We start from the raw sequence: 56,658 nt of genomic DNA on the forward strand, positions 1-56,658 counted from the left end.
GCGCTCCCCAGTGCTATTCCCACGCTCAGGTCGAGTCGGTTCTTGCGTGCACCGGAAAACGCCGAGGCCATTTCGGCGGCTCCGCCAACCAGCGCGACGACGATGAAACCGACAAAGGCAGGGGTCATTCCGAACGCTTGGGCTGCCTTTTGCACGGACTCGACGAAAATCTCACTCACCAGCGCCACGAGCACGGTGACACCGGCAAGTGTGGCCAGGGCCAGGCCGATTGGCCATGGTGCTTCACCTGCTTGGGTATGCTCCGCTCCGGCGAAAATCTCACGATGGGTCCTGAGCGTGAACAAAAGGCCCAGTCCGTATCCGATCATGAGCAGAACGGCCAGGCCAAGGCTGAGTTTTTGGGCTGCTGCTGCAGCTGATGTCGATTCCACTCCGGCAACCGCCGAAGGCATCAGCAGGGCGATTGTGGCCAAAAAAAGCAGGCCTGATTGAAGACGCGCACTGGCGCGGTTGAACTCCTGGAAGTGGTATTTGAGCCCGCCAAGCAGAAACGAAGCTCCCAGCATGAACAGTGTGTTGGTGACGATCGCACCGGCGATGGATGCCTTCACCAACGTGTACTCCCCGGCGCGCAGGGCAGCCAGCGCGATGACCAGTTCGGTAAGATTTCCCAAGGTGGCATTGAGCAGCCCGCCGGCGGCGTCACCCGTCTTGGCGGCAACGGATTCGGTGGCGTGGCTTAGCAACCCGGCCAGCGGCACAATGGCAAGCACCGAAAGGACGAAGAGCGCCGTGTGAGCTTCGGGGACGAGTGTCGCAGCAGCGAACACCACCGGCACAGCGGCCAGTAACCATAGCATTGGGCTGTCGCGAATCTCTTTCAAAAGGGGGTTCAATTGTTCACTCCCGTTCGGTCACCTAGCCGGATGGGTCGTCACCCGCCAATGCAGTGATTGCGGGCAGCGACGACCTCTTCCAGCGCGCAACCAATGCCACTTGTCCGATCGAGCTGAAGCTCAGATTGCCTCGACCAGCTCTGCACTTCCAGGGTAGCTGACGACCGAAAACCCGTTGCTATGAAAATATCCGCACCGCCTTCGGCAAGTTTTCAGCCCAATTCATCGTTCGGTGTTCCTTGCGACATTCTTGAACGCTCACAGATACGCTATCGGCAGGGACCGCAGTTCCAACAACCGGGGCCGACTTCCTCGTCGCACCTACTCCCTTCAAAGATGATGCGTCCCTTCACTTTAACTGAAACAGTGAGGCGGCGGCATCGAAGTTACGCGATGCTACACAAATCATAGTCCAACGAAGATAATGTCCTAGAGGGTCACGAGGACCCGACGGCCCCGTCCCCGAACCCGTCGCTGCTTTATCAGGCGAATCAAATTCAGTTTTTGCTACCACTTATAGCTCTAAGATATTATAAGTTAGAAATGCCTTAAGTATGGGCATGATCCTGCTTGGGGGGGCGATCATGAACAGCGCAGAAGTCCACCCTTTCGGCGACCCTGGACCAACTGCAGAAGAAGTCTGCCAGCAACTTGAACGGATCCTTTCAAGCGGGGAATTTCATTCGTCCGAGCGGGGCCGAAGGTTCTTGCAATTCATCATAAGCGAGACCTTGGCAGGGCGATCGGAGTTCTTGAAGGCCTTTACGATTGCAAATGATGTCTTCGGTCGAGAGGTTTCATTTGACGCACAGAATGATCCGGTCGTCAGGATCGAAGCTGGCCGAATTCGAAGGCGTCTCGAACGCTATTATCTTGTCGCTGGACAGACCGACCCCGTAACGATCACCGTGCCCAAGGGCGGATATGTGCCGCGTTTCGAATACAGTCATCGCCCGGAAGTGCCGGCATCGCTAGCGCCAAGCCCCGATGCTGTGCAAGACGTCGAGGCCGTTGACCATGAACGTCCATTTCCCGGGCCTGGCCGTTCGAAATTACTGATCGCCCTCGTTGCCGGGACTTTTCTGGTGATTGCCGCAGCTCTCTATAGCTTCCTCGCGCCTGAACGTTCCGTCTCGGGCGGAGCCATCCCCGGGACATCGCCAACGGAAGCATCCGCGCCAAAGGTTGTCGTTGAAGTTTTCGGGAACGGTCGTCCCGTGGATACAACTTTCGATATCGCGCATGGCCTGAGGGACGAAGTTATCGGTCAACTCGCAAAGTTCGATGACGTCGTCGTGATCGTAGATCCATCCAGGGCCGAAGGTGCCGCTGGCTACGCGCTGCAAGGCAATATTCAACTGGACGGGGAAAGGCTGCGTTCCGTCGCCCGGCTCGTGCGTCAATTCGATGGAGCTGTGATCTGGGCCAACAACTATGATGCGGATCTTCGGGCCCAGAGCAAACTGGAGATCCAATCCGACGTCGCGGAACAGATCGCCATCGCCGTTGCGCAGCCGTATGGTGCAATTTTCCAAGCCGACACCGATACGATCGCTCGCCAGCCGCAGAGCGGAAATTGGGACGCCTATGCCTGCACACTGGCCTATTACAGCTATCGCCGGTCGATGAGCGCTCAGAGCCACAACACTGCACGCGATTGCCTGCAACGAGCGACACAGCGATTTCCAAAGAGCGCCACCTCGTGGGCGCTTCTGTCTCTGACCTATTTGGATGAGATGAGATTTCACTATAAGCTCGGCACATCGTCGTCGGTCCAGCCGCTCGAACTCGCAACCAGTGCCGCAGAACGGGCGGCAGCGCTTGCCCCCAACAATGCACGCGTTCTCCAGGCCCTTATGCTGGTGAGCTTTTTCAAAGAAGACATCGACAAAGCCTTGCAGGCCGGCGCGGCGGCCTATGCCATCAACCCCAACGACACGGAAGTTGCAGGCGAGTACGGCTTGCGGTTAGCAATGTCCGGAAAGTGGCAATCAGGCTGCGAACTGGTTTCCGGCGCAGTCAACAAGAACGCCGGCCCCAAGGGATATTATGAAGTCGGCATGGCATTATGCGCCCTCATGAGGAACGACATTCGGGCCGCGGAACTATGGTCCCGCATGTCCGATTTAGATTATAATCCTATGCATCGCCTCGTGCTCCTGTCGATCCTTGGTGCGGCCGGGAAGCCAGCCGACGCCAAGCAGGAACAGGATTGGCTGGTTGCCCACGCACCCGAGTTGATGAACAACATCCGCCGGGAAGTCTCTCTTCGCCTGCAACGGCCGGAAGATCAGGACAGCTTCTTCAGCGGACTGCGAGCCTTGGGCATCGCCATTGAGCCCCCGCAACCAGAATAAAGACCAGAACGTAGACGAGGGCCGATTACCTTCCGCGTAAAATCAGGCGCTCGCAATGCGAGCCATAAGGCAGGACGATGCGATAATGTCACGACCCTTTGAAAATTCTTTGGCGATTTGAGCAGCAATCTCGCGACGTCGAGAGTGGTCTGACGCGAAAGTCCCGATCATACTCCTCGCCGAAACGACCGTGCCATCGGAGCTTTTTATCAGGCGCACTTGCAGATGAAGGATCGTGGAGCATGACCGCCTCACTTCGGGATTGCGATCCGCAGGGTATTTTTGCATCCGAAGGATGAAAGACACTGGCATCGCGATTGTCGGGGACAGTAGCATTGTGTTTGTCGCTCTAGACAGAACAAAGCGCGTTGAAAAGTGTCGCGGCCTTCGTTCGGGAGCTGGCCGGACGTTATCCAGGAGAACCGGAATTGACACGATGATGTCTCGAATTGGACCGCTCCGACTATCTTGGACTGACAATCGAAACCGTCGCCCGCTCCTTGACCAAGCTCCGCGAAAGACGCATCATTCGCTACAACGGCAAACTGCAACGATTGGTTCGACTGCTTGACCGGGAACCCTCATGGCCCTGTCTAACGAGCGGTTCGCAGCACGGCGAGATCCTGAACCAGGACGACCCCCGCCGAGGAAGAATGGCAACAGACGCCTTTTGGAAATTCATCTGAATAGCACAGGGGTTTGGACCGATGACATACGCATCTCGCCGATGGTCAAATGGATTGCTCAAATTGGTCGTCGCAACGGTAGCCGCCGGCGCACCTCTTCCACTTTCTCAGGCCACTGATGTTCGCGCCGAAGACGATCCTTTTGGTCAGTTTCCGCTGGTCATCCATTGCAAGTACAAAGATACGTATCACGCCTTCTATGTCTCGAGGATTTCGCAAGACGGTTTGGCGACATACGTGGCGTCAGATCGAATTGCCGGTACGATAACGTTGGGCGGACAGGCAAAAGCGACTGGTGGTGAGGATGGAGGCAGTTGCGTAGGCAAGACACTTAAGGAACTTCGCGAATCTGGCCAAGCGCGAGACCTGAAGCCGTGACCGAAACTCGGCCTGAATGTCCGGCGGCTGGCGGGGCAGCGATGTCACCGCCATCTATGTCAGTGACGCTTAAAAGTGCACCACATTAAAGGCATAGGAAACCGCTTTCAAAAAGCGATCACGGCATTGCTAATAGAGTGCAGAAGCAACCGCCAGTAGGCACGCAGCCAAAGCAGCAAGACTGGGTATGATGACGGCGACCCCGGAAATCAACGCCAGCGCTGCTACCCAATCGAACGGTCTGTCAGCAGACCTGGTCATGACAGCTTTCCTCCTTTTTGTACTTTAGACAAACGATGTCTGCTCGACGCGTGTTCCATGTCCTCCCACTTCTTGTCGCGAAGGGGAGCGTCCGCAGCGTTTGTCAGCAGCACCCTTTCGGCAGCCCCGTCAAGATCGTCGTACTGGCCGCTACGCATCGACCACAGGAACGCCATGAGGCCGACGGCCCCCATGCCCAAGGCGATTGGCACGAGCCACATGAGATAGCTCATTGGACAACTCCTTTGAGTTCGAGCCCGCGAATAGAACGCCGGGACGAGCCCGTATCGCCTGACAGGCGTAAGGCATTGCCGACCACGAGGATCGATGACGTCGACATCGCAATTGCCGCCATGAGAGGCGTGACATGGCCTGTGACGGCGACTGGGACGATCAGGACGTTGTAGGCGGCGGCAAGCGCGAAGTTCTGTTGCACCAAACCCGCGGCGGCTCGCGCAACGCTGATCGCTTGCGGGATGGCCTCCAGGTTCGTGCCCAGGAACACGAGATCCGCAGCGTTCCGTCCGACATCGGCGGCCGACGAGGGCGCCATCGAGACATGCGCGGCCGAAAGCGCCGGGGCATCGTTCAGCCCGTCGCCTACCATCAGGACGTGGCGGCCTGCCGCTGCCAGTTCCCTCAGGCGCTCGACCTTGTCATCGGGGGCGGCGCCGTGGCGGTGTTCCGTGATGTTCAGCGCGACGGCGACCTTTTCGACCTCCGTGGGACGGTCGCCCGAAAGGACCTCGGTTGCCAGTCCGTGGCCTGCCAGCATTTGGATTGCGGCTTTGGCGCCGGGCCGCACTTCGTCCGCGATTGCGAACCAGCCCGCGCGCTGGCCGCTGCGCGAAAGCCACACGTCTGCCTGTTTCGAGTTATCGAACGTGCCGCTGGCGACCCACTCCTCCCGCCCCAGCCTATAGACGGTTCCGTCGATACAGCCTTCGATTCCATAACCTGGAATCTCGCGAAAATCCTCGACTTCAACTTCGGCAGGCCGCAGCGCGGTGACAGCGCGCGCCGCGGGATGTTTTGAAAGCGCGGCGAGCGCCGTTGCGGCGACCAGGTCCTGCGGCGCAACGGTGTGCTCGACGACGCGCGCGACACCGGTTGTGAGTGTCCCTGTCTTGTCGAAAACCACAGTGTCGGCCTCGGCGAGCCGCTCCAACGCACTGCCGTCCTTGATGGCGATGCCGAAGTCGAACAGCCGGCGCACGGCAACGACCTGGACCATAGGCACGGCCAGGCCAAGCGCACAGGGGCAGGTGATGATGAGGACCGAAATCGCCACCGTGATCGATTGATGCCAATCGCTCGTCAGCAGCATCCAGGCGGCAAAGGTCGCCGTCGCGAGCAGGTGGACGACAGGTGAGTAAAGCGCCGCCGCGCGATCGGCGATGCGGCGGTAGCGGGCACGGCCGTCCTCTGCCGCCTCCATCAGCCTTACCATGTCGGCAAGGAATGAATCGCGCGCCCGCCTGTCAGCGCGGACGGTAAGGGCGCCATCAAGACTGAGCGCGCCCGAAAGCACGGCTGTACCAGGGCGAACGCGTTGGGCCGTCGACTCCCCTGTCACCACCGAAACATCCAGGCTGCTCGCGCCAGAAACGACCGTGCCGTTCACAGGTACGCGGTCGCCTGGCCCCACGAAAATCATGTCTCCTGGTTCGATCTTCGTCAATTCGCGAAGCTCGCGGCTCCCGTCCGCTGCGATCACCGTGGTGCCCCTCGGCAGTAAGCGGGCAAGACCGGCAACGGCCATCCGCGCCTTCTGCCTCATCGCATGATCCAGCGTGCGTCCCGCAAGGAGAAAGAAGATCAGCGACGTTACCGCGTCGAAATAGGCGTGCGGTCCTCTGGCAAAGGTATCGTAGAGGCTCAGTCCCAAAGCCAGCAGGATACCCACGGAGATCGGAACGTCCATGCTGGCCGATCGCTTTCTCATCGAATTCCACGCTGAAACGAAGAACACCCGACCGGAATAAGCGACGGCGGGTACGGCAAGCAGCGCGGAGATCAGGTGGAAGGCATTCCGTGTCCCGGTACCGGCACCCGACCACACCGACACGGACAAAAGCATGATGTTCATGGCGGCGAAACCCGCAACCGCCGTTGCCCGCAACAATCGGGACATCTCGGGATCGCGTCCTCGGTCCTCCGGCTCCGCAAGGCAGGCGTCGTACCCGACCTCCTGCAATGCCTCGATCATCGGAGGGGCGCGGCCCCTCCATTTCACGGCGACGCGCCGGGACGTCAGGTTCAGTCGTGCTGCAATGACTCCGTCGAGGCGGTGCAACGCGCTTTCGATAGCAGCAATGCAGGCGCCGCAGCGCGCCTGCGGCACCGAGAGATCGGTCTGGAACACGCCATCACCGAGGTCGCGGCTCGCGAGTACGATCTCGCGCGCGGAACTCTCTTGCTGCGGCGCCGGCAGCGGCCTGGTTTCACTTCCCGGCGCACAGCAGCTCATCATCCAGTTCCCTCAGAACGTGCCACCGCCCTGTAGGCATGCCAGGTGGCGTGGCCTAGCAGCGGGAAGATTACGATCATCCCGACGAGGCCCGTGGCCACGCAGGCTGCAAATAGCGCAAGCAGCATCGCCCCCCAGGCTACCATCGGCGAGAGGTTATTCCATACCAGCTTCATGCTCGAGCCCATAGCGGTTAGCGCATCCACACGCTGGTCAAGGAGCATCGGCACGGAAAAGACGCTGACGGCAAAGGCAAAGGCCGCAAAAAGGCCTCCGATCGCCGTCCCCACCACAAGCATTGTCCAGCCATAAGCCGTGCCGAAGAGCATGCTGACAATGTGGTCGAGGCCCGGAAATGCCATCACACCGAAAAAGAGCGCGTAGAGAAGAACGGCGGCACGCATCCACAAAAGCACGAGCATGCAGAGCAGCAGGCCGGCGAAAAACACCTGCGCGCCGGCGCGGGGGCGCGCAAAGAGCATGGATGCGAAACCGATCCGCCTGCCTTCTTCGATCGATCGGCTCTTCTCATAGAGGCCGATCGCCAGAAACGGGGCAACGATCATGAATGCCGCCAGGGCGGGAAACAGGATGTAGTCGAGTCCGAACGCGACGAGCATCCAAACGAACGCGACAGAGAGAAGGAAGACGCCGATCCCGTATGCCAGGCTCGCAGCTGGCCGGATCCAGAAATCCCGCCAACCCGCCGAGAGCCAACGAAATCCCTCAAAAACCGGCAGCCCTCGCTTAAGGCGCGGATCTCGCGTTTCTCCGATGCCCGACGTCTCGCTAAGCAGCCAGTATGACTTGTCGGTCTCGCCCATCTCTTGTCTCCCTCAGCATGCCGGCTTGGCGGCACGATAACCGTGACCGTCGCCTGCTGACTTTGAGTGCTCGACGCAGTCAGGCTGCGACTGAACAGCGACGTAAACCAGGTGCGCATTCGCCCCGGCCACCAAAAGCAGCCCCACAGGAATCAGTGCCCATAGGAGCCACTTCGTTCGGGATCTCTTCATGTGCGCGGTCATGGCTGTTGCGTCCCCAGGTCATGGACGTAGAGCGCCAACGTCCGGATCTCGGCCGTCGTCAGCCTTTCGTCCCAGGTCGGCATGTGGCCCTGCCGGCCGCCGTGCACGGAGACAACGATCGTGTCCAGATCGCCGCCGTAGATCCAGGAGGAGTCGGTGAGGTTAGGAGCGCCGACGTCCCTTTTCCCCTCGGCGTCTTCCCCATGGCAGGCGGCACAGGTCGTGATGAACACTTCGCGCCCGGCCTTAATGCGCTCGACGTTCTCCGGCGTCGAATAGTCCGGGTGGGCCAGCGAATAGACGTAGGCGGCCACGTTCCGGACCTGCGAGCGGTCGAGCATCTGATCGCGTCCGAAGGCCGGCATCTGCCCGATCCGGCTTTCCGGGTGCCGCGTATTGATGCCGACGCGCATCGTCTGTTCGATGAGCTGTGGACCTCCGCCCCAGAGCCAGTCGTCGTCCGTGAGGTCGGGGTAGTTGGCGCGCCCCTTCCCGTCCCTGCCGTGGCAGGCCGCGCAATTGTCGCCGAAGAGCTGACGCCCGGTATTGCGCACGGTCTCCATTAGGGCCTCGTCCGCGAGAATAGCGTCATAGGGCTCGGTCCCGATGCGGCTCATCCAGCCGGATCGGGCGTGCTGTGCCTCGACGACCTGGGCCTCGACCGTCGTCTTTTGGTCGATCCCGAAAACGCCCTTGGTGTAGGTCGTTCCCAGCGGCCAAGCCGGCACGAAAAACCACCAGGCAATTGCCCAGATATGAGTCACGATCAAGAATATGAGGACGCCGCGCGGAACGGGTGTGTCCAGCTCCTTGATGCCATTCCACTCGTGGCCGGTCGTCTCGCGGCCGCTAACAGGATCGCGTTCACTCACTTCCATGGCGTGTCGTCCCGGTCGAGGATGCTGTGCTTGGCTCGGTCGAAGCGCGTCCGGTTCGACGGCCAGAAGGTGTATACGATCACCCCGAGGGCAAGGGCGATCAGATAGAAAAGACCCCAGCTCTTGGAGAAAGCGACGACGGCGTCGTGGTCCAGGTCCATATGACAATCCTCCGCCTTCAGTTTCCGGGATCCGGTTTCTTTTCGGGAGCTGCGGTATGTTCGTATGCTGCTCCCGTAAGTCTGCCGAGAACCTGCAGATAAGCGACGAGCGCGTCCATCTCGGTGACATGGGTGGTAACGCCGTCGAATACGCTCACCTGCGTTTCCTCGCCGTAACGCTCAGTAACACCGGCGGCAAAGTCCGTGTCGGGAGTTGCCTGGCCGTAGGCGTCCCGCGCGGCGTTTTCCATCATCTCATCAGTATACGGAACGCCAAGGGTACGCTGCACCGCAAGGTGTTGCGGCAGGTCCTCCATCTTCAGCCGGTTCCGCGCCAGCCAGCGATAAGCGGGCATGTTCGATTCGGGAACGACATCCCGCGGGTTGGTGAGATGAGCGACATGCCAGACGTCAGAATACTTGCCGCCGATGCGCGCAATATCCGGTCCTGTGCGCTTGGAACCCCAGAGCATCGGACGGTCATACCGGGACTCGACGGCCAGCGAGTAAGGACCATAACGCTCCACTTCGTCACGGAGCGTCCGGATCATCTGGCTGTGGCAGGCATAGCATCCCTCACGGATGTAGATGTTGCGTCCTGCGAGCTCCAGCGGCGTGTACATCCGCATGTCCCGGGCCTCCTCGACCGTCTCGTCGATGGTGAAGAGAGGAGCAATCTCGACGATGCCGCCGACGCTCGCAGCCGCAATGATTGCGATCACGAAGCCGATCGCGGAACGCTCAAGCTTGCGATGGAAGAGTTCCGGCATATCGTCATTCCCCCGGCATGGAAGCGGGGACGACAGGCGTATCCCCTTCACGCGCTACAGTAAGCGGCGCGGACCGAACCGTCATCCAGATGTTCCAGCAGCCGACGATGGCGCCCAGGAGAAAGAGCAGGCCCCCGAAAGCGCGGGCGATGTAGTATGGATACATCGCCACGAGAGAGTCGACAAACGAATAGGCAAGCGTGCCTTCCCCGGTATAGGTCCGCCACATCAGGCCCTGGATGAGGCCAGAATTCCACATCGCGAAGACGTAGATCACCGTTCCGGCGATCGCCAGCCAGAAATGCACTTCGACGAGAGACGCCGAGTACATGCGCTCGCGCCTCCAAAGGCTGGGCACCAGTGTGTAGAGCGAGCCGAAAGTGATCAGCGCGACCCATCCGAGCGCTCCGGCATGGACGTGACCAACAGTCCAGTCCGTGTAGTGCGACAGCGAGTTCACCGGCCTGATGGCAAGGAACGATCCCTCGAACGTCGAGAGTCCATAAAAGACCGCAGCTGCCATCATGAAGCGCAGCGTCGCGTCGTCCCGAACCCGGTGCCATGCGCCGTTGAGCGTCAGCAGCGCGTTGCCGGCCGACGCCCAGGACGGCACCAGCAGCATTACCGAGAAAGTCATGCCGAGCGTCTGGACCCAGTGGGGAAGCGCTGTGTAGTGCAGATGGTGGGAGCCGGCCCACATGTAAAAGAACGTGATGCCCCAGAAGCTCAGGATTGAAAGCCGGTAGGAGAAAATCGGCCGCTGCGCCCGGACGGGGAGGTAGTAATAGAGCATTGCGAGGAAGCCGGCCGTCAAGAAGAAGGCGACCGCGTTGTGCCCGTACCACCACTGCACCATCGCGTCCTGGACGCCGGGCCATATGGTGTAACTTTTGGCTTGTCCCCATGAAACCGGAAGGGCGAGATTGTTCACGATATGGAGGATTGCGACGACCAGTATGAACGCCATGAAGTACCAGTTGGCGACATAGATGTGTGGCTCCTTCCGGCGCGCTATCGTTCTGATGTAAAGGAGGAAATAGGTAACCCAGACGATGACAAGCCAAATGTCGGCGTACCATTCGGCCTCTGCGTATTCCTTGGACTGCGTGATCCCCATCATGTAGCCCGACACGGCCAGCACGCAGAACAGATTGTAGCCGAAGAGCACGAACCAGGGACTGAGTTGACCTGCCAGGCGCGTCCGCGACGTGCGCTGGACGACGTGGAAGGACGTCGCGATCAGCGCGTTGCCGCCGAAGCCGAAGATCACTCCTGTGGTGTGCGTGGGTCTCAGCCGCCCGAAACTGGACCAACCGGCGTCGAATGCGAGGTCGGGCCATGCAAGCTGCGCCGCCACCCAAACGCCCATGAACATCCCGAACACAGCCCAGGCCATGGAAAGAACGATGCCGACCTTGATGGGATCGTCGTAGTACGACGCCTCCCGGTCCTCTACCACTTCAGGCTCGAAGAGCGAGGACATGACGAGGTAGAGAAGGCTGCCCGCAAACAGCATTACGATCACACCGTGGACCCCAAGGGCGTCAGACCGCCCGACCGCGGCCATGGTCATACCGGCGATCGCCACGGCTAGCGTGATGGCGGCGGCGTGCTGGCGTTCCGAGGTGGTGAGCCGCGTGATCATTCTCTATCCTCCCGCGCCGTGCAATTCATCGCGGCACCTCCCGCAACCGTCGCGGACATCGAAGGCGCCATACGAATAATGCGCGCGCGATATCGGAAAGTGTTGCCATTGAATACAAGACGCCTCGGAGGCGTCCTTGACAACCCCCCTCGGTTATCGCGCCGGAGGAATAGCGCGCCCGCCCCCTCGCAGCCGGCGATATTTTTATGGGCAATCTACACGGGCTTCTGGCCTCGCCGCCGAGTGGATTGTGGCGGCAAGTGGCGCGAGCCACGATCGAAAAAATGGGCGCGCGCTGGGCGATCGAGGTCGGCTCGGCACCCGTCCTGTCCGCCAGCCAATCACAAATCTCGGCAAGACCGCCGCCTCCATGCCAAACCCAGCGCTCCCCGACGTGCTCCCCGCGCGTCTGGGCGGCGGGGCTGGCATTCTTCCTGTAATTTACAGGATGTTACGAGCACGCGCCTTCGTCGTCGCGTAGTCTCTCCTGGTCATTGACAAGGCTTCGTCGGGCGCGCTGACGGACAACAGGCTGGGATTGGGCGACCGGATCCTCGCGGCAACGACGGGAACGGCGGCAGCGGCGGGCAACGCCGCAGGGCTGATCCTTGCCGCTCCGTCGCGGTCGTCGACCGGGACACACGGGGCAGCTATGCCAGCGAGGCCAGCGCTCTCACCGGGCCGAGCAGACGGCCGCATGTGGTGCCCGCCTGCGGAAGCAGGAGCGCTTCGGAGATCGATTGTCGGCGTTAGCACGCTCCGACAGTCGCGCGGTTCGTTTCTGGATTGGGAACTTTCCATGCATTTACTATCAACGATTACCTCGGTTCGAACCGTCCTCTTGGCGGTGATGGTGACCGTTGCCGCTGTCTTGACCGTTTCGCCTGCAGTATCCCAGGTGCCGATGGCGAGAGACTTGCCCCCCGAAAGCGTTCAGCAGTTCATAGCGCTTTCTGCCGACCCTGCCGTTCAGAAATGGCTTCAGCAACAGGCAGCCGCCGCAAAGACCGACGCCGCTTTCGCCCAACCCGCGCAGACGAAAGTCTCCTTTGCAGAGTTCACGACCCGGTTTCGTCAGCATGTTTCCAGTCTCCTGACCGCGGCGGGTTCGTTGCATTCCGAGATCATGGCTGCCGTAGCAGTGCTCGAACGTGAAATCCAGGCAAATGGCGGAACCCGGCCCGTATTCCTGCTCGTAGCTTTCGTCGTCGCGGGCCTTGGCGCACAATGGCTGTTCCGGAAGATCAGCACCGGATGGCGATCTTGGATAGAACGTGCACCCCTAATCACCGTTCGCGACCGCGTTACCGTCGTAGGCGCGAGACTGCTGTGGGCCGCATGCTACGTCCTTTCCTTTGCCCTCGGCAGTATCGGCTTCTTCCTTGCCTTCGAGTGGCCTCCCCTCGTCAGGGAAATCGTCGTAGGCTACCTCTTCGCCGTCGTCGTCTTCCGCCTTGCCGACATGGTGTTCGATGTCCTGCTTGATCCCGGAGCTGCCACCAATGACGAACCACCAGGATTTCGCGTCATACCGCTGACGGATCAGGCTGCCATTCACTGGGCAAGACGCCTGAGCTACCTGGTGGGATGGTTTGCATTCGGCTGGGTGACAGTCCGGCTACTCGGAGCTCTCGGCTTTTCGGTGCCTTCGCGGCAGCTTGTGGCCTACGCGCTTGGGGTCGTGCTCCTCGTCATTGCGATCGAAGGCCTATGGCGGCGTCCACATGTTGTGCCGGGAGTGGAGGCGACAGGCCGCATCGGGCGCAAGTTCCGGAACTGGCTCTGGACCGCCTACTTCATAGGGGGGTGGGCGCTGTGGGTTGCCGGAGCGATGAAACTCTTTTGGATCGTCGTCGTGTGCGCCGCACTGCCGGGCGTGCTCGCGCTCAGCAAGGCCTCCATAGCCAATGTCCTCAGGTCTCCCGGCTCGCAGAATGCAAAGGAAAGGGCCACTGTCGCCTCGGTGCTCGTGGAGCGCGGCATCCGCGCGGCCCTGATCGTCGGAGCCATCCTTCTGCTCGCCAAAGCGCTCGACGTCGAATTCGCCGGCGTGACGATGCAGGACACGCCAGTACTCCGGATCGTGCGCGGGATACTGAGCGCAGGTATCGTTCTTATGGCGATCGACCTCGCCTGGAACGTGTTGAGCGTCCTTATCGACCGGAAGCTCGGCGACACCAACACGGTCTACGAAGCGGGAAGCGAGAAGGAGCGCCGACGCACACGGGTGAGAACTCTTCTGCCGATCCTGCGGAACGTTCTGATGATCCTGTTCGTCGCGGTGGCCATCATGATGGCGCTTTCCTCTCTGGGCGTGGAGATCGCGCCGCTGATCGCCGGTGCCGGCGTCGTCGGCGTCGCCATCGGCTTCGGAGCGCAGACAGTCGTCAAGGACATCATCAGCGGCATGTTTTATCTGCTCGACGACGCCTTTAGGGTCGGCGAATACATCCAGAGCGGAAACTACAAGGGCAGTGTCGAGTCCTTCAGCCTCAGATCGGTCAAGCTGAGGCATCATCGCGGCGCAGTCTATATCGTGCCGTTCAGCGAGCTTGGGGCCATTCAGAACATGAGCCGGGACTGGGTGATCGAGAAGCTGACGATCACAGTGACCTACGACGCCGACGTCGAGAAGGCACGCAAGATCATCAAGAAGATTGGCCAGGAACTCTCCGTCGACCCGGAGTTCAAGGCAGTCACCATCGAACCTCTGAAGATGCAGGGTATCGAAAGCTTTGGAGACTCCGGCCTTCTCCTGCGGATGAAGTTCATGACGCTCCCCGGAGAGCAGTTCACTCTGAAGCGGCGGGCGCTGCGGATGATCCATCAGGCCTTCCACGAAGCGGGAATTAGAATCGCGGTTCCAACGGTCCAGGTCGCGGGCGAGAAGACGGCGGATGTGGCCGCCGCGGCGCAGCAGGCCTTGACGGCTCATAAAGAGGCGGTGGCAGCCGGTGCCGGCTGAATGACCGACAAAGGCTCGTCTACGATGGGCGAGACGGGGTATAAAGAAAGGAGACTTCGATGGCGCAATCTGTTCATCCGGCCGCGATTGATCACGTGCCAGGCTTTATTACAGAGCCAGGGCAGACCGACTATCTCTTCAATGGCGTTGCCATTTTTCTGATTGTTGCCGTTCTCGTGATTGGCAACCTTTACTTCAAGCTTCATGCCGTTCCCGAACGCATGGCGCATCGCACCAACAAGGTGCAAATGGAAGTCGTGGCCGTCCTGGTGCTCATCTCGCTCTTCACGCACAACCATCTCTATTGGATTGCCGGCCTGCTGCTGGCGTTCGTTCGCATTCCCGACTTTACGAGTCCGCTCTACTCAATCGCGCAATCGCTGGCGAAGCTTGCCGGCCGTGATCCTGAAACCAGCGGTGATCCCGCATTGAAAATCGCTGAGCCGGTAGTGCCGGTCGAAGCGAAGTCAAAGACCGGTGTGCACGGAGAGGGAGTCTGATCCATGTTCGAGTTGCTGCTCTGCTCTATGCTCACCATCTTACCGGACTACCTTTATCGACGCTATGTTCAGGACAAGCGGATCGGTCGCGAAATCACGCTTTACAGTGTGTGGTACGAGTTGCGCTGGGGTATTTCCGCCTGCCTGATCCTCACCATTTCGCTGATCACCATGATCTTCTATTTCCATCCATCGACCAAGAATGTCACGGCGATATTCCGCACGGTGACGATCCTGCCGGAAACGATCGGTCGCGTCGACGAAGTCTATGTCGGCGTCAACGAGAAGGTGGTCGCCGGTGCACCGCTGTTTCGCCTGGACGACTCGCTGCAGAAAGCCGCGCTGGAGACGGCCCGTCGAAAGATCGAGGAAATCGATGCGGAATCCAAGGTGGCTCAAACCGAAATGGTCGCTGCGGATGGCCAGATCCAGGAGGCCGAGGGCGCCCTTCAGGTGGCGGTCGACGAATACGAGATGAAGTCCCAGTTGTTGAAGAACGATGCCGTTGCCCGAAGGGAAGTAGTCCGTCTGGCTAACACCGTCGATAGCCGCAAAGGTGCGGCGAGTGCCGTGCTCGCCAACAAGCAGACCCTGGAAGCCAAGATCAATATTTTGTTGCCGGCACAAAAGGCAAGCGCCGAAGCTGCGCAGGCGCAAGCCCAGGTGGAACTGGACAAGACCCTCGTTCGGGCCGGTGTTGCTGGAACCGTGCAGCAGTTCACGCTGCGTCCGGGCGATGTCCTCAACACGATGTTGCGTCCGGCTGGCATTCTCGTTCCTGCGGAAGCGGGACGAGGCACCTTAATCGCCGGTTTCGGGCAGATCGAAGCACAGGTGATGAAGCGGGGGATGATCGCCGAAGCGACCTGCATCGGAAAGCCGTTCACAATCATTCCGCTGGTCGTGACTGACGTTCAGGATGTGATCGCGGCCGGACAGTTACGTCCGACGGATCAACTTATCGATGTCCAGCAAATGGCGCAGCCGGGAACCTTGACGGTGTTCCTGCAGCCGCTCTTTCCTGGAGAACTCGATGACATCCCGCCGGGCAGCAGTTGCATCGCCAACGCCTACACGAACAATCACGAGGCGCTCGCCGACGAGAATATCAGCACGATGCGATGGCTATTCCTGCATGCCGTGGACGCCGTCGGGCTCGTGCACGCCATGATCTTGAGGATGCAAGCGATGCTCCTTCCCGTGCAGACCCTGGTATTCTCGGGCGGCCACTGAGCACGCTCTGAAGAGAAAGGACATCGCTTTCACCCAGGCGTGGCGTCCTGGGAAAGGCCACCGCAGCGGAAGCAGCCGGCGAGGCAGGCGCTGCATTCGCATACGGAAAAAAAGCTATCGGGGCGGAAGCTGCGGCGATCTACGCAGCAGCTACCACACTATAGAAATCGCCCGCCAAGGGACGCGACGAACCTGGCGCTCTCTGCGGTGGCCCACTCCGGTAGTCGCCGGCACGATGGTGAGGAGGGCGCGAAGCCGCCGAACAAGCGTTTGCGCTCGAGTCCGTCCCGACCACTACCTCACTTCTTCGACCTCCCCCCGTTTCCAGGAGTTGTCGACACTATCTCGACTCATGTCGTTCGACCTGCGTTGGAGGACATATTCGCAGGCGTGCCCTGGGACTTTTCACGCGCGGCCGACATCGCCCCGGCCTGCTTGGATGAGATCGGCGGTCACCCCTTCGAACCTGGCCCCCGCCCCTCGCTCTTGCCTAGAGCCTCGGCGACCTCGGAAACGATGTGGTCGACCAGTTCCTGCCATTCGCGTTTCCGCTCTTCCCATTGCGCCACCGTCTTATCCCGGACACCGGCCAGCGCCCGCTCGGCGTCGGCCAGATCTGCGCAGAGATCGCAGAAATCCTCGCTCCTCCCCATCAGTCTTCGGATTGCCAGTTCTGCCTGCGGAAACCGTCGCGCCGCAGCCGAGAATGCCTGCTCTTTGCGAGTCACGTCGTCATTCGTTGCCATCGCGTCACCGTTGATGGGAGATTAGGTGAGACCCTGCCGGTGGCGTAGAGAACTGCTGTAGTTTACGTGGTGTATCTGAATCAGACCCGGAAGCCGGCTCGATGTCGACATCGCAAATCGAATATTAGCAGTCGCTATTGCGCCAAGCGCGTAGTATACAGCTTCAAGTTGGACGATGCGGGCGAATGCTCCAAGTCTGCGTGCGCTGGGGGGTGCCGTGACTCATGCTGGTGCGTCAGAAGCGGTAGACATGCGGCCCCCCGAAGTGGTCTGCCGCGAGCAGATTTCGCGTATCCAGCAAAGCGTCGATTTTCACGCGACCCAAAGGGAACATCGATTTCTCGAATACGTGGTCGAGGAGAGCCTTTCGGGACGAGGCGAACGGATAAAGGCATATTCCGTTGCCGTGGAAGTGTTCGGACGGGATACTACGTTCGACCCGCAAAACGATCCGATCGTTCGCATCGCCGCCAGGCACCTCCGCCGATCCTTAGAACGCTACTACCTGACTGCCGGACAGGCAGATCCCGTGGTTGTTGGTATTCCCAAGGGAAGCTACGTACCCACGTTCTCCATGCGGATCCCGCGTGATGGCATTGGTTCCGTCGTCGCGGTAGAGGAGAATCCCACGCAGCCATTCTCGCTCGAGCAGACGGAAGCATCGAACGTCCGGGCGAGCGACCCTCCGAGCTCGGACGATGTCCGCGGCCAGCTTCAGCGGATCGTCTCAAGCCCTGAATTTCCCAAGGTGGGGCGGGCGGGAGCCTTCCTTAATTACATCGTCGAGGAAACGCTTGCCGGGCGTGGACACCGGATCAAGGGCTATTCGATTGCAATCGAGGTGTTCAAGCGACCCGACAGCTTCACCCAGGACGATCCTGTCGTGCGGATCGAGGCAGGCACGCTGCGGCGGGCTCTCGAACGCTACTATCTGGTGGCTGGCCGGAAGGATCCGGTAAGGATCGATATTCCCAAGGGCGGATACGTTCCGACTTTTGCCCGGAACGAAGCAGCACCGCCGGAACCCGTCAAGTCGAAAGCCGCACCGCCGCCTGAAGCGTTTGGTCGGCAGGCAGCCGCGTTGTGGCGCGTGAGATGGCCGGTTCTGGGTGCTCTCACGGTCGTTGCCGGCCTCGTGGGATCAGCCTATTGGCTCCCCGAGCGACATATGCCCGATATGCCGCTTCTCGATCGTCCAACCTTGGTGGTCGCACCGTTCACGAATCTTGGGGACGGGCCGAATGCCGAGCTTTATGCGCAAGGGTTGACGGAAGAACTCCTGACAGCCCTTCCGCGCTTCAAGGAAATCAAGGTGGTCGGACGTGAAACGTCGGCATCACTCCCGCCGGGCGTTAGTATGTCGCGGATCAAGGATGAACTCGGGGCGCGGTATCTGCTGAACGGTAGCATGCGGACCTCTGGCAGCCGCATTCGAGTGACGGCACGTCTTCTCGACACCTTGGACGGCTCCATCGTCTGGTCCGAGGACTACGAGAACGACCTGCAGACTCGTGATCTGTTCGCGATTCAGATGGCTGTCGCAAACAAGGTCGCCGCAACGATCGCGCAACCCTACGGCATCATGGCGCAGGTTGCTTCAGCAAAACCTCCCCCCGACGATCGTCGTGCGTACGACTGCACATTGAATTTCTATGCCTACCGTGCCGAGCTGAGCGTCGAGCGTCATGCGGACGTCAGGGCGTGTCTGGAGCGGGTCGTGGCCCGATATCCGAGCTATGCAACCGCCTGGGCGATGCTGTCCATCCTCTATCTGGACGAGGAACGGTTCAAGTTCAACTCGAGAACCGACGCGCCCCAGCCTATGCAGCGCGCGCTTCAGGCAGCGCGACGCGCAATCCAGCTCGATCCGGATAACATCCGCGCCCTTCAGGCGTTGATGACGGCATTGTTCTTCAACCAGCAATTTGCCGAGGCCATGCGCATAGGGGAGCAGGCGCTTGCGACGAACCCCAACGACACCGAGCTCATGGGTGAACTCGGAACCCGACTGGCGATGGGTGGGCAATGGCAGCGCGGCGCGGCGCTTCTGGACAAGGCGCTGGCTCTTAACCCAGGTGCAGCCGGTTACTATCACGGAACCCGCGCACTCGCCGCCTTTATGCTTGGAGACTATCCGGCGGCAGTCGCTGGAATCGGACGGGCGGATCTACAGAAGTGTTCGCTTTTTCATATCGTGGCGGCGATCATTTATGCGGAGGCGGGGATGTCGAAGGACGCCCGCCGAGCGGGAGAGACCTTCATGAAGATGCGTCCGGACTTCGTTCCGAACATTGCGGCCGAGCTCAGTATCAGAAATATCCAGCCAAGGGATCAACTGCGCTTGATCATGACGATGCGCAAGGCGGGAATCCCGGTTCCAGATGGCGTGGAAGCCGCCATCGCTGATCAGAACGCGGCGCCGCGATAGCCCGGCCCCTTGTAAACTACAGGATATGGAAACCGTGGCGATCGCACCTGCGGCCGAGGGATCGACCACTTCAAAGGTGCGATTTCCTTTTGCAGGGACCCATTCGCCGCCGATGAACAATTGCGTAGGAGCGTTGCGGACTACAGCAGCCGAGGCCGAGAGGCGAGCGGGGTTGTTTCTTGTGCGGGGTTGATTTCACGTTCAGCACCATTCTGCACCAATTTTGGTTTTAACACGCTATCAATTTAAGATTGGTCTTGCCATTGGTGTCAACGTGGATCAATTTGGTTGCGGTAATTATTGGCGAGGCTGATGAGCGTGGTATTGAAGGATTTCATCGAGGCGGAAGGTCTGGAGCCCGGGGATCGATTACCGCCTGAGCGCGACCTGGCGCTCAAACTCGGGCTGCCCCGCACCGCACTTCGACGGATGCTTGCATCTCTGGAGAAGGAGGGCCGCCTTATCAGGCATGTGGGCCGGGGGACATTTATCGCTGGCAGCGGGATAAGCTCGACGGCGCTGCGTCGCCCGCCAGGCAGTACGGGAGACGCGTTGCGCACCTATCCGGCCGAAGTTTTCGAGGCTCGGCTGATCATGGAACCCAAGATCGCTGCCTTGGCGGCGTTACGGGCGACCACGCAGGAAATCGACGAAATGCAGAAATCGATCGATCGGGGCAACGCGGCGGGAACCCTGGTCGAATTCGAGAAATGGGACGCTGTCTTTCACCGCATCATCGTCGAGGCCGCCCGAAACGGTCTTCTCGCCTCGCTCTATGAGGGTATTCACGTGGTACGGGCGGGAAATCTCTGGGGGAAAATGAAGGAGCAGTCACTCACCCCTGAGCGCATGAAGGCCTATATCGCGAAGCATCAGGCCATTCTTGAAGCCATCAAAGATCGGGACAGTGGGGCAGCCGAGCTAAATATGTACGACCACATCGTCGAAGCCAGAAAAAACATACTTGGCCCAAACACCTGATTTGGGCGATCCGACAGTGAACGCGTGTTGTCGCGTCGTCAGGTTCGGACAGGACCGGCTTCTTGGACTGAAAAGGATATTGCCGGAGGGCGAGATCGCAGTTCTGGCAGCGATCGGACCACAGCCTCCCAATTTTTCAATGCCGTGAAGGGGCGCTTGCTTGCAGCCTTCGGGTCGCACCGACGGCGAACATCGATCCGGAACGGCGCTTCCCCTTAATGTTCGAGCCGAGGTCGTGGTTTCACCCGAGCCTATGTCTTCGTCTTTCGAGGGTCGCCGCTGCCGGCGATCGTATTTGACGATGCCGACATCACTGTGCATCGCCGGCGGTGTTCCTTCAGTTGCTGCGCAAGCGTTCCCGCGGCCGAGTGGACGATGCATTTCGGCATGCCCGTCTTGCCCGAGGAAAACAGGATGACCAGCGGATGGGAGAACGGCAAGCGGCACTGAGCTGTGGCTCCAGCAACGTCACCTTCTTGCCGACATCATTGCGTCGGCGGATCAGTTTCCTTCGGCCCACGTCCCAATCAACATGGTCATGAAGCGCTCGGCTGCCGGCGAAAGCGTCCCGCCGCGACGGCGCACAATGCCGATCGTTCGCGAGATTTGAGGATTGCGAATAGGTCTCGTGACGAGGAACGGGTGCTCTTCCTGCGGTGTGGCGAGTTTCGGCAGAACCGAAATTCCAAGCCCGGCTTCCACGAGACCAAGTGACGTCGAAAGATGCGTGACTTCATAGGACCAGCGCAGTTTCAGGTTCGATTTCGCCAATGCTGCATCCAGAAGCGTACGATTGCCGCTGGATCGGTGAACCGTGATCAGCTGATAGGGCGCCAGATCGTCCCATTCGAGTTCGCGCTTCGCCGCCAGCGGATGATCCTTGCGTGCCGCAAGCACGAATGGATCTTCGATGAGCCGGTCGAAGACAAGGTCGGGATCTGAAAAGCCCATGATATTGATGCCGAACTCGACCTCCCCGCGGGCGACTGCTTGCAGACCGTCGGTGGCCGGCAAATCGAGAATGCGAAAACGTATATTGGGATATTCGGCGCTGAACTGCTTGATGACGGTCGGCAAAAAATAGAAAGCAGCCGTCGGTAAGCACGCGATCGTCACCAGGCCGCTGCGCTGGGACCCGACATCGCGAACTGCAAACAGCGACGTATCGAACTCTTCGAGCATTCGTCGCACCAACGGGATCAGTTCCGCCCCAAGCGCAGTTGTCGAGACATGGCGCGTCGTGCGCTCGAGCAAGGGCGCCCCGATTGCCAACTCGAGCTTCTGAATCCGCCGGCTGAGTGCCGGCTGGGAAAGATTAAGCGCTTCGGCAGAGCGGTGGAAATTCTCCAGTTCGACGACCGATAAAAACGCGCGCAAATCCAATATCTCGCAATTAATGCTCATGGCGCATCATTCCCTCTGATATTCGCATTTCACATATCAATCATTTTGCCGCTTACTGCAACAAAGAAGCTGATTGATCAGTAAATCACATCAGCAAGCGAGCGCAACCATGAACGACCTGATTTCCATTCCCTGTGTTCTGATGCGAGGCGGCACGTCCAAGGGGCCGTTCTTTCTCGCATCCGATCTTCCGTCGGATGCGCGTCAACGAGATCAAATCCTGCTTTCGGTCATGGGCTCCGGTCACCCATTGCAGATCGATGGAATCGGCGGTGGCAATCCGGTCACCAGCAAGGTCGCCATCGTTGGTCCACCAACCGTACCGGATGCCGATGTGGATTATTTGTTCGCCCAGGTCCGCATCGATCAGCAATTCGTCGATACCTCTCCCAACTGCGGAAACATGCTGGCAGCCGTCGGGCCGTTCGCGATCGAGGCTGGATTGGTCAAATCGACGACCAGCGTAACCCGCGTGCGTATACACAACGTCAATACCGGCAAACTGATCGAAGCCGAGGTTCCGACCCCCGATGGCCGTGTCGCCTATTTGGGAGATGCTTCGATCGATGGTGTGCCCGGCAATGCCGCACCGATCGCCCTGACCTTCATGGATGCTGCCGGGGCACGCACAGGCAAGCTTTTTCCCACCGGCAACCCGCGCGACATGATCGATGGCATCGACGTCACTTGCATCGATTGCGCGATGCCGATGATGCTGCTCGAGGCCGCCGCCCTCGGCGTGACTGGCAATGAATCAACCGCCGAATTCAATGCCAACGGTGCATTGCTCCAGCGGCTCGAAACTCTGAGGCTCGAGGCCGGCCGGCGCATGGGTATGGGTGACGTCAGCAATCAGGTCACGCCAAAGCCGGTTCTGATCTCCAAGCCTGACAAAGGTGGCGACCTCGGCGTGCGCTATTTCATGCCACATCAGTGCCACCCGTCTCTCGCAACAACCGGTGCGGTCGGTATTGCCACAGCCTGCATCAGCGGCGGAACCGTCGCCTCGCGGCTGATCGGCGACCGCAAGCCACCGGTCGTTCTCGTTCTGGAGCATCCAAGCGGTCACCTGGACGTGAAACTGGATGCCCGCGACGGCAAGACAGCTGCAGGAATCCTGCGGACGGCCCGGCGCCTCTTCGAGGGTCACGTCTTTGCAAAACCTATCGCGCAAATGGTTTGCGCTGCATAATCGAGTGGTTGCCGGGAGGGCGCCACGGATCAGGGAGGAATACACATGCGCAAACTCATACTCACCCTTGCCGCAACCGTCGCTTTTGCCGGTTCGGCTTTTGCTGAACCCGTCCGCATCAGCGTCGGATCCTACAACCTCAACAACCTGCCCTTCCCGGTCGCAGCTGGCCTAGGTCTCTACGAGAAGGAAGGTCTTGAGGTGACCGTCGAAAACTTCGCCTCTGGCGGCTCCAAGACGCTGCAGGCACTTGTTGCCGGCTCGACGGATATCGCTGTCGGCTTTTACGACCATACGATCCAGATGCAGTCGCAGAACAAGGCGGTCGTCGGCTTCGTACAGCTTGCGCGCAATTCTGGCCTGGTTCTGGCCGGCGGGAAAGACTCGTCCTTCGATCCGGCCAAGCCGGAAACGATCAAGGGCGCGAAGATCGGCATCACCGCACCAGGTTCATCCTCGGACTTCTTTGTCCGCTATTATCTGCAGCGCAACAATCTTTCGGCCGACGACATCTCGTTGATCGGCGTTGGCTCAGGCGCAGCCGCAGTCGCGGCGCTCGAGCAGGGGAAAGTTGATCTATTGGTCAACTACGATCCGGCAGCAACCTTTATCGAAGCCAAGGGGGTCGGCAAGATTTTGATCGACGCCCGCAGTGACGAGGGTGCCAAGCAGATCTATGGCGGCATCTACCCGACCTCCGTCCTCTATGCGACGCAGGTCTATATCGATGAGAACCCGGAAACCATCCAGAAGGTCACGAACGCGACCGTCAAGGCATTGGCCTGGATGAACACACATAGCGCTGAAGAGATCGTCGAAAAACTGCCGAAAGAATTCATTTCCGGCGACCGCGACACCTACGTGAAGGCCGTCCAGAATGCCAAACCGATCTTCTCGGTGGACGGCAAATTCAGCGAGGTCGACACGCAGACGCCGTTGGCCGTTCTCAAGAGCTTCAACGAAAAGGTTGCTGCCGCAACAATTGATCTTTCCAAAACCTACACGAACGCTTTCGTGGACAAGGTGACGGATAAGACCACCAACTGATCCTAGGAGGAGGCCATGTCTTTGGCTGTCGTAAATCCCATGTCTATCCCGACGGGACAGCAAAACGCAAAGTCGATGGTATCGATCGATGCCGTGACAATGTCGTTTGGTGCCTACGTCGCGGTGCAGGACGTCAATCTGACGGTTGACGATGGCGAGTTTCTCGCCATCGTCGGCCCAACCGGTTGCGGCAAGAGCACCATTTTGAACGCGATCGCAGGCCTTCTGAAACCCGCGAGCGGAACGGTGTCGATCGATAGTGCGCCGGTAAAGGGCGTCCAGAACGACATCGGCTATCTCTTCCAGCAGGATGCGCTGCTCCCGTGGAAGACATCCATTGAGAATGTCGAACTCGGCCTGATGTTCAGGGGTGTTGCAGCAGCCGAGCGGCGCGAGCGTTCGATGAGCTGGCTTGCAAAAGTCGGGCTCAAGGGCTTCGAACACCGCTATCCGCACCAACTGTCCGGCGGCCAGCGCAAACGTGTCCAGATGGCGCAAGCCCTCATTGCCGGTCCGAAGGTCATCCTCATGGATGAGCCCTTCTCCGCGCTCGACATCCACACGCGGCACCTCATGCAGAATGAATTGCTGCGCCTTTGGCAGGAAGAACGTCGCGCCGTGGTCATGATCACGCACGACCTCGAAGAGGCGATCGCGCTTGGAGACCGCGTCGCCATTCTGGCCGCCGGCCCCCGTTCGAGGGTCATCGAAAGTTTCCCGGTCGATCTCGAGCGGCCACGGGATGTGGCTGAGATCAAACTCAATCCACGCTTTATGGATCTGTATCGCAATATCTGGGCTTCCCTGCGCGGCGAAGTGGAGAAAAGCTATGAACGTCGTGACTGAACGCATCATCCAGCTCGGGATGCTGGTTTTTATCCTCGGCGGCTGGCAGCTCGGCGTAACCGCCGGCCTCATCGATGTCTTCTTCTTTCCAGCGCCGATCGACATCTTCAACCAAATCGTCAGCTGGATTGTTGACCCCAGCTTCTATCGTCATGTGTCAATCACACTGACGGAGACCGTCCTGGGTTATGTCATTGGTACCGGATTGGGCGTCGCGGCAGGCGTATGGCTTGGCCTGAGCCGCAGCGCGGCGCGGATTCTGGACCCCTTCATCAAGGGCCTGAACGCTATTCCGCGCGTCGTGCTTGCACCGATTTTCGTGCTTTGGCTTGGACTCGGCCTCTGGTCGAAGGTGGCGCTTGCGGTAACGCTTGTTTTTTTCATCACCTTCTTCAACGCGATGCAGGGCGTGCGCGAAGTCAATCCGGTGGTCCTCGCAAATGCAAGGATCCTCGGGGCCAAACGTTCCGATCTGTTGCGGCACGTCTATTTCCCCGCAGCGGCAAGCTGGATCCTTTCCTCGCTTCGCACGTCTGTCGGCTTCGCAGTGGTCGGCGCCATCATCGGCGAATATCTCGGCTCCTCCGCAGGCCTCGGTTATCTGATCGCGCAGGCGGAAGGCAACTTCGACGCGGTCGGCGTGTTCGCTGGCATCATCATCCTGGCCATGTTCGTGCTCATCATCGACCGAATTCTCGATGTACTGGAAGGCCGGCTTATCAAGTGGAGACCGAACGCCGCGGAAGAGAGAGCGGCGTAACTAACCGGATCCAGTTTTCATATGAGTGGTATTGGGGGTGCCGCCATTGGCACCCATTTTTTTCGGCCTTGAGTTCGAACGCATGACCGGCACCCCATTGAGGTGATCGATCAAAGTGCTAAAATCGTAGGCGTTTCGTGACTGCTATGTTTGGCGATGGCGTGCACTTTCGGAAACACCGCAAGCCGGACGTTTATCCGCGCTCAGGGCGCATTCCTGATGGCCGACGAGGTAAAAGCTCTTGCAGAGCTATAATCCTTCTCCCGTATCATCCCGGAGCGATGGCAAAGCCCTAAAATTCTCATTCGTCGAAGGGGGCGTCCGCGATAAGATCAACCGACGACGGAGCCCTGTATCCAGCCACCAGACGCTCGCCAAAATCCAGGACGAGGTTCGCCACTGGATAGGATGCATCAGGCCATGCTGACTTCCGATAACTAGCGCTTATCGTAAGTCAGCCATCTCGGTCAATTTTCTTCCCATCCCTAGCAGCAACCACTCACCGAGATAGGCCAGCGCCAATGCTCCCAGTTAAGCGGGACTTGAATTCTCCGGATGCAGACCGAGTTCGCGTTCCGCGCGCTCCAGACCCAGCCGAGCCGCTCTCTCCATGTCCGCACGCCACCAAGCTTGAGATAGACGCATGTCAACAGAACATCAGAGTGGTAGTCGTCGGACCGCACCTGCGCAGCCCTCTCGAAAAGCTCGGCAGCTCTTTCGAAGTCGCCCTGTTCGAAAAAGAAACGCGCGAAGAAATAGTTTGCCTCGTGCAAATCAGCGGCATTAGGTAGCAAACGCCACCAAACTCTAATTAAATTACTGAATCAAAACACAATTTTCAGCATCGAATAGATCGGATTGGCATCGATAGCGCTGATAGGTCGGCTGGTGGCTGCGACACAGCCGACGTCGGGCAGAAAGATTGGAGCGAGGTACGGTGCGTGGGAGCCGTCCGAGCGAATGCTTCATTCAAAGAGTTCGGCGTGTGTCCCAGCGGCTACGAACACAACCAGGTTCTTTCTTTCGTCTAACGTGTAGATGAGGAGAAAATCACCGCCGATATGACATTCTCGATGATCTTTCCAATCACCCGTCAGCTCGTGGTCTTTCAGTTCCGCCGGCAGAGGGCCATCGTTGTCTACGATCAAACCCACGACTTTCTTCAGTGCGACCATATCATATCGGCCAGACCTAGAAAGGCGCTCCCAATCTTTTTGAAACTGTTTGGTATGACTTGATTGCCGCGGCAGCGAAGCCCGCTTGCTGGAAGCGGACTTCGCTCGTTTCTTATCACTTGACAACCTTGCGTCCCTCGAGTGACTCAAACATCTCATCAGCAGTATCAAAATGCTTGCCGTGACCCGCCTTGATGGCTCTTGCTTCCTCCATCGCAGCGATTGTTTTGGCGTTCGGTCGAGTCAATTCGACGGGAAGAGCTTTATCTCGGGCGATCCTGGTCAAAACGATTCGGATGATATCCGAGGTGGTCAGTCCGAGACTATCGAGTACCAAGGCGGCGCTATCCTTCACCGAAGGTTCAATGCGGGCGCGTACATATGCGTTTGCAGCCATTTTTGCCTCCTTTTCGTGTTTGATATTTATGTAGCCCAACTGAGCAACATATTCAAGCTCCGTGATGGGTCGATCGAACTGGGCAGCTATGATTGTTGCCCCACACACTCGCCCGTTAACCACATGCCCGTCCTCCGATCGACTCCTGCGGAAGGTCCAGGTAAGAGCCTGCATCATGTTCAGGATGATACGCATACAGCTCTGATCTCCCCGCGGCCTTCGGCCGCCGATCCGCTGTGCCTGCCGTCGACTTCTGGAGCCTGAACATGACCTTCAACGCCATCGCTACCGCCGCCATTGCCCACCGCCCCAACGCTGCTGTGTTGTCTGTCAGTGCCTTGGGAGGGGGCTTAGAAATACGTCTGGCCTTCCTCCGGATCGCGGAGGGGTTGAGCCATGGCGAACCCCGAAGACACGCCCAAGGGCCAGCATTTCCTGCTCTCGCCAGAATGCCGAACGCTGACGGTGCTCGATCTCGCCAAGATGCGGGATACGACTGCCTACAACTGGTTTAAGCGCCTGTGGCACGAGACGGAGGGCGAGCCGTATTGCCCCAAGTGCGGAACGCTTCGGTGCCACACGATGAGCGGCAATCGCTTCAAATGCACCGAGAAGACCTGCAAGGCCGTTTTCAGCGTCACCTCGGACACGGTCTTCCACGCGCGCAAGCTGAGCTTCAAGAAGATGCTCATCGCCATCTGGTTTTCGGCGACCTCGGTGAAGGGCAAGGCGGCGCTCCAGCTCTCGCGCGAGAGCTGCGTCCAATACAAAACGGCCTGGGTGTTCCTCATGAAGCTGCGCGAGGCCATCGCCTGGCGCAGGGAGGAGATGGTGCTCGATGGCGAGGTCGAGATCGACGGCAAGTACGCTGGCGGCCAAGGCCGAGGATCGCATCGACCGCCGCCGCAAGAAATACCCAAAACATGAAGTGTCTGTGCGCTCTTGCGATCCGCCAGCGCGGGCTGGGAGGGCAGACGTTCACCCGGATCATCCGAGACGAGGACAGCAACGCAGCCTGGGCGGCCGTCGGAGATCGCGTGTCGCGGGAAGCAACGGTCTTCGCGGACGAGCATGGCAGCTACAACGACCTGGCTGGCCTGAACAAGCTGCATCGTGTCAACCACTCGAGGGCCTATCAGACCGACGATGGCACAAAAACCAACCAGGTCGAAAGCTTCTTCTCGCGGGTCCAACGGGCCTACGTCGGCATCCAACATCGGTTTTCGTTGAAATACTTCGACTGGTCCGTGGCCGGCGTGGCCAGGTGAGCAATCGAGGCCATACGTTCCAGCTGCTGGGCAAGGCACTGTCTCGCCCGACATCTCGCTATCTGTGCGGATACTGGCAGGGCAATAAGCCGCCAGACCTGATCTGGGAAGGCTAAGCGGCGACCTCCCACAGAACCTTGCGGCCGTCGAACTTACCCGATTGCCGCACGCGTCCTGCAGTCGTCAGTTGGGTGAGGACCGCCGACAGGCGGTGTGCGATGTCCGAGAGATTCGCTGGCTCGCTCGGGATGCCGAGCTTGTCCGCTTCGCTGCACAGTCGGTCACCGAAATCGGATCTCCTGCCTCGCGCAGGACCTCCAAGACGAAAGGTCGGTAATGATGTCGTCCGTAATTCAAGCCTGCGCTTCATGGTCCGCTTCCCCTTGTTGGACCTACCATTCAAATGAGACAATACGACAATGGCGAAGGCAACCTATCCTGGAGAATAGGTTTTCCCGCTCAAAAGTTTTTGATATTTGCCCTGCATCACACAACGCGCGAATGACCTAAAGCACGGCGAAATCGCTCGCGAGATTGGGGGACGTCATGGGTCGTAGGACTGACGAAGTCGGCCACCACTGGTGGATACTCAATGAGCCCGCGATTATTGTCGGAATAGCACATAGGCAGCGCCCGTCTACGAGCGTGCAACCATGAGCTTGCCTTACTCCTGCGATCCTCTCGAAGGCTCCCTGGCTGAGACAATCGAGGCGCGCCGGGACGAAATGCCGGCTGCTGACCACAATCCTGCAAACGAGATGTCGCGCGTTCTTCGGACTGCGCCAATTCATCTTGCGGCAGACCCCTCCGGCGGTGCAATCGCTCACTGGAACCACGGCCCCTTACATGATGTCGTCGAGCCCATGACCGACCACGTCATCATGGCTTACAACGGCGCGATACAGCGCATGGAACGGCGGACAGGAAGATCGATCGAGAGCGGAACGTTTCGTCGCGGGGTTGTGATCATCATCCCGGCTGGATCAAGCTCCCGATGGGATATTCCAAAACCGGTTGATGTCGTCCAGCTCTATCTTCCCCGCACGACACTGACGCGCATTGCCGACGAAACCGATACTTTCACGCCGACCGATCTCTTGGAGCGAACGGCGCATCCGGACCTCATTACATCCCGATTGCTCCTGAGCGCAGCCGATGTCCTGGAAGGCAATACGGCACTGGATGCACTGTTCAGGCAGCAGTTGACTGACCTTCTGGCCACGCGCCTGCTGGCTGCGCATACCGGCAAGGCACCTAGCTATCAGCCGGCGCTGGGCGGCCTCGCGCCGAGCGTGCTGCGCCGGGCCATCGAACGATTGCGGTCGGACGCTGACGCGGACGTCTCCCTCGGGGCTCTCGCTGCCGATGCCGGGCTGTCGCGTTTTCATTTCTGTCGCGCCTTCAAGGAAAGCACGGGACTTTCGCCTCACAACTGGCTCCGTCAATATCGGCTCGAGCAGGCCATAAACATGCTTCGCGATCCTCAAAATTCGATCGCGTTGGTCGCAGCCTCCCTCGGTTATGCCTCGCAAACAGCATTTGCAGCTGCATTCCGAAAATTGACCGGTGAAACACCGACCGATTGGCGGCGGCGCCACGGCTGACCGCAATCTCCTTTCGCCTCGCCTCAGATTCCGGACTGTGCGTTCTGGCTCAGCGACGACCATGCCGCGCGATTGCACTGGCATGGCGTTGGTCGAAGCCTCACTCGACTGCGCCTCGCAAACAGCCTTGGCCGCCGCATTTTGAAAGCTGACCGGTAAAACGCCGGGCGATGAACTGCGCCGCATCCGCTAAACCGCAATTGCTCTGCAATGGTCCCAATCCCTCTGGCGCAGCCGTAGACTTGTTTCGCTAAACCACCATTGCGCCCATACCAATGGATCCGGCGGAGACAAAGGATGGTCTGGGACACCGGTTATGGGTCAATCGCAACGAAGCGACCCGTAGCGGCTTGCATACCCGACTGTCCGTCCAATTCGATGACGGGCGCCGAAACAAATATTCTACAAAGGATTAGCACGATGACCTCCATTACAACCAGCGACGGCGTTCAACTTTTTTACAAGGACTGGGGACCGAAGTCCGCTCAGCCGATCGTCTTTCACCACGGCTGGCCGCTCAGCTCCGACGATTGGGACAATCAGATGCTCTTCTTCCTCGGCAAGGGCTTTCGCGTGATCGCTCATGATCGCCGCGGCCATGGCCGATCGACCCAGGTGAGCGACGGTCATGACATGGATCACTACGCCTCCGATGTTGCCGCAATGATCGACTACCTCGATCTTCGCAACGCAATCCATGTCGGCCACTCTACCGGCGGCGGTGAAGCCGCGCGGTATGTCGCGCGCTACGGCAAGGGTCGCGTTGCCAAACTGATCCTGATTGCGGCCGTGCCGCCATTGATGTTGAAGACCGCCGCCAATCCCGGCGGTTTGCCGATCGAGGCATTCGACGGATTGCGCAGCCAGCTGGCGGCCAACCGGTCGCAGTTCTATCGCGATTTTCCGAGCGGCCCCTTCTACGGTTACAATCGCCCGGGTGCCGAGCCTTCGCAGGCGGTCATCTCAAATTGGTGGCGTCAGGGCATGATGGGAGGCGCGAAAGCGCATTACGACGGCATTAAGGCATTCTCGGAGACGGATTTCACCGCGGACCTGAAGAGCATCACCGTGCCGACGCTGGTGTTGCATGGCGATGACGACCAGATCGTTCCCATCGGTGCCGCCGCTCCGTTGTCGGCGAAGCTCCTCCAGACCGGCACGCTGAAAATCTACGAGAAACTGCCGCATGGGCTGTGCACGACCCATGCAGATGTCGTCAATGCCGACATGCTGGCCTTCGTCACCGCCTAAGCGACGTCGCTTCAACATCCGCGCGCCATCGTTACCGACCATCTCGCCGCCCAGCGGGAGCGGCAACGATGACGCGCGGCCCTTTGAAACTAAAAACCACGGAGTAAAATAACATGAGACTTGTGATTGTAGGCGCCGGTTTCGCCGGCATGTACGCCGCTCTGTCGGCAGCCCGCCTGCGCGATATCGAAGGCGTTTCGCCCGAAGAGCTCGAAATCGCGCTGGTGTCGCCGGAACCGACGCTCGTCATTCGCCCCCGGCTTTACGAGCCGAAACCCGAGACCCTGACGGCACCTCTGCAGGATGTGTTTGACGCCGTCGATGTCGCCTACGTGCAGGGCAGCGTGGAATCGATCGACACGAAGGCCAGCACCGTAGACGTCGTCAATGCCAGGGGCGAACGAAAGTCCCTTCAGTATCATCGCCTTGTGCTCGCCACCGGCAGCCGGCTGTTCCGCCCGAATATTCCCGGCCTCGCCGAATATGCCTTCAGCATCGACAATGTCGATGACGCCATTGTCCTCGATCGCCATCTCCACGAGCTTGCGAAACTGCCGGCCTCGGCCGCGCGCGACACCATCGTTGTTGCCGGCGCCGGTTTCACGGGTATCGAGGCGGCGACCGAGATGCCTTCGCGGCAGCGGGCCCTGTTCGACAAAACCGCCAATCCGCGCGTCATTGTCATCGATCGCGGCAGCGCGGTCGCCCCCGACATGGGCGAAGGTCCTCGCCCGATTATTGAGGAAGCGCTGCGCAAACTCGGCGTGGAAACGCGGCTCAACGCCGGGGTTTCATCGCTCGACAAGTCCGGAGTTACGCTGAGTACCGGCGAGCATATCGAAACCATGACCGTGATCTGGGCAGCAGGCATGCGGGCCAATCCCCTGACCACCAAAATTCCTGGCGAGCGTGACAAGTTCGACCGGCTGCTGGTCGATGGCTGCCTGCGCGTGCCGTCCGTGCCTGGCGTCTTCGCCACCGGGGATGCGGCACGCGCTGCATGCGACGACTGCGGCAACTACGCACTGATGTCGTGCCAGCACGCCACACGCATGGGCGCCTTCGCGGGCAACAATGCCGCCGCCGAACTGTTGGGTGTGCCGGCACGGCAATATCATCAGGAAGCTTATGTCACCTGCCTTGACCTCGGTGATGCCGGAGCCCTCTTCACCCGAGGCTGGGAGCGCAAGGTGGAGATGGTCGGCGAGAAAGCGAAGGCGACCAAACAGGAAATCAACACCGTCTGGATCTATCCGCCGCAGCCCGAGCGCGCCGCTGCGCTGGCTTCCGCCGATCCGGAGCGTGTGACGGACCTCTGATCGCATCACGACACGAGCTGCGCTCCGCGCAAGAGCGCAGCTTGTTATATTTCGGCCCGCTCGTAAGGCGCCCGTCAATTCATCGATCGTTTTCTCCTGTCGGTCACGACATGGAGCTTGGCGCCTGGGCCTGCCTTGGAACGGTCTCAGACTTCCGGCATCAGGCCCCATTTTTGCCTGCGTGCGCCACTGGCATGCTGACGAGCGCGAATGACTGTGGCATGCAGAAATCGCCATCGTGGCTGATACTGTCGAAGATCCTGCAGCACTCCCCGCTCCACCCAGGCAACAGTGGCGCCCTTGAAAATGCGGTAATCGCCAAGTCGCTTCGGCAGGTCGCGTCAGCGCCCACCGCAACGGGCCATCCAGAAGATGGCGTCAATAAGGCGTCTGTTATCGGCTCGCCGGCCGCGCTTGCCGCGGCAGCTACCGGGCATCAAGGGCGCAAGAAAGTTCCATTGGGCTTCATCACGGGATCGCGATCTTCATACACGGCTGATCTCTCCTCAAAATCTATCTTGAACCCGATTTGCACCCATTCAAAGTCAATCGTCCCATCTTCAGCTCGCGGCTTGACGAATAACGCAACGCTGTTGAACGATTTTCAAAAACTCTAATGCCCAGTCGCCATCGCGAGCCGATTGGCACATGCGACGAGAACTTCCTCGCATCCACCCAGCTTGCCTCATTTTGTATCTGGCTACGATCTTATGGGACGGTGACCGAGACCGGCCGGGATTCGGCAAGATACTGGTTCCCGATCGGTGCCGGCACGAAAGCGAGGCTTTCGGCGGGCATGGCCAGCGAAAGCCCGCTTGCTCTGCATTGGTCATGAAGCAGATCAACGATCTCATTCTTGGCGGGCGTTCGAATTGCGACGCTGTCGACGCGGAACTGCAGCTCGACTTCGATTGCGATCGCGTCGATGGCTTTCAGGGCAACGACCGGCGGCGGGTCCTTGACGATCCGGACGCTGGCTCGCAGCACAGATCGCATGACTTCCTCGACAACACGTGGTCTTTGCGTTGCAGCGATGCGCACACGCAGCGCGATCAGGTGGGTTTCGTCAGGGCGGCTAAGATTTGTCACGCCCTGCTTTGCCAGGATGCTGTTCGGTAGCACGACGACATTGTTCGTAACGGTCAAAAGGTTGGTGGAGCGCCAGGTGGTTTCGATGACGCGACCCTCGGTTCCGTCGTTCAACTGGACCCAGTCGCCTATTGCATAGGCCCTACCGAGTGTCAGCGCGATGCCGGAAAAGACGTCGCCCAGCGTATTCTGTAACGCCAGGCCGAAGATGACGGCGATGACGCCGGATGTTGCAACCAAGGTGCCGACCGGCATGCCGAAGACGAAACCGATGACGGAAAGCGCCACGCCGAGATAGATGACGGCAATGGCCATATCCTGGATGAGATGTGCTTCCCGTGGCTTGCGGTTCAGTCTGACGTAGATCTGGATGAAGCCGATGATCGTCCAGGCGAGATGGGTCCACCAAAGGATTCTGGCCGATTTGGAAAGCAGCGCGGCAGGACCTTGGGTGTAGATGCCGTCGGGCCGATGCGGAGCGATGCCTCCCAGATAGAGCACGAGGCTCATGTTGGTGAAGAACAGGATCTGGACGATCAAGCGGCCCGTCGGACGGTTGCCGCCCTGGATGTGCCACACGACAATGCCGGCAATTCCCAGAAGATTGATCAGAACAAGCGGCACGAAATTGTCATTACCAAACATGGCAGCAATCACCGATTTAGGTTGGGTCAAAGAGCGGCCGGGCACCGGCACTGCGGGCCCGGCCTGATCGGCTATTTCTTGATCGGGAATGTCAGTTCTTGCTCGGCGCTATCGACGACGAAGACCGCAAGCAGCCTTGCCGGTTTGGTCTTGCTAGCGTTCTCGCTGACACCGTGGCGATCGCCCGGCAATTCCGAAAAGCTGTCACCGGCTTCATAGACCGTGACGGGCCCGTCATTGACCTGGCTGCGGATCGCCCCTTCGAGGACGGTCGCGTAAATGAAGGCGGAGGCTGGGTGTGTGTGGCCCTCCGAGAAACCGCCCGGAGCATATTCGACGAGAACGCCCTTCATGCTCTTACCGGGAACGTTCGGCAGTTTGTGGTCATAGACCAGCGTAACCTTTGCGCCCTCCCCGCCACCGGGCGCATCGTGCGCAAGAGCCGAGCCTGACAGGAGAGCCGTCAACGCAACGGCAAAACGTAATGACTTGATCATATCTATCGTCCTTTCGTGACTGAGGCATCGGGGCCGCCTATAAGACGGCCCGTATGCAGGTCGTTACTTTCTGGGCGTTGTCGCAAACCAATCATCGAAACCGATGCGGCCGATGCGAGGATGATTGTCGGAAACGAGTGAACCGTCTTCCAGTTTGGTGCCGAAATAGCGGGCGTCCGGATCCGCGACAACGGTGCGGGAATCTCCGATCGCTTTGAGGTAGCGCGCGGCGAAATCGCAGAGACGTGCGCGCTCGGGGCCGCAGATTTCGACGATGCCGTTAGCCGGCGGGGCAAGGGCCGCGTCCGTTACGAAATCGGCGACGTCGTCAGACGCGATCGGCTGCAGGAAACCCGTCGACAAGCGGGCCGTGTCGCCGACCGTGCCCTCTTGGGCGATGCCGCCGAGAAATTCCATGAACTGTGTGGAACGCACGATCGTATAGGGAATGCCGGCTGCCCGGATGATCTTTTCCTGGGCGACCTTGGCTCGAAGATAGCCGCTATCCGGCAACCGATCCGTGCCGACGATCGAAAGCGCGACGTGGTGTTTCACGCCGGCTTCGATTTCCGCTGCCATCAGGTTCTTGCCTGCCGTCTGAAAGAATTCGAGCACGGCCTTATCCTCGAAGGATGGCGAGTTCGCGAGGTCGATCACCACCTCGGTATTCTTCAGTACTTCCGCCAAGCCCTCTCCGGTGAGGGTATTGACGCCGGTTTGCGGGGCAGCGGCAATGACCTCATGCCCCTTTTTGCGCAGGCGTTCTGCAGTCTTGGAACCGATCAGGCCGGTTCCGCCGATAATCACGATTTTCATAAGATGCTCCATTTGCTGCGCGCCCGTGCGGTGCGCGTGGTTGAATAGGTGGATAGAAGGCCTTTTTGAAGCTCGGGCTTGAAGGCCGAGCTGGACACAGCCTTCAAGGATGACGCTCTGGTTGGCCTTAATTCAACAAGAGGTCAGTAGTCCCAGAAGACCGGGACCCAACGAAAGGTGTCGCCGTCGACCGCGACATGGCCAACAGAAGGAAACGGCATATGAGTTGCCACCAGCAGTTCGCCGGTCGCCGCCAGCTCCCGCAAAAGCCGGACCCGAACGCGGGCCGCCTCCTCGGGGTCATGTTCGAAGCCGTTGAACCAGTCGGGGTGGTCGAACCCGACCGCGAACACGGCGTCGCCGGCAAACATCAGACGATCGTTGCCTGAGGCCACACGGACCACGCTATGCCCGGGGGTGTGGCCACCGGTACGGGTGACGACCACGCCCGGCGCCACCTCATGCTCATCCTCGAACAGCCGCAGCTGGCTCTGATAGTCTTTGCTGAACCGCTTGGCGGCTGCCCGCAGCGCGTCAGGGAAGCCTGCGGGCATCGAAACGTGGGAGAAGTCGGGCGACTCCCAGAATTTGACCTCGGCAGCAGCCACATGGATCCGCAGGTCCGGATTCAGCTGTTCCTTCACCCCGTCGACGAGCAGCCCGCCAACGTGGTCCATGTGCATGTGGGTCAGCACGACGTCGGTCACGGATGCAAGGTCGATGCCGGCGGCCGCCAGCCGCTTCATCAACTGCCCGGCCCGCGGCAAGTTCAAGTCCGGGTCGAGGCCCAGTCCAGCGTCGATAAGGATGGTCTGCTCGCCGCTGCGCACCACGACCACGTTCAGTGCCCAGTCGAAAGCGTCCTGCGGCAAGAACATGTCGCCCAGCCAGGCGGCCCGGGCGGCCGGGTCAGCGTTGTGGCCCAACATCGCGGTTGGGAGCGGTAGCACCCCATCGCTGACCACCAGCACGTCAATCTCGCCGATCCGCACCGCGTAGCGCGATGGAACCAGCTCTTCGGGTGCCGTTCTACCGGGGTGTGAGGTGTTGTCCACTTTCATGCTTGCCTCCTGAGTGTTGTTGATGATCTGGTTCATCTTTGAAACCTCCTGCGTTCTATCTTGGTGCTAGATCCTTGGTGGCTTACGCTTCCTGGACGGGAAGCGCGGTCAATGCGGGTGAAGTCTTTTGCGATCGGCGACACACTCACTGCTGGCGTGTCCTCTGATGATCTATCGAAACCGATCTGCGGCTGCGCCAGAACGATTGCTGCCGCTGCAGAGCAATTGCTGCTGACGCATGCGCATGCTCCAATCGCCCGGGGTTTCGCCGGTTTGTCGGATGCAGCTCTTTCCAATAGCCTTTGCTATGAACATCTCGGGGCCATTGATCGAGGCTCGGCGCCCTTTCCCAAGTGGGCGGAACGGTGCCAAAACATGGATTTCCACAAGTTGCGGCCTCGCAGTGACCAGACTAGGTTGCGACGCGGGACCCCCAGCGCCAATATCGAGATTAAATCGGCTCGAAACGCTGGCGATTTCAGGTTTTATTTGTTCTGCAGGAGCAGCCGATGATGCCCGTCTGGCTGTATCGTCCCCACCCTCGGCAAATCGCGGATTTGCTGGCTTCGACAGACCGGCTCGCCGTTTGGCGCAGCGCAATCGATCATGGCCGGCAGTGTTTCCACCAGTGGCCAGAGAAAGCGTTCCCTCGCGTAATACCTCCTGTGCGCATCTCCTCTTCGATGTCGATTGAAGCAAAGTACCACTGTACGATCGCGCCGTCCGCGCCGTGCAGTGCCTGAGCACGCGTCTCGATCCAGCGATAGCCGCCGTTCTTCAGGCACCGGCGAAACCGGTTGACGAAGGGCTTGCCGGTCGCAAAGCCTTTCACTTTGCCCGCGCAAACATTGTCGGAAAGTCGTCGGGGTGAGCCACTTCCCGAGCCAGCGCATCGAAGTCCTTGATCTGCGTCGTCGGCGCACCGGCCTGGTCCTGATATCGCTTGCTGACATAGGTCAGCTCGCCCGATGGCGCGAAGCTTAGGATACTGAAGGGCACGGCCTCGATCATCTGTTCCAACTGCTGCTGGCTCCCCAGACCCAGTTATCGCACTACAAGAGATGGCGTATCACGACGTGCTTTGGACCCTGCCGCTGAAAGTAACCCTGCACTCCGGTTTGGACCGTACCTTTGACAGTGGCTACGAAGCTTCCCCTTTCCACAATCGCGCTGTCTCGGCTTGCAGGCGGGCATTAAACCGAACGACGCCCGCGGCAGTAGCCCGCGAGGCGTTTATAGCCCGCATGCCTCGAAGCTGGCATGCCGGCGATAGGGGTTGCGCCGCTGCCCTATGCTGGGAAAACCAACATGGACCCATCAACTCCGAATCTCGACAAAGCCAGTGAATCACGACCAAAGCCTTCACGCCAGGGCCCTTTTCAAAGCCTGCTAGGCATCTTTCGGCAGCACTGAGCGAACCCTTGCGATGAAGACATGGAAGTCCTGCATGAAAGTGCGAAGGAAATCAGCGGTGGTGTCATTCATGACCTCACCGTCATCGGTGATCAGCCCTGGTGTGAACTGGATGTAGGCTTCCGGGGCATTCATTTGGGGAGAGTTGCAGAAGCTAAGCACGCTGCGCAAATTCTGCTGGGCGACTGCTGTGCCTATGGCGCCCGGCGAGGTGCCGATCACCGCTGACGGCTTGCGTGTAAACGAGTTGGTGCCGTAGGGGCGGCTAGCCCAGTCGATTGCGTTTTTCAGCCCGCCAGGTATGGATCGATTATATTCGGGCGTGACGAACAGCACGGCGTCGACGGCCGCGATTGCCGCCTTGAATGCCTTGCCAGCCGGCGGGTAGTCGGCGTCATAGTCGTAGCTGTAGAGCGGCAGGTCCTTGAAGGATATCTCCGACATTTCAAGTTCGGGCGGGGCAAACCGCACCAACGCCTTGGCGAGCTTGCGATTGATCGAGGCCTTGGCGAGGCTGCCGATGAAATAGCCTACTTTATGTGTGGTCATGGCGTTCTCCAATATCACGCATGCCAAAGGAAGTATCATACCTAAGATTCATAGAAGGGTCTCTTGTCCTTTTGAGCCCAAGTAACTAACCGCCGACGAACGTGACCGTCTCGGCGAGCGGGGCGCGGCCCGTACGGGGAAAACTTACCGCGGGGTCCTCGTACCCGATCGACATGCCGCAGAAGAGGATGAGCTCCTCCGGGGGTGACAGGACCTCTGCGACCGTCTCGCGAACCTGCGACCACGCCATCTGCGTGACACTGTGCAGTCCTTCGGCGCGGAGTAGCAGCATGATGGTCTGCAGATACATGCCGACATCGGCCCATTGGGGCCGGCCCAAGTCACGGTCGATGTAGCAAAACAGGGCGGCGGGCGCGCCGAAACAGTTCCAGTTGGCGATGGCTGCCCGCTGCCGCGCCTCCCAGTCTTCGCGCGCAATGCCAAGCGCACTGTAGCGCTCCTTGCCGAAGGCGGATCGGCGCTCCGCGTACGGAGACTTCAGCTCGGTCGGGTACATCTTGTACTGCCGCTTGTCCCAAGGGTCGCCATGAGCCACGCGCTCGACGGCGTTCGTCTTGAGCTCGGCCAGCGGCGCGCCCGTCAGCACGTAGGTGTTCCACGGCTGGATGTTTGATCCGGACGGCGACCAAGCTGCGGCGGACAGCACGCGCTCAAGCACCTCCCTCGACACAGGCTCGTCCTTGAATGCGCGCACCGCCCGGCGGCTTGTGACTGCCTCATATACGTCAATGGTCGCCTCCATAGCGCCGGCCATTCGTTTCGGTCTATCGGGGTGTGAGGTATTGTCCATACTCATGGTCCTCTCCAATGAAAGAACACAAGGGGCAAAACGCCTTTAACTGACGGCTTTTCCTTGGGTTGGGTTATGGTTTGATCAGCGTTATTGCCGATCGGCTAAATCTCTTCCTTTCGCTGGACAGGTTGTTGCCGTCCTGCGGTTCTCGAACCAATCTCCAATGCGTGACCTGATGCGTTAGCTTCGGTCACAGAGTGACGTTCGGCTCCCGGTTTCCCATTCTCCTCAAGGAGCGCAACCCGGACCTGCCGGGCTCGCTAGTAGACCATCAGGACAACCGGGATATCGTCGACGCGCCTTCCATGGGGCTTTCGCCGCGCCGCTCGTAAGCGCGCTGGTCACGCAGGATCTGGAAGGCGATCGTCAAAAGCTTGCGCGCGATGGCAACACGCGCCTTGTTCACTCCTCTGATCTTCAGATGCTCGTATTGGGCGCGAAGCTGTGCATCGCTGGCAATGGCCGGTGCCACCGCCTCGACGAAAGCCCAGCGCAGCCACTTGTTGCCCTGCTTGATGATCTTGCCGTGAAAGGTCTTGCCGCCGGAGGAATAGGTCGACGGCACCAGTCCGGCATAGGCGGCAAGCTTCTTCGGATTGCGGAATCGACCGACATCATCGATCTCCGCATCGATCAGCCGGGCGAAGAACTCGCCGATGCCGGGGATCGTCTTCAACAGCTTCACATTGCCATTAACCTTGGTCATTGCCCGGATCGTTGCTTCCGACTGCTTGATCCGCACATCGATGTCGCCGATGAAGTCGAGACCGCGGTCAATCTGGATGCGGTCGATCTCCGAGACCTTGACCTGCGCCAGCTGGATGCGGCCGGCCTTGCCGAACAGGTCGCCGAGCTTCTTCAACTGCGCCGTCTGCTCCGGATAGCGATCAAACACCGTGACGATGCGGTTCTTCGTCATCGTCCGCAGCCGCACGTAAAACATCCGCTCACGCAGGGCGATGCGCAGCTCGCGGGCTCGCTCTCCAGGTGCCCAGGCCTCCGGCACCAGGTCGGCTCTGAGCAGGTGCGCCAGCACCGTCGCATCGATCTTGTCAGTCTTGATCTTGGCATCGGCGATCGCCTTGACCTTCCACGGATGGGCGAGGACGACATCATCACAAATGTCGTCGAGCCAGTTGTAGATCACCATCCAGTTGCGCGTCCTCGACAACCGCATGCGAGTTGTCGCGATAGCGTTCGAGAAAGCCGCCAAGCGACTGGCGGTCGTTCTTCACCCGGCCGGATCTGAGCGTCTTGCCGCTGCTGTCCTGCACCACCAGGTGGCTGTAGGATTTGTGATAGTCGACGCCGATATGGTAATCATAAGAGGCAGTCATGCTTCCAACTCCCTTGTTGAGATGTATGAAACCCCAATAAGGTAAGCCGAAAGGCTGGAAGCGTGACTGTCCCTCGATCATCACCTGCATCTCAGTGATCCGTTCTATCGGTGGAGGCGGCCTCTTTCATGTCACCTCCTCATGACTGTCCTGATGTCGTTCGTTATCTCCGTTCGCAATGGAGGCGTAAATCATACCGTGGTCTAGGAGGTGTACATCAAATGTATATGAGGGATCGATGCATCCGAAGGGCATGTGGCCGAAGCATCGCTGAAACCCCGCACCACCCCGACCTTGGGTACCGCCCTTGAACGGCGCGGTTGTCATCTTCTTCATCTGCAAGCCGACAGACCCGGGATTATCCGTGATGACAAGGTGGAGAGCGCCCTCATCCATGTCGAGGCGAACCACAGCGATCCGCAGCTTCAATTTAGATCGAGGTGCGGCGAGCCTTGGCGAATCCCCGATCAGTCGCGATGAACCGCTCCAGCATAGGCACGATTGAGTTGCGCGGGCAATTCCGGCGACCGCCTTTGATAGCTGCGTTCCGGCCGCACTCGTTAATTGTGCTATCTTGCGATTAAGTGACGATGCGATAAATACCGGCGGCCGCCAAAGAACGCCTTTCCTTTGGTCGGTTAGAGAATTGGCTCCATCCTCGAGCTGCCAGCCCTCGCTTCTGCAGAGCCGCCAATCCCGGATACGTGGCGACCCGAGGCCCAGGCGATACTCGAATGGCGCCCGGGTCTCGCCGTATACCTACGAGCACCGTTCGACCTGAAACTGGAGTGTGAATACGGGGAGCGATCATCGGCTTCGACCGGCTCGGGACGGTTCTATATTCGCGATCCGGGCCAATAGTAGTAGCTGAGGTCGATGCGGATCCCGTGGTGCGCCTCCACCTTCGGCGTCGATACCCAGTCGCTCCGCGCGATGCAATGCGTCCGGCTTCCCCTCTGCGGCGGCAAGCCAGGACACCTGGTCCGGAAGGCATACAGATCGCGGCCTAATATCCATGCGAACTCCATCGGAAGGACATTGTTGCAGCCCGTGTTGACGTGCACGCCGACGTCGAAGCCGTCTGCGGCATAAGGAAGAGTCTTTCTGGGCGACAAGCCGCCATTCGGGTAAACCCACGCGGTGGCGCGGTAGTATTCCCACGCGGCGAGCAAGCACCCCTTCGGCTCGGCGGGCTTAAGCCGGTCGAAGGAGTCCTCGAATTCCGCTGGGCGTGCCGTCCGTACGGAAATATTACTTCACCGGCATGACGACCGGAGCATCCTTGTTCTTCAGCAGCACAACGATAAATTTCGCCGGTTTGGACGTGCTCGCGTTGCGACTGACCAAGTGAATGTCGGAAGGGCCTTCATAGTAAGTCTCCCCTGGCGACAAGGTGACTTCTTTTTCACCTTTCACCTGCATCACAATGGAGCCTTCCAGAACGTAGACGAATGCATTTGCGTCGTGCCTGTGGATAGGGTCTGAACCTCCCGGCCCATACTCGACCGATATCATTAGCCCTTCCTTGCCAGGATAATTTGGAAGATCCTTTTGCATGAGGGATGTGACCTTTGCACCATTTTCAGCCGCAATGCCGGGCAAGGTGCCAAGTAGAGAAGCGGTCGCGGAGACAAAAAGCGAGAAGAGAACTGCTTTCATCGTCGAAATCCTTTTGGTTTGTCGAATTGTTTGCATAAATGCGTTTCGAGCTCGAACAACCCGTTGTTCGAGGCCTGGGCTTACTTCGGCTGCCGGGACTGTCGGAACCATTCCTCAAACCCGATCTTGCCGAGCCGTGCACCGTCGCCAGGCACCAGCGACTGGTCATTCAGTTTAGTGCCGAAATAACGAGCATGAACATCAGCTTCGACAGTCCGCGGGTCATTGCTTGCTTTCAGATACCGCGCAACGATCTCGTTCATGGGAGCGCGCTCGGGACCCGCAATCTCGATCGTGCCGTTGAGCGGCCTGCAGAGGACAACGTCGGCCATGGCATCGGCAACGTCGTCCGATGCGATAGGCTGGAAAAATGCAGGCGAGAGCCGCGCGACGGTACCGACAGTTGCTTCATCGGCAATGCCCTGCAGGAATTCGAAGAACTGCGTGGAATGGACGATTGTGTAGGGGATCGGCGAAGCTTTGATGAGTTTTTCCTGGACAAGTTTGGCCCTCATATAGCCGCTTTCCGGCAGCCTTTCCGTTCCTACAATGGATAGGGCAATATGATGCTTCACTCCGGCCTTTGCTTCGGCCGCCAGCAGATTATGGCCAGCCGTTTCGAAGAATTCCAAAACCGCTTTGTCTTCGAAAGAAGGCGAGTTGGCGAGATCAAGCACGACGTCGCAACCTGTCAGCGCTTCAGCAAGACCTTCGCCGGTGATCGTATTTACCCCGGAGTTTGGTGAGGCAGCCAGAACATCGTGTCCCTTGGCCCGCAACCGCGCAACAGTCTTTGAACCTATAAGGCCGGTCCCGCCGATCACAACAATTTTCATAACGGATGTCCCTCAAAAAATGAAAGTTTCGGACCATTTCGAACGCTTCGAACAATGCCGGGAGAGACAAATCCATTCTATCGTGCAAGGAGCGTAAAGTTCTAATCGCCGGGTTTAGTCGACCCATCCTCAAGTCTAGTCTAGGAACGGGTGATACGAGTGTTGCCGTCGCGCGCGAGGAAGCGTTTAACCCTTTCCCGGTTCCCATTTCCTATAGAGCGGCGACTCTCACCATGCGTCGAGCATGTAAACCCGCATTTCGGTTTCGCCATGTGAGCGAGGATCGCTCGCATGCATGTAGATACAAAAGGCGCAGCCATTGATCTGCGAGGCACGTAATTTGACGAGCTCGCCAAGACTGGGCTCCAGTCACCTCCCGAAATGGCCAGGCTATTGTGCAAACGGCGGGAAATTCGCCCCCTGCAAGATCTCCAAGCGCTTTTGGAAGAGAGCTAGAACCGTTATCGAAATATGATCGCTCCTATACCAATTCCAGTCTGGCAGGTGCGGCCAGCATGCGCGGTACCGGGTCGGTGGAAGGCCGACGAGCGAATCAAGCTGGGTCATAAATGAACGTTGCATCTCGCCTGATCTATTCAGTCGCTGACCTCCAGCGCGTGTTGCCGCGATCGTGGCGATAGAACCTATACCGAGGTATGGCTCGTACTACCTCTTGACCCCATAGATCGCAAACACGGCTCGACATAGCGTCGTAGATGCCGCGTCTAAGGCGGTGGTGAGAAGGAGAGCTAACATGGATTTCGAGCTTACCCCACACTCTGTTCGAATGGGTACCGACGACTTGGTTCCGTCACGCTACGCGCTGCGGATCGGCGAGATTGATGTACTAGTGGTCAGCGATGGTGTGCTAACGCTCCCGGGCGCGATGTTGGGCCACAACGCCGAGCCGGCTGTGCGGGCGGCCTGGCTGGATTACAATTTCCTGCCCACTGACACGCTCGATTGGGGGCTGAACGTGGTCGTGGTACGTAGCGGCGACCGGACCATACTTATCGATGCTGGGCTGGGGGACGACCCGAACTTAAACTTGCCGCGAGCCGGACAGTTGGCGCATAGATTGGAGGCCGCCGGCATCCATCTTGCGTCCGTCACCGACGTGGTGCTTACCCATATGCACATGGACCATATTGGCATGCTGCTCGTCGACGGCGTGAAGGACCAACTGCGTCCGGATCTGCGAATCCACGTGGCGGCCGCCGAGGTGGAGTTTTGGACGCACCCCGATTTCTCCCACGTCTCCATGCCGCAGGGGTTCCCGGACGCGCTGCGGGCGGCGGCCAAGCGGTTCGCGGAAGAGTACCGCAGCAATCTGCAGACGTTTGAGGAGGAGCACAAGGTTGCACCAGGGGTGGTCGTCACCCGTACCGGCGGCCACACCCCGGGCCACAGCGTGGTGCGCCTCGCGTCCGACGGCGACCGGCTGATGTTCGCCGGCGACGCCGTGTTCGCGGTCGGGTTCGAGCACCCCGACTGGTTCAACGGCTTCGAACATGACCCCGAGGAGGCGGCGCGCGTTCGGGTCCGTCTCTTGCGGGAGCTGGCGGCGAGCGGCGAACTGCTGGTGGCCACTCACCTGCCGTTCCCATCCGTCGGACATGTGGCGGTCGACGGCGACGCCTTTCGTTGGGTACCGCTATTCTGGGACTACTGACCTATTAGCTGGGTTAGGGCCGCACTAGGGCGCGTATTCACAACGTTGATGACCCCTCGCCCTAGTGCCAAAAAGATATCAATAACCCCAGCGATTGTGCCTAACACCTGCATTCGATGGTCTGGATATGTGGCATGGCCGCGAACCGCGAAGATCTTTTACTGTTTCCATGAAACGATGAAACGATCTAGACGACCGCATGCGTTTGTACAACTGGTCGATCGCTGCCTCGTACGACACCGCCCGTAACCGGCTTAGGCTTCGGCTTCCCTACAGTGAGCAGGTCGATCATCTTCGCGCCGCACCGGTTGTGCTCCGGCAGCATGCATCTGTGGGGGTTTCTGCTCGGGATCGATCCGGCATTCAAGCGGCGTGTCATGGGCGGTACATAGGGTGACGCCACCCATTTTGCTCTTCGGCCGCAAACCGCTGCTCTACCATTGCGTGGTTCGGATAGTGCTGCTTTGCTCACCGCAGCAAGTGGCCCTTCGCGGCATTTCGCAGCGACGCAACAGTACCCTAGTTCGCGCCGAACTCGCGTATCGACGCGGGCAGCGTTTCCCATGCCCGGATCAGCTCGCCGACGGAAGCGACCTCCATCTTGCGCATGACATTGCCGCGATGCAGCTTTACGGTCACTTCACTGATGCCGAGGTCGAAGGCGATCTGTTTGTTGAGGCGTCCGCGCGCCACTTCATACAGAACTTCGCGCTCGCGTGGCGTCAGCGAATGAAGGCGTTCGACGTTGCGCTTGACGATCACGGATTCCTCCCGCCGCGCAGCATCCATCGCAATGCCCCTAATCACAGCGTCAAGTAGCGTTTGGTCCCGTACGGGCTTCGTGAGAAAGTCCACGGCGCCGGCCTTCATCGCCTGGACGGTCATCGGAATGTCGCCATGCCCGGTCAGGAAGATGATTGGCGTGGGGCTGCCATTTTGGGCCAGATGATGCTGCAGGTCCAGACCGCTCACTCGTGGCATGCGAACATCGAGGATCAAGCAGCCGGGGCTGTCCAAGACGTTGGTGTCCAGCATTTCCCCGGTCGAGGCAAAGCAAACAGGCTTGAATCCGGCCGACAGGATCAACTCCGACAGCGCCTCCCGCATGGACGCATCGTCATCGACAATGATGACGAGCGGCTGCTCTGCTTCGCTTTTGCTCTGCTGTGACAGGGGCGCCAATCTCCCAACGAACGACTGGTCAACTCTCATGATCATCCTCCATGTTTCGATTGGTTAAGGCGTTGTCCACGGCAGCCAGCAAGACCTCGGCATCGAAGGGCTTGCGGAAAAACCCGCTGATGCCGCGGGCGCGATCCTGATCCGCAATCTCGTGGCGGCCGGTGATCAGGAACACCGGCAGCTCCGGCCGCACCTTCTTCACCCAATCACGAAGTTCAAAGCCGTCCATGCCTGGCATGCCGATGTCGGTGATGAGCAAGTCCACGCCCGACAGCCCGCTGATGAGTAGCGACCCCGCGGACGAGAAGCTGTGGGCAGCATAGCCCGCGGACTCCAGAAGGTCCTCCAGCGACTCGAGCAGTCTTGGATCGTCATCAACAATCGCCACGACAGGTCTTCGCTTGCTCACGCTCCACTCCCCCCTGCTCGGCGCGAGTGGGTGATCGGTATTTCCAATCGCTCCGCGATACGTACGAGATCAGCGAGCGACGCCGCTGCCATTTTGTGCATCACATTCCTTCTATGGATTTCCAGCGTGACCTCGCTGATCCCCAGCTCCGCGGCGGCCTGCTTGTTGAGAAGTCCACTCACCACGAGCGGCAGCACCTCGCGTTCGCGCCGCGTCAGGTCTAAATAGCGTTGCCTCAGCACGCCGACGTCGGCGCGTTCCGATCTCTTTTCCCGATCCTGGGCGATCGCCGCATCGATTGCGGCCATGAGGTCCGAATCACTGAAGGGCTTGGTTAGAAAATCCACGGCGCCGTGCTTGATCGCGCGCACCGAGGACGGGATGTCACCATGCCCTGTTATGAAAACGATCGGCGGATGTTCGCCCGCGGCGATCTGCCTCTGCAGATCGAGGCCGTTGATATCCGGCAATTCAACGTCGAGGATGAGGCAGGAAGGGACGTCCGGCTTGTCCGCGCTGACATAATCGCCGGCCGATCCGAATGCGATGGCGCGCATGCCGTGGGAGGCAAGCAGCTCGCTGAGCGCCTCTCGCATGCGTTCATCGTCATCCACGATGAAGACGATTTGATCGTCCGTCGCCATCACTCTGCTCCCACTTCATCGGGTAAAGTGAAGACGAAGGTCGCTCCATGCGGTTGGTTCTTCTCCGCCCACAGCCGTCCGCCGTGAGACTCGACAATCGAACGACAGATCGCGAGCCCCATGCCCATCCCGTGCGCTTTCGTCGTAAAGAACGGCTCGAATATCTTGTCAGGAGATTCGACGCCCCGACCGAGATCACTGATCTCGGTCTCGACCGCGTGCCCCCTCCGCCGCGCGCGAATCCGAAGAACTCTGTCAGTCGTAATGGTATCCATGGCCTCCATGCCGTTGCGAATAAGATTGACGAGAACCTGCTGGATCTGGACCCGATCGAGCGCGACAGGCGGAAGGTTGCTTTCGACATCAACGTCCATACGGACGCGCCGCCGCGCCGCCTCCTCAGCGGTTAGGTCACGCGCATCCGCGATGACGCTGCCCAGTGCCGTGGCATGCCTCCTTTCGACCGACTGCTTGAATAAGGCGCGGATGCGGCTCACGACGTCGGCGGCGGCATTTGCGTCACGAATGATGCGCTCCACCGTCTTTTGCGCGCGCTCGAGATTTGGCGGTTCAGCCGTGAGCCAGCGCTGGCAGGCGTGCGAGTTCGCTACGACGGCCGCTAACGGCTGGTTTACCTCGTGTGCTATAGAAGCCGAAAGCTCAGCAAGGCTCGCCGCCTGACTCGCACGCGCAAGGCTCTCTTGCGCCAGACGCAGCTCTTCTTGCGCGCGAATCTCACCGTCGATGTCCAGGCAGATGACGTTCCACTGCACGATGGCGCCTTCGGCGTTGCGCATCGCCGCGGCACGAGTATCGACCCAGCGATATTCGCCATCGAAGCGCCGCAGACGGTGCTTCCGGGCATACGGCTCGCCGGTGGACAATGAATGGGCATATCTCTCTTTGACCCCTGCCACGTCGTCGGGATGAACACCGGCATCGAGTGTGCCGGCCAAGCGAGACTTCCCGGTTCCGTCCAATTCTTCAAGCTCATACCCGAGGAATTCGCGGAGCTGTCGACTGCGATATAACGGCTCGCCGTCGGGCGCAGCGCAATCGATCATTACCGGTAGCGTTTCAACGAGCTCCCACAGCGAGCGCTCTCTCTCGTGCAGCGCCTCCTGAGAAGTCACAAAATCGTGGATATCGACGTTGGCGCCGTACCACCGGATGATTCGGCCGCTCTCATCGCGGAGCGGATCCGCACGCCCCTCTGTCCAGCGGTATGAACCATCCCATCGGCGGTTGCGAAATTTCAACTCGAATGCTTCACCCGTGCTGAAGGAGTGGGTTAGGGCGCGCTCCAAAGGGATCCTGTCGTCAGGATGAACGATGGCCTGAATTGCTCCGGCGAGTCCTTGCTCGGCATCAAAATCCTCCAGTTTCAGGCCGATATAATCCATCATGGTCTTGTTGATGTATGCGGGCTCGCCCCCGGGCGTTACGCACCAAATCTGTACTGGCACTGTGTCAATGAGTTGCTGAAGCTGCCGCTCGCTGCGTCGCAGAGCCTCCTCGACGCGCAGCTGATCGTCGATGTCATGGGAGAGGCCGTACCATTGGAGGATGCGCCCGCTCTCATCGAGCAGCGGCTCCGCGCTGCCTTCCACCCAGCGGTAGACGCCATCCGCACGCCGCAGGCGATAAGTCTTGGAGAAGCGCTCTCCGGTTACGAAAGAATGGTTGAGCGCTTCCCTAAGGCTGGCCGCATCATCGGGATGGACGGCGGCTTCTATGATGGCTGCCAGCCGGCTCATGCCCGGTTTGTCCAAATCCCCTACATCCAGACCGAAAAAGTCAATCAAGCGCTTGTTGAAGAAGGTTGGCTCGCCCTCCGGACTTAACCGCCAGAGCAGGCTCGGAACCATATCCACGAGCTGCGAGAGCTCCCGCTCCCGGTCGCGGAGCGCTTCCTGTGCGCGCATCTCATCGTCGATTTCGATGGAAATTACATACCATTGCGCAATCGCTCCGTGTTGATCCCGCAGCGGTTCTCCGCGGCCATCAACCCAGCGATATGCGCCGTCCGCACGGCGCATGCGATATTTCATGGAGAAGGACTCGCCGGTAACGAAGGAGTGGCGGGCCGTCTGTAGCAGGCTAACTGCATCATCGGGATGGACGAGGCCCTGTATGATTGCAGCCAGCCGGCTCATGCCAGGCTTGTCCAAATCCCCTACATCCAGACCGAAAAAGTCAATCAAACGCTTGTTGAAGAAGGTCGGCTCGCCTGCGGGCGTCAGACGCCTGATCTGGACTGGAACCATGTTCACGAGCTGCGATAACTCCCGCTCCCGGTCGCGCAACTCCTCCACGCTTTGGCGCAGTGTGAGCACCGCCAGCTGATGCTGCCGGGATATGGCGGCCACGATGAGCGCCGAAAATGCCGAGACGGCCAGAAAAAGCTGCAGCATGACCTGCTTATGCTTCTGGGACTCAGGATCGCCGGCAAATTGACTGGCGCCGGATATCGTGAATACCGCCGTGATCATAGCGAGGAGAGTTAAGCTGACCGCGGCGCCTTTGAACTCAAAGCGCACTGCGGCCCAAAGAAGAGGCGGCATGATGATGTAGGCGAAGGGCAGGTAACCGCTCAAGGAAAGCGCAGCGACACCAAGAAAGATCAGCCCCAGGACACAAGCTTCCATCCATTGCGCCGCCGAGAGCTGGGCCTTGCCGCGCCAGTTCTGCAATACGACCAGCGCCAGTGGTGCCACGATCAAGACACCGGTTGCGTCTCCGATCCACCAAAGAGGCCAGGCAGTTGTGAAGGATTGCGATTGTATGCCAAACCACTCAAGTGTCGCGCTTCCCACCGTAGCGCTTATGACTGGCGCAATTCCAGCGCCCAGTACCACGAATGCGAGAACTTCCTGCAAGGTTTCCAGCCGCACCGGCCGCCCGCAGATCCGCATCACCAGCCATGCGCCGGCCGCCGCTTCAAGAGCGTTGCCGGCGTAGATCAGGACAGCGGCAGGCAACGGACTATGGAACCACAGGAAATTGCTAAACAGTTCCGCCAGTAGGCCCCCCAGCACCCACCACGGCCAGCTGTGCCTGGAAGCAAGGATAAGCGTAGCCATTAAAAGCCCGCCCGGAGGCCAAATGGAAATACCTGTTCCGGGTACGATTGCGAGCGACTGAGCGAAACCGCAGCCCAGAACATAGGCTGCGACAAAAAATCCCAGATGCAAAAATTTGGGGCGGTGCGACCAGACGCATATCATTGGCTTCTCCTGCCGGACAAAAACCCGAGGGCTATCAGCGCGCTTCCTATAGCACTTGTTCTCCAATATCTGGCCTGGCGAATCATACGCCCACCCTAATCCGGTCACGGCCCAACCGCACCTCATGGAAATCCATGAGATGAAGTGGATATCTGCGGATCTGATCGGCGGATTCACACCAAGAATGCGTAACACAGCCGACGACATGGTGAACACGACGGCAATTTACATCGATACACCCGAGGCCTTGCATGAGCTCCCACGACAGCAAGTCGAGCTGCGGTAAAAGGCCAAGCCGCAACAGCGAACGACCACCGAATCTGGCGACCGAGCAGAGCGTCACGAATGAACTAGTATTCTTACCAGCAAGGCGGATGCCGAGAAAATCGCCCGCAAATATCTTGAGCGCGTCCGCATTCTCGACCAGACTGAAGAGTACCCGGCCAGCGTTCGGGCGGGCAGCAGCACGCGTAGCCATTGCGCGCGCTCTGCATGGAGCCCAAAGCCAACGTGTTCGATGAGCCGACCAGCGCACTTAATCTGGAAATGGTCAAGGAAGTCCTCGACACGATGATCGGTCTGGCCAGGGACGGCATGACGATGATCTGCTTTGCCCTGCACGAGCGCGAAGGCGTACTTTAGGGCCTCGACTATCGCTATGAACTCCTCGACCTTGCAAAGCGGGGCCTTCCGGCTACCGCCCTGGCTTTGAGCTTCGCGATCAGGTGAAAAAGCTGCGTCCGGAATTGCCGGTATTCCTGATTACTGGCCGTCACGAAATCGCAGATCAGGGCCGCGCCGAGGGCACCAGCGGTTTCTTCCGCAAGTCCTTCGATGCCCCTGGCCTGCTCATCGCCATAAGCGAAGCTTACAAAAATTGAGATGGAGGTTAACATGAGAATCAATCAGTCGGTTGGAGAATCAGCTCCCCTGGCACGACAGGACAAGAAAAATGCAGCCGAACCGGTTGTCATTATCGTCGACGACGATGCAGCTGTGCGGGAAGCTCTGTCGGAGTTGATCCTCTCGGCTGGCTTTCAGCCCGCCAGTTTCGCCTCGAGCCAGGAAGTGCTCAACGCCGTCGATGTATTGGATAGCCCGGGCTGCCTGATCCTGGACGTGCATATGCCAGAAGCAAGCGGGCTCCACCTGCAGCACCATCTGGCGGAAAGCGGCATTGCCAAACCCATCATTTTCCTAACCGGTCATGGCGATATCCCGATGACGGTTCAAGCGATGAAGGCGGGCGCTGTGGATTTCCTCACCAAGCCGGTGTCAGACCGGACGCTGCTCGATGCAGTGAGAGCCGGTATCGCGTCGGATGGAGCCTGGCGCGCGGAAGCTGTCGTCGTGAAGCGCAATCTTGAACGTTTAGGGGCGCTGACGCACCGCGAACGCGAGGTTCTACGCGAGGTGGCGACGCGCGGACGCCTCAACAAACAGATCGCATTCGACCTCGGCATCAGCGAAGTCACGGTCAAGCTGCACCGAGCCAATGCCATGCGCAAGATGGAGGTCCGATCCATCGGTGATCTGATCAGGGCATGGGAGACTTTACCTCCGACGATACGCGAGACCGCGGGCCTGGATTCTGACCAAGCCCAACATCAGGTGCTCAGATGGCCGCGAGGTCTTTTGCCTCGCGGGCGATGAAATCGCAGACCAATTTTACGCGCAACGGGACGGTGCGGCCAAAGGCGTGCAGCGCACTAAAGGGAGCGCTGGGGAACGCAAGCCCCGCCGCGAGTGTAACAAGCGAGCCGCCTTCCAGGTCGTTCGCGACCAGACATCGCAGAAGATAGGCCGCTCCCAGCCCACTGAGCGCAGCCTGAATGAGTGCTGCCCCTGAGTCGCAATCGACGCGCCCGAAGGGAATGAAGCTCGTCCCGTCCGGCAGACGCAGAGGCTGCGTGATGCCACCCAGTGCATAGCGGGCGAAGGGCAGAGCCGCCAGCGCTTCGGCAGTTGCAGGATTGCCCCAGGTCTTCAGAAACGTCGGAGACCCGACGATCGTCATTGGAAGGTCGGCCAGATGACGAACCATGAGGTCCCCCGGCGCGGAATTTCCGACGCGCAGCGCAACGTCGTAGTCCTCCCTGATCAGATCAACGAGCCGATCCGTAAGTCCGACTTCGAGATGCAGGTTCGGATAGTCGGCTGCAAAGATTCCGAAGAGGCGCGGCAGCAGTAGAGGGGCCATTTCATTAGGCATGCTTATGCGCAAGCGACCCGAAGGCGCAACGTCGGATCTTATCGCCTCTTCACTTGCATCCAGGTCCCGCAACAGCGGCGCAACGCGGTCGAAGAAGACCTGCCCGTCCTGAGTAAGCATCAAGGCGCGCGTGGAGCGCAGGAACAGCCGGGCGCCGATCTTCTTTTCCAGCCGCGCCACGCTTTTCGACACCGCTGACGGTGTCGTCCCCAGGTCGCGGGCCGCGGCGCTGAACGATCCGACCTCTACCGTCCGCACAAAAGCCATCAATCCGGGAATCTCGTTGAGTAGGTTCGGCATTTGCACCTCCGCGGCACAGATCATGTGCCCGCCCATGATCTAACGATGCTGGATGGCAGCGTTTATCTAATTTCTCGTTGAAAGGAGATAAACAATGCAACACCTCAAAGACAAGGTCGGTGTCATCACGGGCGGTAATAGCGGGATCGGCAAGGCGACTGCTCGGCTGTTCGCAGAAGAAGGAGCGCAGGTCATCATTACCGGACGGCGGCAGGATGCTGTCGATCGCGCCGTCCAGGAAATCGGTCCGTCGGCCATCGGCTTCGTAGGCGATGCCGCCGACCTCGAGGATCATCGCAGGCTGGCAGACACCGTGAAGAGCCGCTTCGGCGGGCTCGACATCTATATGGCCAATGCGGGGGTCATCAATCTCACCTCCTCCGCCGAGGTGAATCCGGAAGACTATGACCGGCACTTCGCCATCAATACGCGCGGCGTTTTCTTCGGCGTGCAAACGATCGCCCCTCTGATCCGCGACGGTGGAAGTATCATCGTTACGAGCTCGCTTGCGGCCACGAAGGTCCTCCCGGATCATACTGTCTACGCCGGTTCGAAGGCAGCAACAGCCGCCTTTGCGAAAAACTGGGCGATCGAATTCAAGTCGCGGCGGATCCGCGTCAACATCCTGAGCCCGGGTCCGGTCGAGACCGAAATCCTCGCCAAGTTGGGCGTATCGGAGACCGAACGGCCGGCATTCGAAGATTACATGGCTTCCCTGATCCCCGCAGGCCGTCTCGGTCGGCCGGAAGAGTTGGCGCGCGCCGCACTCTTCCTCGCCTCCGATGCAGGAAGCTTTGTCAACGGGATCGAGCTTCATGTCGATGGCGGCATGACCGTGGCTTAAAAGGATGGAAATGACGTGCCCCCGATAAATTAGGCCATTCGGACCCGGAATTCTCCTCTTCTTCCCCCCGGGGATCATAAGTGGAAAATTCCAGCTCCAGCTGGCCCAAAATCGGGGAGCGCCTCATGGGATAGCTGCCGTTAGTCGCGAAGCGCTCAGTACGGCCGCTTTGACCCCGTCATTACCGTACCTGCGCGCCAGGCACGGCATGCCGGATCGCGGCCACGGCCTCAGCACCCTTTTGAGGATTGCGCCCGGCGATGTCTTAACTTGCGATCTCCGAGCACCCCGAACCCGTTACTTGAGCTTCTGATTGCCGAGAACCGCATCGGCCTTTTTCGCAGCGCTGCCAAAACATGGCATCCTAATTCTGCACTCCCCATCACTCTGGAAGCGGAATGTGCTCATCCCGGTCGTCGACCGGAAGATCGAAGCGCCCCTCGCCCCAGTTCTGTGCCCGCCATTCAGCTTTGGCTTCCTCGATACGCTCCCTGGATGAGGCGACGAAGTTCCACCAGATGTAGCGTGGGCCGGAAAGTGTCGCCCCGCCTAAGGTCATCAGCCGCGCGCCTTTTTCCCCGGCTGCGACCGTGATCCTGTCGCCAGGACGAAACACCATCATCTGGGGTGCTTCGAATTCCCTGCCAGCGATCGAAATCGAGCCTTCGACAATGTAGATGCCCCGGTCCTCATGATTGTCCGGCATCGGCAGGCGAGCGCCTGCTTCAAGCTTAACATCAGCATAGAATGTTTCGGAAAACATGGTCGCGGGAGCGAACTTGCCATAGGCGTTCCCGAGAATGAGCCTCACCGACACACCATGGTCCTCGATCGTCGGCAGCGTCTCCTTGCCGTGGTGTTCGAACATCGGCGCCATGTCTTCGTGGCTTTCCGGTAAAGCCAGCCAGGTCTGGATCCCGAACAAGCCGTTCGGCCCCGTCCGCGCCGCTGCGGATGTCCGCTCGGAATGAGAAACACCTCGCCCTGCGACCATCCAGTTCAACTCACCGGGACGGATGATCTGGTCAGCCCCTGTGCTGTCACGGTGGTGAAAGTCACCACGATACAGATAGGTGACCGTGCCAAGACCGATATGGGGGTGCGGCCGAACATCGATGCCCTGGCCGGTCAACAGCTCGGCCGGGCCAGCCTGGTCGAAGAAAATGAACGGTCCCACCATCTGCCGCTTGGGCGCCGGCAGGGCGCGCCGAACCTCGAAGCCGCCAAGGTCACGGGCCCGAGGAACGATTAGGGTTTCGATCGCGTCGATGCCGACCTCGTCAGGACAGCCTGGTTCGATTGCAGGGTTCCAACTCACGCGCCTTTACCTCATCCGTTTAGCGATCTCCTGCCTGCGTAGAGCGCAGGGGTCGCTGCATGGCCCAAGTGACTAACGGGTGAGCGCCCCCAAGACTAGTTGCGCGGCGCGGTGAGCTGTGTCGCAAAAAGCGGAACGCGCAGTCCGTCAACACGCAGATCCTACAAATGCGGATTTCTTTGGAATGCTTCGATCAGGAACTCAGAGAGGATGCGCACTTTTCGCGCCGGGTGCGGGCTGGGTGGCCGCACGACGTAGACCCCACCGACCGGTAGCGGAAAACGGGTCATGACTGGAACGAGCGCGCCGGACGTAAGATATTCATGGGTAACGCAATCGGGAAGCCACGCTATACCAAGCCCTGCTGCGGCCGCGCTGGCAAGCGCCGCGCCGTTGTCGGAACTGAAGCGACCCTGCGGCTGCACAGTGACGACCTTTTCGCCATCCATGAAACGCCACGCCTCGGCACCGATCAGGGCTTGATGAGCGGCGATTTCGTCCGGCTTTTCAGGTGAACCATGTATCCTGATATAGTCCGGGCTCGCCACCAGCTTGCCGTAGATCTGACCAACGCGCCTTGCGATCAGGTTCGAGTCGCGCAGGGCGCCGACCCGGATTGCGCAATCGAACCCGTCCGCAATCAGATCGACGAACCGATCGCTATACTCGGCGTGGATCTGAAGCTGCGGGTGGTGGCGCGCCATCTCCGCCAGCACGGGCGCAAAATGTAGCGGGCCTGACGTGAGAGGGACGGCCACCCGCAGGCGCCCGCGAAGGTCACCGTCGGGCACTATCGTTTCTCGTGCGATGTCGATCTCGGTGCAGATCCTTGCTGCATAATCGCGAAACGTGCCCCCGGCTTCCGTCAGCCCAGCACCACGGGTCGTTCGCGCAAGAAGCTGGATGCCGAGCGCTTCCTCAAGCCGGATGAGGCGCCGACTGACCATTGACTTGGAGATCCCCAGCCGACGTGCCGCGGGAGAAACGCCCCCGGCATCGGCAACTTCGACAAATGTCCGCAGATCCTCGATGTCCATATTGTGTTCCCCGTTTCGTGGCACGGCCTGGCACCTATACTTGCCGAGCCTGCCGGACGATCGGCGCAACCTCGTTGCCCAGAAGCTCGATGGATTGCTTCATCGCTGCCGTGTCGAGAGAGGCTGTGCTCATCTGGAAGGTGATGCGCGAAACGCCGCCAAGCGTCTCGCTGGCCTGCAGCATCTTGGCTGCGACCGTCTTGGGGTCACCGATCAGGAATGTGCCCTCAGGACCTGCCATGGCGTCGAACTGCTGGCGCGTCGGCGGCGACCAGCCGCGCTCACGACCGATCTTCGTCGTCAGATACGCCCAGCCGGGAAAGAATGCGTCCTTGGCTGCAGTGTCTGTTTCTCCCACAAAGCCCATCGCGTGGACGCCCACCTTGAGCACATCGGGACTATGTCCCGCGCGGCTGCCGGCTTCGCGATAGAGATCGACAAGCGGACGGAAGCGCTCGAAGCTGCCGCCGATGATGGCGATCATCAGCGG

General features: G+C 59.6%; 50 protein-coding genes and 7 pseudogenes (2 of these 57 running past the window's edge). 24 read left to right on the plus strand and 33 right to left on the minus strand.

Annotation, left to right across the window (positions count from 1 at the left end; translation table 11 throughout):
• On the minus strand, positions 1-857 hold the 5' portion of the coding sequence (gene cax, locus RGR602_RS15820) for a calcium/proton exchanger (RefSeq protein WP_039845883.1). The gene continues 238 nt to the left of window position 1, outside the view; the window shows 857 of its 1,095 coding nt (coding positions 1-857); the start codon lies at positions 855-857; its stop codon lies off the left edge, out of view.
• A gap of 584 nt (positions 858-1,441) precedes the next feature.
• Here cax and RGR602_RS15825 point away from each other — a divergent pair.
• The 3 genes from RGR602_RS15825 to RGR602_RS35725 all read left to right on the plus strand — a co-directional run bounded on the left by RGR602_RS15825 (position 1,442) and on the right by RGR602_RS35725 (position 4,278).
• Positions 1,442-3,214, plus strand: coding sequence for a hypothetical protein (locus RGR602_RS15825; protein WP_203226169.1), 1,773 nt, complete (start codon positions 1,442-1,444; stop codon positions 3,212-3,214).
• A gap of 449 nt (positions 3,215-3,663) precedes the next feature.
• Positions 3,664-3,900 (plus strand): helix-turn-helix domain-containing protein, encoded by a 237-nt coding sequence (locus RGR602_RS34910; RefSeq protein WP_052451597.1) that lies wholly within the window; start codon positions 3,664-3,666, stop codon positions 3,898-3,900.
• A 21-nt stretch (positions 3,901-3,921) separates the two neighbouring features.
• Positions 3,922-4,278, plus strand: a complete 357-nt coding sequence (locus RGR602_RS35725; RefSeq protein WP_082046563.1) for a hypothetical protein — start codon at positions 3,922-3,924, stop codon at positions 4,276-4,278.
• Between the two features lie 129 nt (positions 4,279-4,407).
• On the opposite strand, the gene RGR602_RS39200 is transcribed toward RGR602_RS35725, so the two are convergent.
• The 8 genes from RGR602_RS39200 to ccoN form a co-directional block, all read right to left on the minus strand.
• Positions 4,408-4,539, minus strand: a complete 132-nt coding sequence (locus tag RGR602_RS39200) for a hypothetical protein (RefSeq protein WP_267285068.1) — start codon at positions 4,537-4,539, stop codon at positions 4,408-4,410.
• On the minus strand, positions 4,536-4,772 hold the full coding sequence (gene ccoS, locus RGR602_RS35730; RefSeq protein WP_039845886.1) for a cbb3-type cytochrome oxidase assembly protein CcoS: 237 nt from the start codon (positions 4,770-4,772) through the stop codon (positions 4,536-4,538). Before ccoS ends, RGR602_RS39200 begins: the two co-directional genes overlap by 4 nt.
• A complete protein-coding gene (locus tag RGR602_RS15845; protein ID WP_052451657.1) occupies positions 4,769-7,009 on the minus strand; it encodes a heavy metal translocating P-type ATPase in 2,241 nt (746 codons plus the stop codon). The genes ccoS and RGR602_RS15845 overlap by 4 nt, the downstream gene beginning before the upstream one ends.
• On the minus strand, positions 7,009-7,833 hold the full coding sequence (locus RGR602_RS15850; RefSeq protein WP_039845887.1) for a DUF2189 domain-containing protein: 825 nt from the start codon (positions 7,831-7,833) through the stop codon (positions 7,009-7,011). The genes RGR602_RS15845 and RGR602_RS15850 overlap by 1 nt, the downstream gene beginning before the upstream one ends.
• Positions 7,834-8,033: 200 nt before the next feature.
• Positions 8,034-8,915 carry a cytochrome-c oxidase, cbb3-type subunit III gene (ccoP, locus tag RGR602_RS15855; RefSeq protein WP_039845888.1) on the minus strand — a complete coding sequence of 294 codons (882 nt, stop codon included), beginning with the start codon at positions 8,913-8,915 and terminating at the stop codon, positions 8,034-8,036.
• On the minus strand, positions 8,906-9,076 hold the full coding sequence (locus RGR602_RS15860; RefSeq protein ID WP_039845889.1) for a CcoQ/FixQ family Cbb3-type cytochrome c oxidase assembly chaperone: 171 nt from the start codon (positions 9,074-9,076) through the stop codon (positions 8,906-8,908). The genes ccoP and RGR602_RS15860 overlap by 10 nt, the downstream gene beginning before the upstream one ends.
• A gap of 17 nt (positions 9,077-9,093) precedes the next feature.
• Complete coding sequence (gene ccoO / locus RGR602_RS15865; protein WP_039845890.1) at positions 9,094-9,846, minus strand: cytochrome-c oxidase, cbb3-type subunit II; 753 nt, start codon at positions 9,844-9,846, stop codon at positions 9,094-9,096.
• 4 nt (positions 9,847-9,850) lie between these two features.
• A complete protein-coding gene (gene ccoN / locus RGR602_RS15870; RefSeq protein WP_039845891.1) occupies positions 9,851-11,491 on the minus strand; it encodes a cytochrome-c oxidase, cbb3-type subunit I in 1,641 nt (546 codons plus the stop codon).
• Between the two features lie 799 nt (positions 11,492-12,290).
• On the opposite strand from ccoN, the gene RGR602_RS15880 reads away from it, so the two are divergent.
• From RGR602_RS15880 to RGR602_RS15890, 3 genes are read left to right on the plus strand one after another with little or no spacing between them, the layout of a single operon-like run.
• Positions 12,291-14,456: a mechanosensitive ion channel family protein gene (locus tag RGR602_RS15880; protein WP_039846952.1), complete on the plus strand. Its 2,166-nt coding sequence runs from the start codon at positions 12,291-12,293 to the stop codon at positions 14,454-14,456.
• Between the two features lie 59 nt (positions 14,457-14,515).
• The gene (locus RGR602_RS15885) at positions 14,516-14,956 is read left to right on the plus strand and encodes a hypothetical protein (RefSeq protein ID WP_039845893.1); all 441 of its coding nucleotides are present in this window, start codon (positions 14,516-14,518) and stop codon (positions 14,954-14,956) included.
• A gap of 3 nt (positions 14,957-14,959) precedes the next feature.
• Positions 14,960-16,189: an HlyD family secretion protein gene (locus RGR602_RS15890; protein WP_039845894.1), complete on the plus strand. Its 1,230-nt coding sequence runs from the start codon at positions 14,960-14,962 to the stop codon at positions 16,187-16,189.
• 452 nt (positions 16,190-16,641) lie between these two features.
• Here the strand turns inward: RGR602_RS15890 and RGR602_RS15895 are convergent, their stop codons facing one another.
• Positions 16,642-16,935 (minus strand): hypothetical protein, encoded by a 294-nt coding sequence (locus RGR602_RS15895; RefSeq protein ID WP_039845895.1) that lies wholly within the window; start codon positions 16,933-16,935, stop codon positions 16,642-16,644.
• A 217-nt stretch (positions 16,936-17,152) separates the two neighbouring features.
• Between RGR602_RS15895 and RGR602_RS15900 the strand changes: the two genes are divergently transcribed.
• Positions 17,153-19,363 carry a tetratricopeptide repeat protein gene (locus RGR602_RS15900; RefSeq protein ID WP_039845896.1) on the plus strand — a complete coding sequence of 737 codons (2,211 nt, stop codon included), beginning with the start codon at positions 17,153-17,155 and terminating at the stop codon, positions 19,361-19,363.
• Between the two features lie 312 nt (positions 19,364-19,675).
• Positions 19,676-20,344, plus strand: a complete 669-nt coding sequence (locus RGR602_RS15905; protein WP_039845897.1) for a FadR/GntR family transcriptional regulator — start codon at positions 19,676-19,678, stop codon at positions 20,342-20,344.
• Between the two features lie 501 nt (positions 20,345-20,845).
• Here the strand turns inward: RGR602_RS15905 and RGR602_RS15915 are convergent.
• On the minus strand, positions 20,846-21,748 hold the full coding sequence (locus tag RGR602_RS15915) for a LysR family transcriptional regulator (protein ID WP_039845899.1): 903 nt from the start codon (positions 21,746-21,748) through the stop codon (positions 20,846-20,848).
• A 109-nt stretch (positions 21,749-21,857) separates the two neighbouring features.
• Here RGR602_RS15915 and RGR602_RS15920 point away from each other — a divergent pair, with 109 nt between their 5' ends.
• Genes RGR602_RS15920 through RGR602_RS15935 form a run of 4 tightly spaced genes read left to right on the plus strand, consistent with a single transcriptional unit; the run spans position 21,858 to position 25,593 of the window.
• Positions 21,858-22,940 (plus strand): 4-oxalomesaconate tautomerase, encoded by a 1,083-nt coding sequence (locus tag RGR602_RS15920; protein ID WP_039845900.1) that lies wholly within the window; start codon positions 21,858-21,860, stop codon positions 22,938-22,940.
• A gap of 45 nt (positions 22,941-22,985) precedes the next feature.
• Positions 22,986-23,987, plus strand: a complete 1,002-nt coding sequence (locus RGR602_RS15925; RefSeq protein ID WP_039845901.1) for an ABC transporter substrate-binding protein — start codon at positions 22,986-22,988, stop codon at positions 23,985-23,987.
• A 15-nt stretch (positions 23,988-24,002) separates the two neighbouring features.
• Positions 24,003-24,833, plus strand: coding sequence for an ABC transporter ATP-binding protein (locus RGR602_RS15930; RefSeq protein ID WP_039845902.1), 831 nt, complete (start codon positions 24,003-24,005; stop codon positions 24,831-24,833).
• Positions 24,817-25,593, plus strand: coding sequence for an ABC transporter permease (locus tag RGR602_RS15935; protein ID WP_039845903.1), 777 nt, complete (start codon positions 24,817-24,819; stop codon positions 25,591-25,593). Before RGR602_RS15930 ends, RGR602_RS15935 begins: the two co-directional genes overlap by 17 nt.
• A 965-nt stretch (positions 25,594-26,558) precedes the next feature.
• On the opposite strand, the gene RGR602_RS35740 is transcribed toward RGR602_RS15935, so the two are convergent.
• Together RGR602_RS35740 and RGR602_RS39430 are read right to left on the minus strand one after the other, a co-directional pair.
• A complete protein-coding gene (locus RGR602_RS35740) occupies positions 26,559-26,894 on the minus strand; it encodes a type II toxin-antitoxin system YafQ family toxin (RefSeq protein WP_100674343.1) in 336 nt (111 codons plus the stop codon).
• Positions 26,884-27,360: a type II toxin-antitoxin system RelB/DinJ family antitoxin gene (locus tag RGR602_RS39430; RefSeq protein WP_323808229.1), complete on the minus strand. Its 477-nt coding sequence runs from the start codon at positions 27,358-27,360 to the stop codon at positions 26,884-26,886. The genes RGR602_RS35740 and RGR602_RS39430 overlap by 11 nt, the downstream gene beginning before the upstream one ends.
• 201 nt (positions 27,361-27,561) lie before the next feature.
• Between RGR602_RS39430 and RGR602_RS37240 the strand changes: the two genes are divergently transcribed.
• The 6 genes from RGR602_RS37240 (at position 27,562) to RGR602_RS40035 (ending at position 33,224) form a co-directional block, all read left to right on the plus strand.
• Positions 27,562-28,092: a hypothetical protein gene (locus tag RGR602_RS37240; RefSeq protein WP_052451598.1), complete on the plus strand. Its 531-nt coding sequence runs from the start codon at positions 27,562-27,564 to the stop codon at positions 28,090-28,092.
• Positions 28,089-28,433, plus strand: a complete 345-nt coding sequence (locus RGR602_RS37245) for a transposase (RefSeq protein WP_052451599.1) — start codon at positions 28,089-28,091, stop codon at positions 28,431-28,433. Before RGR602_RS37240 ends, RGR602_RS37245 begins: the two co-directional genes overlap by 4 nt.
• A 653-nt stretch (positions 28,434-29,086) precedes the next feature.
• Positions 29,087-30,037, plus strand: coding sequence for a helix-turn-helix domain-containing protein (locus tag RGR602_RS15955; RefSeq protein WP_039845905.1), 951 nt, complete (start codon positions 29,087-29,089; stop codon positions 30,035-30,037).
• Between the two features lie 420 nt (positions 30,038-30,457).
• A complete protein-coding gene (locus tag RGR602_RS15960) occupies positions 30,458-31,288 on the plus strand; it encodes an alpha/beta fold hydrolase (protein WP_039845906.1) in 831 nt (276 codons plus the stop codon).
• Positions 31,289-31,401: 113 nt separating this feature from the next.
• Complete coding sequence (locus tag RGR602_RS15965; RefSeq protein ID WP_039845907.1) at positions 31,402-32,607, plus strand: NAD(P)/FAD-dependent oxidoreductase; 1,206 nt, start codon at positions 31,402-31,404, stop codon at positions 32,605-32,607.
• Between the two features lie 221 nt (positions 32,608-32,828).
• Positions 32,829-33,224, plus strand: a complete 396-nt coding sequence (locus tag RGR602_RS40035; RefSeq protein WP_039845908.1) for a hypothetical protein — start codon at positions 32,829-32,831, stop codon at positions 33,222-33,224.
• 91 nt (positions 33,225-33,315) lie between these two features.
• Here the strand turns inward: RGR602_RS40035 and RGR602_RS15975 are convergent, their stop codons facing one another.
• From RGR602_RS15975 to RGR602_RS39435, 5 genes and pseudogenes are all read right to left on the minus strand, one after another.
• Positions 33,316-34,341 carry a mechanosensitive ion channel family protein gene (locus RGR602_RS15975; protein ID WP_039845909.1) on the minus strand — a complete coding sequence of 342 codons (1,026 nt, stop codon included), beginning with the start codon at positions 34,339-34,341 and terminating at the stop codon, positions 33,316-33,318.
• Between the two features lie 71 nt (positions 34,342-34,412).
• Positions 34,413-34,838 carry a cupin domain-containing protein gene (locus RGR602_RS15980; RefSeq protein ID WP_039845910.1) on the minus strand — a complete coding sequence of 142 codons (426 nt, stop codon included), beginning with the start codon at positions 34,836-34,838 and terminating at the stop codon, positions 34,413-34,415.
• Positions 34,839-34,901: 63 nt separating this feature from the next.
• Complete coding sequence (locus RGR602_RS15985) at positions 34,902-35,654, minus strand: SDR family oxidoreductase (protein ID WP_039845911.1); 753 nt, start codon at positions 35,652-35,654, stop codon at positions 34,902-34,904.
• Positions 35,655-35,797: 143 nt separating this feature from the next.
• Positions 35,798-36,751, minus strand: coding sequence for an MBL fold metallo-hydrolase (locus RGR602_RS15990; protein WP_039845912.1), 954 nt, complete (start codon positions 36,749-36,751; stop codon positions 35,798-35,800).
• A gap of 512 nt (positions 36,752-37,263) precedes the next feature.
• A pseudogene (locus RGR602_RS39435) lies at positions 37,264-37,747 on the minus strand (PAS domain-containing protein); the annotation flags it as partial.
• Positions 37,748-37,776: 29 nt separating this feature from the next.
• Between RGR602_RS39435 and RGR602_RS38410 the strand changes: the two are divergent.
• Positions 37,777-37,999, plus strand: a pseudogene (locus RGR602_RS38410) (DUF982 domain-containing protein); the annotation flags it as partial.
• Between the two features lie 105 nt (positions 38,000-38,104).
• On the opposite strand, the gene RGR602_RS16010 reads toward RGR602_RS38410, so the two are convergent.
• The 7 genes and pseudogenes from RGR602_RS16010 to RGR602_RS35780 all read right to left on the minus strand — a co-directional run.
• A complete protein-coding gene (locus tag RGR602_RS16010; protein ID WP_022712876.1) occupies positions 38,105-38,677 on the minus strand; it encodes an NADPH-dependent FMN reductase in 573 nt (190 codons plus the stop codon).
• Positions 38,678-38,762: 85 nt separating this feature from the next.
• Positions 38,763-39,428 carry a nitroreductase gene (locus RGR602_RS16015; protein WP_039846954.1) on the minus strand — a complete coding sequence of 222 codons (666 nt, stop codon included), beginning with the start codon at positions 39,426-39,428 and terminating at the stop codon, positions 38,763-38,765.
• A 334-nt stretch (positions 39,429-39,762) separates the two neighbouring features.
• Positions 39,763-40,828, minus strand: a pseudogene (locus tag RGR602_RS16020) (IS110 family RNA-guided transposase).
• Between the two features lie 430 nt (positions 40,829-41,258).
• Positions 41,259-41,342, minus strand: a pseudogene (locus RGR602_RS39205) (DUF2274 domain-containing protein); the annotation flags it as partial.
• Positions 41,343-42,079: 737 nt separating this feature from the next.
• A complete protein-coding gene (locus tag RGR602_RS16035; protein WP_022712880.1) occupies positions 42,080-42,487 on the minus strand; it encodes a cupin domain-containing protein in 408 nt (135 codons plus the stop codon).
• An 80-nt stretch (positions 42,488-42,567) separates the two neighbouring features.
• A complete protein-coding gene (locus RGR602_RS16040; protein ID WP_039845918.1) occupies positions 42,568-43,323 on the minus strand; it encodes an SDR family oxidoreductase in 756 nt (251 codons plus the stop codon).
• Positions 43,324-43,554: 231 nt separating this feature from the next.
• Positions 43,555-43,692: pseudogene (locus tag RGR602_RS35780) on the minus strand (carboxymuconolactone decarboxylase family protein); the annotation flags it as partial.
• Between the two features lie 385 nt (positions 43,693-44,077).
• Between RGR602_RS35780 and RGR602_RS16045 the strand changes: the two are divergent.
• Positions 44,078-44,995 (plus strand): MBL fold metallo-hydrolase, encoded by a 918-nt coding sequence (locus RGR602_RS16045; RefSeq protein ID WP_039845919.1) that lies wholly within the window; start codon positions 44,078-44,080, stop codon positions 44,993-44,995.
• Positions 44,996-45,514: 519 nt separating this feature from the next.
• Here RGR602_RS16045 and RGR602_RS16050 read toward each other — a convergent pair.
• Genes RGR602_RS16050 through RGR602_RS16065 form a run of 4 tightly spaced genes read right to left on the minus strand, consistent with a single transcriptional unit; the run spans position 45,515 to position 50,457 of the window.
• Entirely contained in the window at positions 45,515-46,207 is a 693-nt protein-coding gene (locus tag RGR602_RS16050) for a response regulator transcription factor (protein WP_039845920.1), read from the minus strand.
• Complete coding sequence (locus tag RGR602_RS16055; RefSeq protein WP_039845921.1) at positions 46,197-46,586, minus strand: response regulator; 390 nt, start codon at positions 46,584-46,586, stop codon at positions 46,197-46,199. The genes RGR602_RS16050 and RGR602_RS16055 overlap by 11 nt, the downstream gene beginning before the upstream one ends.
• Positions 46,583-47,230 carry a response regulator transcription factor gene (locus RGR602_RS16060; RefSeq protein WP_039845922.1) on the minus strand — a complete coding sequence of 216 codons (648 nt, stop codon included), beginning with the start codon at positions 47,228-47,230 and terminating at the stop codon, positions 46,583-46,585. Before RGR602_RS16060 ends, RGR602_RS16055 begins: the two co-directional genes overlap by 4 nt.
• Positions 47,230-50,457 (minus strand): MASE1 domain-containing protein, encoded by a 3,228-nt coding sequence (locus tag RGR602_RS16065; RefSeq protein ID WP_039845923.1) that lies wholly within the window; start codon positions 50,455-50,457, stop codon positions 47,230-47,232. The genes RGR602_RS16060 and RGR602_RS16065 overlap by 1 nt, the downstream gene beginning before the upstream one ends.
• Before the next feature lie 364 nt (positions 50,458-50,821).
• Here RGR602_RS16065 and glnQ point away from each other — a divergent pair.
• The 3 genes and pseudogenes from glnQ to RGR602_RS16075 form a co-directional block, all read left to right on the plus strand.
• Positions 50,822-51,066 (plus strand): annotated as a pseudogene (gene glnQ, locus RGR602_RS35165) (glutamine ABC transporter ATP-binding protein GlnQ); the annotation flags it as partial.
• A gap of 95 nt (positions 51,067-51,161) precedes the next feature.
• Positions 51,162-51,338: pseudogene (locus RGR602_RS16070) on the plus strand (response regulator); the annotation flags it as partial.
• Positions 51,339-51,351: 13 nt separating this feature from the next.
• On the plus strand, positions 51,352-52,110 hold the full coding sequence (locus RGR602_RS16075) for a response regulator transcription factor (RefSeq protein WP_082046570.1): 759 nt from the start codon (positions 51,352-51,354) through the stop codon (positions 52,108-52,110).
• Here RGR602_RS16075 and RGR602_RS16080 read toward each other — a convergent pair.
• Positions 52,073-53,005 carry a LysR family transcriptional regulator gene (locus tag RGR602_RS16080; RefSeq protein ID WP_052451600.1) on the minus strand — a complete coding sequence of 311 codons (933 nt, stop codon included), beginning with the start codon at positions 53,003-53,005 and terminating at the stop codon, positions 52,073-52,075. The genes RGR602_RS16075 and RGR602_RS16080 overlap by 38 nt on opposite strands.
• Positions 53,006-53,063: 58 nt before the next feature.
• On the opposite strand from RGR602_RS16080, the gene RGR602_RS16085 reads away from it, so the two are divergent.
• The gene (locus RGR602_RS16085) at positions 53,064-53,813 is read left to right on the plus strand and encodes an SDR family NAD(P)-dependent oxidoreductase (protein ID WP_039845925.1); all 750 of its coding nucleotides are present in this window, start codon (positions 53,064-53,066) and stop codon (positions 53,811-53,813) included.
• Positions 53,814-54,195: 382 nt separating this feature from the next.
• On the opposite strand, the gene RGR602_RS16090 is transcribed toward RGR602_RS16085, so the two are convergent.
• From RGR602_RS16090 to RGR602_RS16100, 3 genes are all read right to left on the minus strand, one after another.
• Positions 54,196-55,131 carry a pirin family protein gene (locus RGR602_RS16090; RefSeq protein ID WP_039845926.1) on the minus strand — a complete coding sequence of 312 codons (936 nt, stop codon included), beginning with the start codon at positions 55,129-55,131 and terminating at the stop codon, positions 54,196-54,198.
• Between the two features lie 161 nt (positions 55,132-55,292).
• Entirely contained in the window at positions 55,293-56,168 is an 876-nt protein-coding gene (locus tag RGR602_RS16095) for a LysR family transcriptional regulator (RefSeq protein ID WP_039845927.1), read from the minus strand.
• Positions 56,169-56,202: 34 nt separating this feature from the next.
• Positions 56,203-56,658, minus strand: the final stretch of a protein-coding gene (locus RGR602_RS16100; RefSeq protein WP_039845928.1) for an LLM class flavin-dependent oxidoreductase. It continues 582 nt past the right edge of the window; the window shows 456 of its 1,038 coding nt (coding positions 583-1,038); the start codon falls outside the window, past its right edge — the gene reads right to left on this strand; it ends in the stop codon at positions 56,203-56,205.

The sequence above is a fragment of the Rhizobium gallicum bv. gallicum R602sp genome (assembly GCF_000816845.1).
Classification (GTDB): domain Bacteria; phylum Pseudomonadota; class Alphaproteobacteria; order Rhizobiales; family Rhizobiaceae; genus Rhizobium; species Rhizobium gallicum.

What these genes read in the sequence shown, in the direction of transcription:
- RGR602_RS15905 (WP_039845897.1), top strand. Translation starts at nt 19,676, where the DNA reads ATGAGCGTGGTATTGAAGGATTTCATCGAGGCGGAAGGTCTGGAGCCC.
- RGR602_RS15985 (WP_039845911.1), bottom strand. Translation starts at nt 35,654, where the DNA reads ATGAAAATCGTGATTATCGGCGGAACCGGCCTGATCGGTTCCAAGACT.
- RGR602_RS16045 (WP_039845919.1), top strand. Translation starts at nt 44,078, where the DNA reads ATGGATTTCGAGCTTACCCCACACTCTGTTCGAATGGGTACCGACGAC.
- RGR602_RS15975 (WP_039845909.1), bottom strand. Translation starts at nt 34,341, where the DNA reads ATGTTTGGTAATGACAATTTCGTGCCGCTTGTTCTGATCAATCTTCTG.
- RGR602_RS16065 (WP_039845923.1), bottom strand. Translation starts at nt 50,457, where the DNA reads ATGATATGCGTCTGGTCGCACCGCCCCAAATTTTTGCATCTGGGATTT.
- RGR602_RS16010 (WP_022712876.1), bottom strand. Translation starts at nt 38,677, where the DNA reads ATGACCACACATAAAGTAGGCTATTTCATCGGCAGCCTCGCCAAGGCC.
- RGR602_RS16040 (WP_039845918.1), bottom strand. Translation starts at nt 43,323, where the DNA reads ATGAAAATTGTTGTGATCGGCGGGACCGGCCTTATAGGTTCAAAGACT.
- ccoS (WP_039845886.1), bottom strand. Translation starts at nt 4,772, where the DNA reads ATGAGCTATCTCATGTGGCTCGTGCCAATCGCCTTGGGCATGGGGGCC.
- RGR602_RS16075 (WP_082046570.1), top strand. Translation starts at nt 51,352, where the DNA reads ATGAGAATCAATCAGTCGGTTGGAGAATCAGCTCCCCTGGCACGACAG.
- ccoP (WP_039845888.1), bottom strand. Translation starts at nt 8,915, where the DNA reads ATGGAAGTGAGTGAACGCGATCCTGTTAGCGGCCGCGAGACGACCGGC.
- ccoO (WP_039845890.1), bottom strand. Translation starts at nt 9,846, where the DNA reads ATGCCGGAACTCTTCCATCGCAAGCTTGAGCGTTCCGCGATCGGCTTC.
- RGR602_RS16080 (WP_052451600.1), bottom strand. Translation starts at nt 53,005, where the DNA reads ATGGGCGGGCACATGATCTGTGCCGCGGAGGTGCAAATGCCGAACCTA.
- RGR602_RS16050 (WP_039845920.1), bottom strand. Translation starts at nt 46,207, where the DNA reads ATGAGAGTTGACCAGTCGTTCGTTGGGAGATTGGCGCCCCTGTCACAG.
- RGR602_RS15920 (WP_039845900.1), top strand. Translation starts at nt 21,858, where the DNA reads ATGAACGACCTGATTTCCATTCCCTGTGTTCTGATGCGAGGCGGCACG.
- RGR602_RS15935 (WP_039845903.1), top strand. Translation starts at nt 24,817, where the DNA reads ATGAACGTCGTGACTGAACGCATCATCCAGCTCGGGATGCTGGTTTTT.
- RGR602_RS15980 (WP_039845910.1), bottom strand. Translation starts at nt 34,838, where the DNA reads ATGATCAAGTCATTACGTTTTGCCGTTGCGTTGACGGCTCTCCTGTCA.
- RGR602_RS16060 (WP_039845922.1), bottom strand. Translation starts at nt 47,230, where the DNA reads ATGGCGACGGACGATCAAATCGTCTTCATCGTGGATGACGATGAACGC.
- ccoN (WP_039845891.1), bottom strand. Translation starts at nt 11,491, where the DNA reads ATGATCACGCGGCTCACCACCTCGGAACGCCAGCACGCCGCCGCCATC.
- RGR602_RS15915 (WP_039845899.1), bottom strand. Translation starts at nt 21,748, where the DNA reads ATGAGCATTAATTGCGAGATATTGGATTTGCGCGCGTTTTTATCGGTC.
- RGR602_RS15930 (WP_039845902.1), top strand. Translation starts at nt 24,003, where the DNA reads ATGTCTTTGGCTGTCGTAAATCCCATGTCTATCCCGACGGGACAGCAA.
- RGR602_RS15860 (WP_039845889.1), bottom strand. Translation starts at nt 9,076, where the DNA reads ATGGACCTGGACCACGACGCCGTCGTCGCTTTCTCCAAGAGCTGGGGT.
- RGR602_RS15880 (WP_039846952.1), top strand. Translation starts at nt 12,291, where the DNA reads ATGCATTTACTATCAACGATTACCTCGGTTCGAACCGTCCTCTTGGCG.
- RGR602_RS35725 (WP_082046563.1), top strand. Translation starts at nt 3,922, where the DNA reads ATGACATACGCATCTCGCCGATGGTCAAATGGATTGCTCAAATTGGTC.
- RGR602_RS16035 (WP_022712880.1), bottom strand. Translation starts at nt 42,487, where the DNA reads ATGAAAGCAGTTCTCTTCTCGCTTTTTGTCTCCGCGACCGCTTCTCTA.
- RGR602_RS15845 (WP_052451657.1), bottom strand. Translation starts at nt 7,009, where the DNA reads ATGAGCTGCTGTGCGCCGGGAAGTGAAACCAGGCCGCTGCCGGCGCCG.
- RGR602_RS37245 (WP_052451599.1), top strand. Translation starts at nt 28,089, where the DNA reads ATGAAGTGTCTGTGCGCTCTTGCGATCCGCCAGCGCGGGCTGGGAGGG.
- RGR602_RS15990 (WP_039845912.1), bottom strand. Translation starts at nt 36,751, where the DNA reads ATGAACCAGATCATCAACAACACTCAGGAGGCAAGCATGAAAGTGGAC.
- RGR602_RS16095 (WP_039845927.1), bottom strand. Translation starts at nt 56,168, where the DNA reads ATGGACATCGAGGATCTGCGGACATTTGTCGAAGTTGCCGATGCCGGG.
- RGR602_RS15960 (WP_039845906.1), top strand. Translation starts at nt 30,458, where the DNA reads ATGACCTCCATTACAACCAGCGACGGCGTTCAACTTTTTTACAAGGAC.
- RGR602_RS15965 (WP_039845907.1), top strand. Translation starts at nt 31,402, where the DNA reads ATGAGACTTGTGATTGTAGGCGCCGGTTTCGCCGGCATGTACGCCGCT.
- RGR602_RS15825 (WP_203226169.1), top strand. Translation starts at nt 1,442, where the DNA reads ATGAACAGCGCAGAAGTCCACCCTTTCGGCGACCCTGGACCAACTGCA.
- RGR602_RS15955 (WP_039845905.1), top strand. Translation starts at nt 29,087, where the DNA reads ATGAGCTTGCCTTACTCCTGCGATCCTCTCGAAGGCTCCCTGGCTGAG.
- RGR602_RS16085 (WP_039845925.1), top strand. Translation starts at nt 53,064, where the DNA reads ATGCAACACCTCAAAGACAAGGTCGGTGTCATCACGGGCGGTAATAGC.
- RGR602_RS39200 (WP_267285068.1), bottom strand. Translation starts at nt 4,539, where the DNA reads ATGACCAGGTCTGCTGACAGACCGTTCGATTGGGTAGCAGCGCTGGCG.
- RGR602_RS15895 (WP_039845895.1), bottom strand. Translation starts at nt 16,935, where the DNA reads ATGGCAACGAATGACGACGTGACTCGCAAAGAGCAGGCATTCTCGGCT.
- RGR602_RS15890 (WP_039845894.1), top strand. Translation starts at nt 14,960, where the DNA reads ATGTTCGAGTTGCTGCTCTGCTCTATGCTCACCATCTTACCGGACTAC.
- RGR602_RS15850 (WP_039845887.1), bottom strand. Translation starts at nt 7,833, where the DNA reads ATGGGCGAGACCGACAAGTCATACTGGCTGCTTAGCGAGACGTCGGGC.
- RGR602_RS37240 (WP_052451598.1), top strand. Translation starts at nt 27,562, where the DNA reads ATGGCGAACCCCGAAGACACGCCCAAGGGCCAGCATTTCCTGCTCTCG.
- RGR602_RS15925 (WP_039845901.1), top strand. Translation starts at nt 22,986, where the DNA reads ATGCGCAAACTCATACTCACCCTTGCCGCAACCGTCGCTTTTGCCGGT.
- RGR602_RS15885 (WP_039845893.1), top strand. Translation starts at nt 14,516, where the DNA reads ATGGCGCAATCTGTTCATCCGGCCGCGATTGATCACGTGCCAGGCTTT.
- RGR602_RS40035 (WP_039845908.1), top strand. Translation starts at nt 32,829, where the DNA reads ATGCAGAAATCGCCATCGTGGCTGATACTGTCGAAGATCCTGCAGCAC.
- RGR602_RS39430 (WP_323808229.1), bottom strand. Translation starts at nt 27,360, where the DNA reads ATGCGTATCATCCTGAACATGATGCAGGCTCTTACCTGGACCTTCCGC.